This is a genomic window from Streptomyces sp. NPDC016640 (assembly GCF_043076215.1).
In the GTDB taxonomy this organism is placed as follows: Bacteria; Actinomycetota; Actinomycetes; order Streptomycetales; family Streptomycetaceae; genus Streptomyces.
The window spans coordinates 280742-335815 of the sequence record NZ_JBIBRG010000008.1; the positions used below are offsets into that span (position 1 = coordinate 280742).

The window sequence follows — 55074 nt, forward strand, 5'->3', positions numbered from 1 at the left end:
CGATGCAGCCCCTGCACTCCACGGCCCTGGGCAAGGTGCTGTCGGCCTACGACCCGGTGGCGCACAGCGAGGCCCTGGAGGCCGACCGCAAGGCGTTCACCGACCGCACCGTCTGCGACCCGGACGGCTTCGAGCACCTTCTCGACCTCACCCGCGCGCGCGGCTACGCGGCGGACGTGGAGGAGACCTGGGAGGGCGTCGCCTCCATCGCCGCCCCGATCCACGACCGGCGCCGCATGCCGGTCGGCGCGGTCGGCATCACCGGCGCGGTGGAGCGGCTGCGCCGGGACGGCGAGCTGCGTACCGAGCTGATCGCGGCGGTACGGGACTGCGCCCGCGCGGTGTCGCGGGACCTGGGCGCCGGGCGGTTCTGAGCGGAAACCGCACGGGGACCGGGACGCCGTACGGCGTCCCGGCCACAGCCGCGCCCGGGCGGGGACGTACGAGCGCGGGACGGCGGAGGCGCGCCGGACGGCGCCGGTCCGCGGCGATCAATAACGATCCCGTTTTCGATAACCAAACTCTTGACGCATACGTGACGTCGGACAAGACTCCCGTCCATCGGTCGGCATTGTCGAACACTTACCGGCAATACGCGTTAGAGTGTGACAACGCCAAGGGCCGGCATCGCTCTCACCCCTGAGGGCGCCAATTCCCGGTGGGACCCGGGGGTCGGCTCCCTGGACGAAGGACAAAGGAGTCGCGGGTGTCCAGCTCCGACATCTTCATCGGCGAGACCATCGGTACCGCCATACTCATCCTGCTCGGCGGCGGTGTCTGCGCCGCCGTGACCCTGAAGGGCTCCAAGGCCCGCAACGCCGGCTGGCTCGCCATCGCCTTCGGGTGGGGCTTCGCCGTCATGACGGCGGTGTACATCGCGGGGCCGCTCTCGGGCGCCCACCTCAACCCGGCCGTGACCGTCGCCCTCGCCGTCAAGGACGGCGAGTGGGGCGACGTCCCGACGTACTTCGCCGGGGAGTTCCTCGGCGCGATGATCGGTGCGGCTCTGGTCTGGGTGGCCTACTACGGTCAGTTCCAGGCCCACCTGACCGACCAGGAGATCGTCGGCGGCCCGGGCACGCAGACCACCACCGCCAAGGCGGTCGAGGCGCAGGAGAAGGGGGCGGGCCCGGTGCTCGGCATCTTCTCCACCGGGCCGGAGATCCGGAACACGGTGCAGAACCTCGCCACGGAGATCGTCGGCACCGTCGTGCTGCTGCTCGCCGTGCTCACCCAGGGCCTGAACGACGCGGGCAACGGCCTCGGCGTGCTGGGCGGCCTGATCACGGCACTCGTGGTCGTCTCGATCGGCCTGTCGCTGGGCGGCCCGACCGGTTACGCCATCAACCCGGCCCGCGACCTGGGTCCGCGCGTGGTGCACGCCCTGCTGCCGCTGCCCAACAAGGGCGGTTCCGACTGGTCCTACGCCTGGGTCCCGGTGGTCGGTCCGCTGATCGGCGGCTTCATCGCGGCCGGCCTCTACAACGTCGCCTTCGTGTAGGTGCCGAGCTCGCCGCGAACCCCGAGTGTTGTAGCAGCGCCGTACGTACAGCCCCGTAACCAAGGAACTCCCAGGAGCACACCGTGACCGACGCCCACACCGCCGGCCCGTTCATCGCAGCCATCGACCAGGGCACGACCTCCTCCCGCTGCATCGTCTTCGACCGCGACGGCCGCATCGTCTCCGTCGACCAGAAGGAGCACGAGCAGATCTTCCCCAAGCCTGGCTGGGTCGAGCACGACGCCACCGAGATCTGGACCAACGTCCAGCAGGTCGTCGCCGGAGCCGTCGCCAAGGCCGGCATCACCCGCGACGACATCAAGGCCATCGGCATCACCAACCAGCGCGAGACCACCGTGCTGTGGGACAGGAACACCGGTGAGCCGGTCCACAACGCCATCGTCTGGCAGGACACCCGCACCGACGCCCTGTGCCGCGAACTCGGCCGCAACGTCGGCCAGGACCGCTTCCGCCGCGAGACCGGTCTCCCCCTCGCCTCCTACTTCGCCGGCCCCAAGGCCCGCTGGCTGCTCGACAACGTCGACGGCCTCAAGGAGCGCGCCGAGGCGGGCGACATCCTCTTCGGCACCATGGACACCTGGGTCATCTGGAACCTGACCGGTGGTGTCGACGGCGGCCACCACGTCACCGACGTCACCAACGCGTCCCGCACCCTGCTGATGAACCTGCACACCACGCAGTGGGACGAGAGGATCGCCGAGTCCATCGGCGTCCCGACGACGATGCTCCCCGAGATCCGCTCCTCCGCCGAGGTCTACGGCGAGATCAGGGGCGGCGAGCTGGGCGAGCTGCTCGGCGGCATCCCGGTCGCCTCCGCGCTGGGCGACCAGCAGGCGGCGCTGTTCGGCCAGACCTGTTTCGCCGAGGGCGAGACCAAGTCGACGTACGGCACCGGCACCTTCATGGTGATGAACACCGGCGACAAGATCATCAACTCCTACAGCGGCCTGCTGACCACCGTCGGCTACAAGATCGGTGACCAGGACACGGTCTACGCCCTGGAGGGCTCGATCGCCGTCACCGGCTCGCTGGTGCAGTGGATGCGCGACCAGATGGGCCTGATCTCCACCGCCGCCGAGATCGAGACGCTCGCCCTGTCCGTCGAGGACAACGGCGGCGCCTACTTCGTACCGGCCTTCTCCGGCCTGTTCGCCCCGTACTGGCGCTCCGACGCCCGCGGTGTGATCGCCGGCCTGACCCGGTACGTCACCAAGGCGCACCTCGCGCGCGCCGTGCTGGAGGCCACCGCCTGGCAGACGCGGGAGATCGCGGACGCCATGACGAAGGACTCCGGTGTGGAGCTGACCGCCCTCAAGGTCGACGGCGGCATGACCTCCAACAACCTGCTGATGCAGACCCTCTCGGACTTCCTGGACGCGCCCGTGGTGCGTCCGATGGTCGCCGAGACCACCTGCCTCGGCGCCGCCTACGCCGCCGGCCTGGCCGTCGGCTTCTGGAACAGCACCGACGACCTGCGCGCCAACTGGCGGCGGGCCGCCGAGTGGACCCCCCGCATGGACGCGGACACCCGCGACCGTGAGTACAAGAGCTGGCTCAAGGCCGTCGAACGGACCATGGGCTGGCTCGAGGACGAGGAGTAGGAAACCGCATGACCACCAAGTCCACCCTGCAGTCCGTGCCTGCCCTGGGGACGCACCCGGCGTCCGGCTCGAACCCGAGCCGCGCCGAGACCCGGGAGCAGCTCTCCAAGGCGTCGTACGACCTTCTCGTGATCGGCGGCGGCATCCTGGGCATCTCCACCGCCTGGCACGCCGCGCAGTCCGGCCTCAGGGTGGCCCTGGTGGACGCCGGCGACTTCGCCGGCGCCACCTCCTCCGCCTCCTCCAAGCTGCTCCACGGCGGTCTGCGGTACCTGCAGACCGGCGCGGTGAGGCTGGTGGCGGAGAACCACTTCGAGCGCCGCGCGGTCTCCCGTCAGGTGGCCCCCCACCTGGCGAACCCGCTCACGTTCTACCTCCCGGTCTACAAGGACGGGCCGCACGGCGCGGCGAAGCTCGGGGCCGGTGTCTTCGCCTACTCGGCGCTGTCGGCCTTCGGTGACGGCGTCGGGCACCTGCTCTCCCCCGCCAAGGCGGCGCAGGAGGTGCCGGAGCTGCGCACCGAGAACCTCAGGGCCGTGGCCGTGTACGGCGACGACCAGATGAACGACGCGCGCATGGCGCTGATGACGGTCCGCGCGGCGACCGAGTCCGGCGCGGTCGTCCTCAACCACGCCGAGGTGACCGGCCTGCGCTTCACCAGGGGCCGGGTCACCGGTGCCGAGCTGCGCGACCGCGTCTCCGGCGACGAGTTCGGCGTCGACGCCCGTCTCGTGCTGAACGCGACCGGTCCCTGGGTCGACCACCTGCGCCGGATGGAGAACCCGGATGCCGCGCCGTCCATCCGTCTGTCGAAGGGCGCGCACCTGGTCCTGAAGCGGACCTCGCCGTGGAAGGCCGCGCTGGCGACGCCGATCGACAAGTACCGGATCACCTTCGCCCTCCCGTGGGAGGACATGCTGCTGCTCGGCACCACCGACGAGGAGTTCGAGGGCGACCCGGCGGACGTCGCGGTCAACGACGGGGACATATCCCAGATCCTCGACGAGGCCGCGTTCTCCATCCGCGACCAGCAGCTCGACCGTGATCTGATCACCTACGCGTTCGCGGGCCTGCGGGTGCTGCCGGGCGGTCCCGGTGACACGGCCAAGGCCAAGCGGGAGACGGTGGTCACCGAGGGCCGGGGCGGCATGCTGTCCGTCGCGGGCGGCAAGTGGACCACCTTCCGCCACATCGGCCGTACGGTGATGCAGAAGCTCCAGTCGCTGCCGGGCCACCCGCTGGGCGACGACTTCGAGCCGGTCTCCGCGCTGCCGAAGAAGCTGCCGCTGCCGGGTGTCGCCAACCCGCGCGCGGTCGCCCACCGCCTGCTGATCGACGGTCCGGCGCCCGGCCCGCGGATGGCGGCGGACACCGCACGGCACCTGGCCACCCACTACGGTTCGCTGGCTTTCGACATCGCCCGCCTGGCCAACGACGACCCGGCGCTCGGCCGGCGCGTCCACCCGGACGCCCCGGAGATCTGGGCGCAGGTCGTCTGGGCCCGGGACCACGAGTGGGCCGAGACGGCGGACGACGTGCTGCGCCGCCGCACCACCCTGACGATCCGGGGCCTGGCCACGGACGAGGTGCGCGCCGGCGTCCAGGAGCTGCTCGACCGGAAGTGACCGGACCACCGGCTCCTCCGCACCGGAGCCGGCAGGGGAAGGGGCGGTTCCGCACCGGCGGGGCCGCCCCTTCGTCCTGCCCGGTCCCGGGCCGGACCCGGTGGACCCCGGACCGGGCGCGGCCCGGGCGCGGAGGCCCGCATAATGGGCGGCATACATCGGACGTCTGAGCCGCAGGGAGACCGGTCATGGCAGTCACCGACGAGGCGATCGAGAAGATCAAGGGGATGATCGTCTCCGGTGCGCTGCGTCCCGGCGCCCGGCTGCCCAGGGAGAGCGAACTCGCCGCCGAGCTGGGGCTGTCCCGCAATTCCCTGCGCGAGGCGGTGCGGGCGCTGTCGCTGATCCGCATCCTGGACGTGCGACAGGGCGACGGCACCTACGTCACCAGCCTCGATCCGCAACTCCTCCTGGAGGCGGTGAGTTTCGTGGTGGACTTCCACCGCGACGACACGGTCCTGGAGTTCCTCGCCGTGCGCCGCATCCTGGAGCCGGCCGCGACGGCGATCGCGGCGACCCGGATCGACGACGCGCGACTGGACGCGCTGACCGAGCAGTTGGACGAGCTCGGCGACGAACCGTCCGTGGAGGACCTGGTCTCCGCCGACCTGGACTTCCACCGGAGCATCGTGCGCGGCTCGGGCAACTCCGTGCTGTGTTCCCTGCTCGACGGCCTGTCCGGTCCCACCACCCGGGCCCGCATCTGGCGCGGCCTCACCCAGGAGGACGCCGTCGGCCGCACCCTGCGCGAGCACCGGGCCATCCTCGCCGCCCTGCGGGACCGGGACGCCGAGGCGGCGCGGTCCTGGGCGACGGTGCACATCGCGAGCGTGGAGCAGTGGCTGCGCTCCACACTGTGAACGGTGCCTTCCGCTCCCGGCGCCTCCCGATCACCGAGTGGTGTTTCGCGGTGCCCGATGGGGCAGTGATGGGAGCACTCCCCTTGTGAAGGGGGCTGCGGGCGCCCCCGTGGGCACGCCGTAAGGTTGGGACGTACGCGAGGGCACGTCGGAAGGAGGCGCTGGGTGATCGAGCTCGAGGGGGTTCCCGAGCTGATCGACCCGGTCATGGTGGCCGCGTTCGAGGGCTGGAACGATGCCGGTGACGCAGCCTCCACCGCGGTCGCTCATCTGGACAGGGAGTGGAAGGGCGAGGTGTTCGCGGCGCTGGACGCCGAGGACTACTACGACTTCCAGGTGAACCGCCCCACGGTGTTCATGGACGGCGGGGTCCGCAGGATCACCTGGCCGACCACACGGCTGTCGGTGGTCCGGGTCGGTGGTGACAAGCCCCGTGACCTGGTGCTGGTCCGCGGCATCGAACCGTCCATGCGGTGGCGTTCGTTCTGCAACGAGATCCTCGGCTTCGCACACGAACTCGGCGTGGAACTCGTGGTGGTGCTGGGCGCCCTGCTCGGCGACACCCCGCACACCCGGCCGGTCCCGATCAGCGGGACCACGTCCGATCCGGACCTGGCCCGCCGCATGGACCTGGAGGAGACCAAGTACGAGGGCCCGACGGGCATCGTCGGCATCCTCCAGGAGGCGTGCACCCACGCCGGTGTGCCGGCGGTGTCGCTGTGGGCGGCGGTACCGCACTACGTGTCGCAGCCGCCCAACCCGAAGGCCACGCTGGCCCTCCTCAACCGGCTGGAGGACCTGATCGACGTGCGCGTCCCGCTGGGCGAGCTGCCCGAGGACGCGCGGGCCTGGCAGCTGGGCGTGGACCAACTGGCCGCGGAGGACAGCGAGGTCGCCGAGTACGTCCAGACGCTGGAGGAGGCCCGGGACACCGCCGAGCTGCCGGAGGCGTCGGGCGAGGCGATCGCCCGCGAGTTCGAGCGGTACCTGCGGCGCCGTGACGGGGCGTCGGGCCCGCCCGGCGGGCACGCCACGGCCGACGGCTCGGACGGGACGCCGTTCCGGCGGGACGGTCCGGGCGGGCGCTCCCGCCCGTCGAGGCCGCCGAAGCCGGAGCCGGGGGCGGGCACCGAGCCGGAACCGGGTCCGGACACGGACGGCGGGGAGTCGTCGGAGGACTGAACGGCCCGCGCACGCGAGAAGGGGCGCCCGTCCGAGGACGGGCGCCCCTTCTCGCGTGCGCGGGCCGGTGCCGGCGTGCGCCGTCGTTACAGCGCGACGCCGAGCAGGGCGTCCACCGCGCGGGAGACGACGCCGGGCGCGGCGGTGTCCGTGCCGCCGCTCTCCTCCTGGAGCACGGTCCAGCGGTCGACGGCCGTCAGCGCGGCCGGGGCGTTCAGGTCGTCGGCGAGCGCCTCGCGGATCTCCTCGACCAGCGCCTCGGCGGGCGGGCCGTCGGGGCGGGAGACCGCCGCACGCCAGTGGCCCAGTCGGGTCACGGCGTCCTGGAGCACCTCGTCGGTCCACTCCCAGTCGGCGCGGTAGTGGTGGGCGAGCAGGGCCAGCCGGATCGCCGCCGGGTCCACGCCCTCGCGGCGCAACCGGGACACGAAGACCAGGTTGCCCTTGGACTTGGACATCTTCTCGCCGTGCAGGGCGACCATGCCGGCGTGGACGTACGCCTTGGCCATGGGGAACTCGCCGGTGAGCACCTGGGCGTGGGACGCGCCCATCTCGTGGTGCGGGAAGACCAGGTCGCTGCCGCCGCCCTGGACGTCGAAGCCCATGCCCAGGTGGTCCAGGGCGATGGCCACGCACTCGATGTGCCAGCCGGGGCGCCCCCGGCCGAGCGAGCCGCCGTCCCAGCTCGGCTCGCCCTCGCGGGCCGCCATCCAGAGCATCGGGTCGACCGGGTTCTTCTTGCCCGGCCGCTCCGGGTCGCCGCCCCGCTCGGCGGACAGCAGCCGCATGGCGGCGGCGTCGAGGTTCGACACCTGGCCGAAGTGCGGGTCGGACTCGACGGAGAAGTAGATGTCGCCGTCCAGTTCGTAGGCCGCGCCGAGGTCACGCAGCCGCTCGACGAGCGGGACGATGCCGGGTATCGCCTCCACGGCGCCTATGTAGTGCCGGGGCGGCAGCATCCGCAGGGCGGTCATGTCCTCGCGGAAGAGGGCGGTCTCCCGCTCCGCGAGCGCGGTCCAGTCGAGACCGTCCCGGTCGGCCCGCTCCAGCAGCGGGTCGTCCACGTCGGTGACGTTCTGGACGTAGTGCACCTGCCGCTTGGTGTCGAGCCACACGCGCTGCACGAGGTCGAACGCGTTGTAGGTCGCCGCGTGTCCGATGTGCGTTGCGTCGTAGGGGGTGATGCCGCAGACGTAGATACGGGCGACGGGACCGGGGTCGAGGGTGATCGAGCCCCCGGTCGCGGTGTCGTGGATCCTCAGGTCGCGGCCCTGACCGGGCAGGGCGGGGACCTCGGAAGCGGGCCAGGCATGCATGCCCTGAGCCTAACCGGACCGTGGTTCCGGATACGAACCGGAGCAGTCCGGATGACCGGGAAGGCACTCTTGCGTCCGGCCGCTCGCCGTGCTGTCCGGTCGAGCCGCGCGGTCCGGCCCGCTCACACCGGGCCGTCCGGCCTCACACCGGGCCGTCCCGGCCGCTCACACCGGCGGCCAGGGGATGGCGGGCCACTCCCCGCCGGGCTCGGGGTGGACGCCGGAGGTGAGCAACGCCTCGACGCGCGCGCGTGTGGCGTCGATCTCCGCGGGGGTGATCAGGGAGGCCAGGCCGGTGGTGAGGGCGCCGCCGTCCGCGAGCGCCTTCCTGAGGCCCTCGAGGACCTCGAGGGCCTCCTCGGTCAGGGGTTCCCCCGCCCAGCCCCACAGCAGCGTGCGCAGCTTGTCCTCGACGTTGAAGGTGACCCCGTGGTCGATGCCGTACAGCCGGTTCTCCGCGGTGGGCAGCAGGTGACCGCCCTTGCGGTCGGCGTTGTTGATCACCGCGTCGAGCACGGCCAGCCGGCGCAGGCGCTCGTCGTCGGCGTGCACGAGCAGGGCGGTGCGGCCCTCGCCGACCTCCGCGAAGCCGATCGCCTTCCAGCCCGGTTCCGGCTCCTCGCCGTCCACCAGGGCGAGGAGTTCGGCGCCGGGCGCCGTCTCGACCCACAGCTGGCACATGCCCTCGCCGTACGGGCCGTCCCGCAGCACGGTGGGCGGCACCAGCCCCCAGCCGGTGGACTCGGAGACCCGGTACGCCGCGACCTCGCGCCCGGCGAGCGTGCCGTCGGGGAAGTCCCACAGCGGCCGCTCCCCGGCGACCGGCTTGTAGACGCAGGCGGCCTCGCGGCCCCCGTACGTCACGGTGCAGTACAACGCGGCGTTCGACGCCTCACGGATGCGTCCGCGCACGGCCAGCTCGCCCTCGGCGAGCAGCGTCGCGGCGGCCGGGTCGGCGGCCGTCACGCTCCGCGGCGGTATCCGTTCTGGCGTGGACATACGTGTCCTTCCGGGTCGAGCGGGAGGCTGCACAGCGGACACGGCGGCCGCCCGGCGTTGACGACGTCGAGGGCGCGCTTGGCGAAAGCCCTGGCCTGCGCGCCGGTGAGCCGGACGCGGAGCATCGGCGGACCGTTCTCCTCGTCCTGGAGCAGCCGCTCCTCGGCCTCGGCGAGGTCCTCCTCGGAATCGGCGTCCAGCTCGACGAGGGCCTGCGCCTCGACGATCATGCGCTGCTCCTCGCCGTCCCAGGCGAGCGCCATGGTGCCGACGCGGAACTCCTCCTCGACGGGGGTGTCCAGCGGGGCCGTGTCGGGGATCTCGTTCGGCGGCACGGCGGGCACCGCGGCACTGCCGCCGCTGCGGCGTACGACCTCGTCGAGCAGCTCGTCCATGCGCTCGGCGAGCGCCGCGACCTGGGTCTTCTCCAGGGCCACGCTGGTCACCCGGGAGCCGGCGGAGGCCTGGAGGAAGAACGTACGGCGCCCTGGCAGTCCGACCGTACCGGCCACGAAACGTTCCGGTTGGTCGTAGAGGAACACCTGACGGGACACGTCCTGTCTCCATTGAGAGTCGTGGGAACGGGCGGCTGTTCGAACGGGAACGCAAACGCTGCGGTCGCTTCACCCTACTGCGGCCGACGATCACGGTGCGCCCGCGTCACCCCCGACCGTGGCCGCGTCGGCGGGCGGCTCCTGGCGCGGCGCCAGGGACGTGAAGTCGCCGGTGTCGCCGAGGCGGACGAGAAAGGGCCGCAGCCGTGTGTAGCGGATCGCGGTGATGGAACACGGTTCAACGGAAATCCGCTGGAAGAGGTCGAGATGAAGCCCGAGTGCGTCCGCGACGAGGGACTTGATGATGTCGCCGTGCGAACACATGAGATAGACGGCGTCGGCGCCGTGGTCGCGCTCCACGCGCGCGTTCCACTCGCGCACCGCCTCGGCGGCGCGCGTCTGCATCGCGCGCATGGACTCGCCGCCCGGGAACGCCGCCGCGGACGGGTGGGCCTGCACCACCTCCATGAGGGGCTCGTCCGCGAGCTCGGCGAGCTTGCGGCCCGTCCAGTCGCCGTAGTGGCACTCGCCGATGCGGTCGTCGGTGTGCGCGGTGAGGCCCGGCCGGGCCTCCAGCAGCGGCCGGAGCGTCTCCTGACAGCGCCGGAGCGGGCTGGCGACCACCTCGGCCAGGGGCAGCTCGGCGAGCCGTCCGGGCAGTGCGGCGGCCTGCGCGGCCCCGCGGTCGTCGAGGGCGACGCCGGGCGTCCAGCCGGCGAGCAGTCCCTCCGTGTTGGCGGTGGAGCGTCCGTGCCGGACCAGGAGCAATGTGGGCATGCGGCCCAGGGTAGGCGCAGATGTGTGTGCCGTGTCCGCCGTACGAAGGGAGAATGCGCTCCGTGATCGTCGACTGTGCCATCTACCGGGAGGGACGCCGGTCGGAGGGGCCCGAGGACTTCTCCGACGCGCTGGACGAGGCCCGGTCGGCGGGGGGTTTCGTCTGGATCGGGCTGCACGAGCCGACTGCGGCCGAGTTCGACCTGGTCTCACAGGAGTTCGCCCTGCACCCGCTGGCCGTCGAGGACGCCCTCAAGGCCCACCAGCGGCCCAAACTGGAGGTGTACGACGACTCGCTGTTCCTGGTCCTCAAACCGGTCGAGTACGAGCCGGAGAGCGACACCGTGTCCACCGGTGAGGTCATGATCTTCCTCGGCGACTCGTTCGTGGTGACGGTGCGGCACGGTGAGGGCGCACCGCTCAAGGCGGTGCGCGGCCGGCTCGAGAAGGAGCCGGAGCTGCTCGAGAAGGGGCCGACCGCGGTGCTGTACGCGGTCGCCGACGCCACCGTCGACCACTACCTGGAGGTGGCGACCGAGCTGCAGACCGACCTGGAGGAGCTGGAGGCGGAGGTCTTCACCCCCGACGGGGGCGGTTCGCGGCACATCGCCTCCCGCATCTACAACTTCAAGCGGCAGATCCTGGAGTTCCGGCGGGCGACCGGTCCGCTGGCGATGCCGGTGTCGCGGCTGGCGGGAGTGGGCACCTCCGGGGCGCGGGTGCCGTTCGTGGCGGACGAGGCGCGGCCGTTCTTCCGGGACGTGCACGACCACCTCACGCGCGTGAACGAGTCCGTGGAAGGGCTGGACCGGCTGGTCTCGGACATCCTGTCGGCGCACCTGGCGCAGATGAGCGTGCGGCAGAACGACGACATGCGGAAGATCTCCTCGTGGGCGGCCATGGCGGCGGTTCCCACGATGATCGCGGGGGTCTACGGCATGAACTTCGACCACATGCCGGAGCTGCGGTGGGCCTGGGCGTATCCGGCGGTGATCGCGCTGATGGCCGCGATGGAGGTGCTGTTGTTCCGGCTGTTCAAGCGGCGGGGGTGGTTGTAGCGGCGGCGTACGGGGCGGGACGCCGGACCCCGGGCCGGGCACCGGCCCGGGGTCCGGCGTAACCGCGGGGGGCGGCCGGCGTTGTTGTCGTGACGGCCGTGGCGGGGCGGGCCCTGGAGCCCCCACCACGGCCGTGGGGGCTTCTGCGGGCCGCGTGGTCGGGCGGGCCCGCTCAGGCGAGGCCGGCGCGTTCCAGGGCCTCGGTGCCGGCGCGGAGGGACGCGAGGCGCTCGTCGAGGGTGAGGCCGGCCGGGGCGAGGGTGAGGGTGGTGACTCCGGCGGCGGCGTAGGCCCTCATCCGGTCGGCGATGCGGTCCACCGAGCCGAGGAGGGTGGTTTTGTCGATCAGGTCGTGCGGGACGGCGGCGGCGGCGCCCTGCTTGTCGCCGGACAGGTACTTGTCCTGGATCTCGGCGGCCTCGCGCTCGTAGCCCATGCGCCGGGCGAGCTGGTTGTAGAAGTTCTGCTTGCGGCTGCCCATGCCGCCCACGTACAGCGCGGTGTAGGGACGGAAGGCGTCGGCGAGGGTGGTGACGTCCCGGTCGTCGCCGACGGCGAGGGGGAGGGTCGGGCAGATGTCGAAGCCGTCGAGGGTCTTGCCGGCCTTCTCCCGGCCCGCGCGGAGGTGCCCGACCGCGGTGTCCTCGAGGTGGTCGGCCGAGGGGAAGATCAGCAGGGCGCCGTCGGCGATCTCGCCGGTCTGCTCGAGGTTCTTCGGGCCGATCGCGGCGATGTAGAGGGGGATGTGCTCGCGCTCGGGATGCACGGTGAGCTTGATGGGCTTGCCGGGGCCGTCCGGGAGGGGGAGCGTCCAGTGCTCGCCCTCGTAGGAGAGGCGTTCGCGGGTCATGGCCCTGCGGACGATCTCGACGTACTCGCGGGTGCGGGCGAGCGGCTTGTCGAACCTGACGCCGTACCAGCCCTCGGAGACCTGCGGGCCGGAGACGCCGAGGCCCAGGCGGAAGCGGCCGCCGGAGAGGGAGTCGAGGGTGGCGGCGGTCATCGCGGTCATCGCGGGCTGGCGGGCGGGGATCTGGAAGATCGCGGAGCCGACGTCGATGCGCTGGGTCCGGGCGGCCACCCAGGTGAGGACGGTGGCGGCGTCGGAGCCGTAGGCCTCCGCGGCCCAGCAGACCGCGTATCCGAGGCGGTCGGCCTCCTGGGCCACGGCGAGGTTGTCGGCGTCCATTCCGGCGCCCCAGTAGCCGAGGTTGATGCCTAGCTGCATGACCCGGTTCCCCTTACCGATGAGTAACGTGACTTGTGCGCAGACCTTATACCTCCGGCGGACGCGGGGGGCGTGCCGCGGGGCGACGGGGTTCCCCCGCTCGAGCGGAGCCGGGAGGCCGGGGAGGCGGCCCGTGGGCGCCGGGCTGCGCGAACGCCGCCGGCACGCGCCGGCGCCCGGCGCCGGCGACGCCTTGTCCACAGGTGCCCACACCCCGCGCCGCGGACAGTAATCTCGGCGTTCATGGAGCAGAGGCATCTCGGCCGTACCGGCCTGCGTGTGTCCCGGATCGGGCTCGGGACACTGACCTGGGGTCGGGACACCGACGAGCACGACGCCGCGGACCTTCTGAAGACGTTCTGGGAGGCGGGCGGCACGCTCGTCGACACCGCGGACGTGTACGGCGACGGAGAGGCCGAGTATCTGCTCGGGAGGCTGATGGACGGGCTCGTGCCGCGACGGGACCTCGTGATCTCCACGAAGGCGGGGAGCGTCCCGGACCCGGACCGCCGGTTCGACGGCTCGCGCGGACACCTGCTCGCCGCGCTCGACGCCTCGCTGGCGCGACTCGGCACCGACCACGTCGACCTGTGGCACGTCCACGCCTACGACCCCGCGACCCCGTTGGACGAGACCCTCGAGGCGCTGGACATCGCGGTCGGCAGCGGGCGGGTGCGGTATGCCGGGGTCTCCGGCTTCTGCGGCTGGCAGCTGGCCAAGGCCGCGACCTGGCAGCTGGCCGCGCCGGGGGCGCGGACGCGGCTGGCGAGTACGCAGATGGAGTACTCGCTGCTGCAGCGGGGAGTCGAGCGGGAGGTGCTGCCCGCGGCCCTCGACCTGGGGATCGGACTGCTGCCCTCCTCTCCGCTCGGGCGGGGCGTGCTGACCGGCAAGTACCGCAACGACGCCAACCCGCCGGACTCCCGGGGAGCCTCGGAGCACATGGCGCCGTTCGTCGCGCCCTATCTGGACGACACCGCGAGCCGGATCGTGGACGCCGTGACGACGGCTGCGGACGGGCTCGCCGTGACCGCGCTGCAGGTGGCGCTGGCGTGGGTGCGCGACCGGCCCGGTGTGGCCGCACCCGTCGTCGGCGCGCGCAACGCGCGGCAGCTCACGGCGGCACTGTCAGTGGAGGCCCTTAGTCTTCCTGACGAGATCTGCCGGGCGCTGGACGATGTGTCGGCGCCCGTGCACCGCTATCCCGATCACGACTGGAGCACGCTGTGAGCACCGAGCCGCCCGAGACCGCGGAGGACGCCGAGCCCAAGAGCGCGGACGGTGCCCGGGTGTCCGAGGCCGAGGCCGAGCTGGCCGCGCAGCGCCTGGAGCGGGAACGGATCGAGCGGCGGAAGGCGGAGCGGCGGGGACCGGTCGAGGCCGGCGGCAAGCTGAGCGGCACGGCTGCCGATCTGCTCGCCGCCGTGCGGGCCGTGGAGAGCGGTGAGAAGCCGCCCGCCACGGTGTTCGAGGAGGCCCGGCCCACCCCGCGGCGACCCGCGCCCGAGCCCGTGCGGCGGGCGCCCGTGGTGGCCTCCGGCGAGGTGGTTCCCGCGGCCGGCGCCGTGGAGGAGGTGCGGGGGGTCCTGGCTCAGGGGGGTGCGCCGGAAGGGCTCGCCGTGCAGGCCGCCGCCGCCCTCGGCGAGGGCGGCGGGGAAGCGCTGCGTGCCGATCCCTGGCAGTTGCTGCGGGTCGCCGGGGTGCGGCCGGAGCAGGCCGACGGGTTCGCGAGGGCGCTGCTGGGCGCCGGGGCCGGGCCGGACGACGAGCGGCGGGGTCGGGCGGTCACCGTGTGGCTGCTGGAGCAGGCGGCGCTCGCCGGACACACCGCTCTGGACGTGTCCGCGCTGACCGCCGCGCTGGGCCGGCAGGGAGTGCCGGATCCCGAGGAGGCCGTGCGGAACGCCATCGCGGAAGGGGACGTGCTCGTCTTCCAGGACGCCCTCGCGGAAGCCGGTGGCGAGGAGGAGGACGGGGAACGGCCGGTGCGGGTGCTGGTCGGGCTCGAGCGCTACGCACTGGCCGAGGAGAGCCTCGCCGACGGTCTGGCCCGGTTGATCGACTCGGTGCCCGGGCAGGACGATCCGGCCGGGTGGGAGCGGGCCGCCGACGCGGCGGAGGGGTCCGCCGGCGAGTTGATCCGGGCGGTCGCCGGGCACGGGCTCGTGCTGCACACCGGCGGGGAGGCCTCGTCGGCCGAGCCGGTGGCCCTGCTGAACGCCGCGCACGGCCTGGGGCTGCGGGTCTGGGCCGCCGCGCACGGCCCGGCCGGGCGGGCGCGCTGCGCGGCGCTGGCCGACGGTCCCGGTGTCGCGACGGTCGCCGGGCTGCTGTCCGGCGCCGAGGGGCCGGGGCGCGACGCCGACGGGGCGCTGGACCTGGACCTGCTGGTGGTCCTCGACGCCCCGCAGCTGGATGTCGAGGCCGCCGCGCTGGTGACGGAGTCGCTGCCGGACGGGGCGCGGCTGGTGCTGGCCGGTGATCCGGGCGTGCTGTGGTCGGTGGGCGCCGGCCGGGTGTTCGCCGATCTGCTGGCGGCGCGGGTGTGCCCGCAGATCGCCTCGCGGCGGCCGGATCCCGGCCCGCTGGGCGAGCTGGTCTCCGGGATCGGCGTCGGCGAGCTGAACCAGGTGGAGGCGCCCGGCAAGGAGGTCGTGATCGTGCCGGTGCGGGACGCGGGCGAGGCCGTGCACCGGACCGTGCAGCTGGTGGCGGACTCGGTGCCGCGCGCGATCGGGGTGCCCGCCGAGGAGACGCAGGTGATCACCCCGGGGCACGGCGGTGCGGTCGGTACGCGCGCGCTGAACGCGGCGCTGAAGGAGCGGCTCAATCCCGGGCCGGGGCGTTTCGGGGGGTTCGACCCGGGTGACCGGGTCGCCTGGTCCCCCGCTCCGGGACGTACGGTGCCGGGCCGTGTGGTGAGGGCCGACGGCGAAGGGCTGCACCTGGCGTGCGGGAGCGAGGAGATCGTCGTGCCGAGGGAGCGGGTGGAGCAGGCGGTGCGGCACGGATGGGCGCTGACCGCGCACCAGGCCGTGGGCTGCCGGTGGCCCGCGGTGGTCGTGGTGCTGCCCGGTGACGCGGCGCAGGCGCTGAGCCGGCCCTGGGTGTACACGGCGTTCGGCCGGGCCGACCGGCATCTGTCCGTGGTGCACGGTGTGGAGCAGGCGCTGGCGCGCGCCGTGGCCGAGGTGCCGGCCAAGCCGCGGACGACCCGGCTGCCGGTGCTGCTGGCGCCGCAGACGGCGACCGGCTGAGGCGACGGCGGCACCGGCAGCCGGGCGTGCCGCCGGTGCCGCCGTCCGGGACCGTCAGCGGTCGGCGTCGAGGGGCTCCAGGTCCTCGTCCTCGTCCAGGGCCGGATCCCGTGCGTCGCCGGTGCCCCCCTCGATGCCGTCGATGTCCTCGATGTCGTCGATGTCGTCGTCCTCGTCGTCCTCGTCGTCGAAGACCGCGCTCACGTCGAAGCGGCACACCACGTGTTGCTGATCCACCTGCTCGAACGGCGCCTCCAGCCACTCGCCGGGTTCCGCGGCCTCGTCCGCCGCCGTCACCCAGAGTGTGGAGTCGCCCTCCTCGAGGCCGAACTCCTTGTGCCGGGAGGCGATCTCGTCCGGCTCGAACTCGCCGAACAGCAGCCCGAGCGCACCGTGGACGGTGCCCGAGGCGTCGGAGCCCTCATCGTCGTCCGCCGCCTCGATCCGCTGCGCGTGCGCGAGCAGCCGCTGCGGTTCCGCGACGGCGTAGTCACGGCGGATCAGCACGCTGAGCGCGTTCGGTTCCTCCGGCCCGGCGTACGGCGGCAGCGCGTCCTCCGCGCCGGGGATCTCGAAGGGTGTGACCTCGTCGTAGCGGTCGTAGAGCAGTTCGTCGTACGCCTCCGCGGCCGCGGCCAGCTGGTTGAACGCCTCGTAGACGGCCGGGTCGTCCTCCCCCGACCGGCGTTCGACCGCGGCCAGGTGGCGGTCGAGCGCGGTCTTGACCGCCTCGGCGGCGGCGCGTACCTCGGCAGCGGTGGGCTGCGCAGCATCAGACATAGTGCAGACGCTATCCGTACCGGGGCCCGGCACGCACAATAGATGCGATGCCGGAATACGAATTTGTCGACGTGTACGTGCCGCGCGAGGTGTCCCGCAGGGAGACGGCGCGCCTGCTGACGGACCATGCGGAGTACGGTCACTGGGAGTTGTACCGCCTGACGCTGATGCGTGACGGCAGTCGCAGGGTGCGGCTGCGGCGGCGGATCATCCGCCAGGTGCGCGCCACCTGGTGAGTACCGGTGGCCCGGCCCGGATCACGGAGCGGAGCGGCCCCCGCGGTCGCGGGGGCCGCTCCGTGTGTCCGGTGTCACGCAGCGGTCCGTGCCCTGCGGTAGAGGACCGCACCGGCGATCAGCGCGCCCGCGCCGGCCGGCAGGACCAGGCCCATCGGCAGCTCGCTGCCGGTCTGGGCGAGCTGTGCGCCGGCCTGCGGCCGGGCGACGGACCGGGTACCCGGCTCGTCGCCGTGCGAGGGGCCGTCCGGGGTCCGGTCGACCGGGGTGTTCGGCTCGTCGCCGGGGTGTTCGGGGCTGCCCGGGTTGCCGGGTTCGCCGGGCTGTCCCGGCGTCTCGTGACCGGGGTCGCCGTTCGCGCAGCCGTTGCCCTCGGTGGCGTTGCCGGCGCCGAGGACGTCGACGCTGTTGCCGCAGACGTTCACCGGCACGTGCACCGGCGCCTGGATCACATTGCCCGAACCCACGCCGGGCGAGCCGCTCGCCCCGCCGTCGGCGTGCGAGCCGCCACCGTGGGATCCCGAACCACCGTGTCCACCCGCGGACGAGCCGCCCTGGTCGGCGCAGGAGTTCCCCACGGACGGGTTGAGGACGCCGACGACGTTCACCGTGTTGCCGCAGACGTTCACCGGCACGTGCACCGGCGCCTGCACCGTGTTCCCGGAGAGCACTCCGGGTGAGCCGGCGGCGGCACCCGTCGCGCCGGAGTCCGCGTGGGCGGTGCCGCCCGCGGCGGCGAGCACGCCGGTGGCGGCCGCCATGGTCATCAGGCCCTTGCGGGTGACCTGTCGCATTGCTGAAATCCCTGCCTTCGACTGGGGCCGGGAATTCCGTCCGTCGGATTCCCGGTGTTCCGACGTATTCAGAGACCGGTCGGCCCCGGAGCGCATGGCGCGCGCTCCGGGGCCGACGGGCTCAAACCCTCAGAGGGCATGCCCTTGAAGGGCGAGGCACAACGTCACTGGTTGATGCAGGTGTTGCCGAAGGCGGGGTTCAGCAGCCCGATCACGGAGACCGTGTTGCCGCAGACGTTCACCGGGACGTGCACCGGAACCTGAACGACGTTGCCGGACACGACACCCGGGGAGTGCACGGCGGCACCCTGGGCACCCGAGTCGGCGGCGGCCATGCCCGCGCCCGCGAGAACCAGCCCACCGGTGGCAGCCGCGACAGCGACGACCTTCTTGATCATTATTCCTCCTCGTTGGTAAAGCGATCCAAAGCCGCGGATCACATCACGGGTAACGAGGAGGAAGTAATGAGGCTACGAGCTTATGGTCGGATTCACTCTTCCCAGTCAACTCCGCACGCCTGCACGATTATCGAGTTCATCGGGTAAGCGTGTCAGGAGGCGTCCAGGAAACGGTCCAGCACCCGCACCCCGAACTTCAGGCCGTCCACCGGGACCCGCTCGTCGACCCCGTGGAACATGCCCGCGAAGTCCAGCTCCGGGGGCAGCCTGAGCGGCGCGAAGCCGAAGCAGCGGATGCCGAGGTCGTCGAAGGACTTGGCGTCGGTGCCGCCGGAGAGCATGTACGGCACCGCCCGCGCGATCGGGTCCTCGGCGCTGAGCGCGCTCTGCATGGCGTCGACGAGCCGGCCGTCGAAGTCGGTCTCCAGGGCCTTGTCCGAGTGCACGTCCTCGCGCCTGACGCGCGGGCCGAGGATCCGGTCGAGGTCGGCGAGGAACTCCTCCTCGTAGCCGGGCAGGAAGCGGCCGTCGACGTGCGCGGTGGCCTGGCCGGGGATGACGTTGACCTTGTAGCCGGCGCCGAGCATGGTGGGCGCCGCCGAGTTGCGCAGCGTGGTGCCGATCATGCGGGCGATGCCGCCGAGCCTGGCGAGGGTCTCGTCCATGTTCTCGGGGTCGAGCTCGGTGCCGAGCGCGTCGGAGAGCTCGTCCAGGAACGCCCGCACGGTCTTGGTGACCCGTACCGGCCACGTGTGCCGGCCGAGGCGGGCGACCGCCTCGCACAGTTCGGTGATGGCGTTGTCGTCGTTGGTCATCGAGCCGTGGCCGGCGGTGCCGTCGACGGTGAGCCGCATCCAGTGCATGCCCTTCTCGGCGGTCTCCACGAGGTAGAGGCGCAGCTTCTCGTTGACGGTGAAGGAGAACCCGCCGACCTCGCCGATCGCCTCGGTGACGCCCTCGAACAGCTCCGGGTGCTCGTGCACCAGGTGCTTGGCGCCGTACGTGCCGCCGGCCTCCTCGTCCGCCAGGAAGGCGAGGACGATGTCACGCGGGGGCTTGCGCCCGCTGCGCAGCCGGTCGCGGACGACCGCGAGGGTCATCGCGTCCATGTCCTTCATGTCGACGGCCCCGCGCCCCCACACGCATCCGTCGGCGATCTCACCGGAGAAGGGGTGGTGGGTCCAGTCGTCGGCGTTGGCCGGTACGACGTCGGTGTGGCCGTGGATCAGCAGCGCGGGCCGGGAGGGGTCCTCGCCCTCGATCCGGGCCACCGTGGAGGCGCGCCCCGGGTGCGACTCGAAGATCCGCGGTTCGAGTCCCACTTCGGCGAGCTTCTCCGCGACGTACTCGGCCGCCTTGCGCTCGCCGGGACCCGAGTGGTCGCCGTAGTTGCTGGTGTCGATCCGGATCAGCTCGCGGCAGAGGTCCACGACCTCGTCCTCACCGGTGACGCTCCTGGCCGTGTCCGTCTCGCTCACGTGCTTCCTCCCGCTGTTACTGCTGGTGTCCCCGCTGGTGGGTTCCCCTCATCCTCCCTCCCCGCCGCGCCCGTCCCAAGACCCGGACCGGCCCGTCGCACACCGTTCACACGCGACGCGGCCGGCCGGGGGTGATCGGCCACCCCGGAAGACCTGGTAATGTTTACGTCGTCGCCGCGGAGGGAAACCCGCGCGACAGACACCTTGTCCGGGTGGCGGAATGGCAGACGCGCTAGCTTGAGGTGCTAGTGCCCTTTATCGGGCGTGGGGGTTCAAGTCCCCCCTCGGACACATGCAGCGCGAGGGCCGCGACCGCGAGGTCGCGGCCCTCGGGCGTTGTCGCGGAGGCCGACCATGACCACTCCTTCCTGCCCCTGCGGGCTGCCCGAGGCGTACGGGGCCTGCTGCGGCCGCTTCCACGCGGGGTCCGCCGCCGCGCCCACCGCCGAGCGGCTGATGCGGTCGCGGTACTGCGCGTTCGTGCGGCAGGACGGCGCGTATCTGCTGCGGAGCTGGCATCCGAGGACGCGGCCGGAGCGGATCGACTTCGATCCCGGGATGCGGTGGACCGGGCTGGAGATCCTGGACACGGACGGCGGGACGGCCTTCCACTCCACCGGAACGGTGACCTTCCGGGCGTCCTACCGGGGCGGCTCGCTGCACGAGCGCAGCCGGTTCGAGCGGATCGGCGGGGCGTGGGTGTACGTCGACGGGGACTTCCCGGGCTAGCTCGGGCTACGGCGCCAGGACGTCCAGTTCCTGGAGGGCGCCCTCGGTGATCTCCCGGGTCAGCCGCTCCGCGCGGACGGGGTCGCGCTCGCGGACCGCCTCCGCGAGCCGGACGTGCAGGGTGACGGCGGCCGGGTCGGGGTCCTCGAACATCACGTCGTGATGGGTGCGGCCGGCCAGCACCTCGGCGACGACGTCACCCAGGCGCGCGAACATCTCGTTGCCGGAGGCGTCGAGGATCACGCGGTGGAACGCCATGTCGTGGAAGAGGTATCCCTCCAGCCGGTGGCCGCGCGAGTGGGCGACCATGCCGAGGGCGCACTCGGTGAGTTCGGCGCACTGCTCGGCGGTGGCGTTGCGGGCGGCCAGGCCCGCCGCGACGGGTTCGACGGCCGAGCGCAGCACCGTCAGGGAGCGCAGCTGCCGGGGGCGGTCCGCGCCGGCCAGGCGCCAGCGGATGACCTGCGGGTCGTACACGTTCCACTCGCGGGCCGGCAGGACCGTCACGCCCACGCGGCGCCGGGACTCGACCAGGTGCATGGACTCCAGGACGCGGACCACCTCGCGCATCACGGAACGGGACACGTCGAAACGCTGAGCGAGCTCGTCGGTGCGAAGGACACTGCCGGGCGGGTACTCGCCCGCGGTGATCTCGGGGCCGAGGGTGTCCAGTACGCGGCCGTGCAGCCCCCGGCCCGTGGTGCTCATGCACTCAGAGTACGGGGCGGATCACGGACATAAAAAGTCAGACTTATTTGTCACGGAGTCTTGAATTCGTCGTACCTAATGGGTTTCAGTGGCGTCGACATCACATGCCGACGCAGGACAGCAGACAGTGAGGCAGCGATGAAGACTCCCCATGTCGTCGTGGTCATGGGCGTCGCGGGCACCGGCAAGAGCACCATCGGTCCTCTGCTCGCGGCCCGGTTCGGCGTCCCGTACGCGGAGGGTGACGACTTCCACCCGCCGGCCAACATCGCCAAGATGTCCGCCGGCACCCCGCTCACCGACGAGGACCGCCGGCCCTGGCTCGACGCCATCGGCGACTGGGCGCACGGGCGGGCCGGGCTCGGCGGGGTGGTCAGCTGCTCGGCGCTGAAGCGGTCGTACCGCGACCGGCTGCGGGCCGCCGCGCCCGGTGTGGTCTTCCTGCACCTCAGCGGTGACCGCGCGCTCGTCGAGGACCGGATGTCGCACCGGCAGGGGCACTTCATGCCCACGGCGCTGCTCGACTCCCAGTTCGCCACGCTCCAGCCGCTGGGGCCGGACGAGGCCGGAGCCGCCGTGGAGGTGACCGGCCGGCCCGAGGAGATCGCCGAACGGGCGGCCGCCGCCCTGGAGACCCTGTCCGAGCCGGCCCCGTAGGACCCTGACCCCACCCTTTTCCAGGGGCTCCCCCACCGCCCCGGTTTCTCCCCGACCCCGCACCCACAAGGAACCACCGTGACCGGACTCAGCGTCGAGATGCTGGCAGCGGACGCACCCGAGCCGATCACCTCGGCCGGCCACGCCCAGCTGGGCATCGCCGTCCTGGCGGGCATCGCCGTCATCGTCCTGCTCATCACCAGGTTCAAGCTGCACGCCTTCCTGTCGCTGACCATCGGGTCACTGGCGCTCGGCGCGTTCGCCGGGGCGCCGCTGGACGAGGTGATCACCAGCTTCAGCGCCGGGCTCGGCTCCACCGTCGCCGGTGTCGGTGTCCTGATCGCCCTCGGCGCGATCCTCGGCAAGATGCTCGCCGACTCCGGCGGCGCCGATCAGATCGTCGACACCATCCTCGCCAGGGCAGGTGGCCGTTCGATGCCGTGGGCGATGGTGCTGATCGCCTCGGTGATCGGGCTGCCGCTGTTCTTCGAGGTCGGCGTGGTGCTGCTGATCCCGGTGGTGCTGATGGTCGCCAAGCGCGGCAACTACTCGCTGATGCGCATCGGCATCCCGGCGCTCGCCGGTCTGTCCGTGATGCACGGCCTGGTACCGCCGCACCCCGGTCCGCTGGTGGCCATCGACGCGGTGGGCGCCAACCTCGGCGTGACACTGGCGCTGGGCGTGCTCGTCGCCGTTCCGACGGTGGTCGTCGCCGGTCCGCTGTTCTCGAAGTACGCCGCCCGCTGGGTGGACGTCCCGGTTCCGGACCGGATGGTCCCGCAGCGCCCCTCGGAGGACCTGGAGAAGCGTCCCGGGTTCGGACCGACGCTGGCCACCATCCTGCTGCCGGTGGTGCTGATGCTCGCCAAGGCACTGGTCGACATCGTGGTCGACGATCCCGGGAACACCGTGCAGCGGGTCTTCGACGTGGTCGGCTCGCCGCTGATCGCCCTGCTCGCGGCCGTGCTGGTGGGCGTCTTCACGCTGGGTGCGCCCGCCGGGTTCAGCCGGGAGCGCATCTCGTCCCTGGTCGAGAAGGGGCTCGCGCCGATCGCGGGCATCCTGCTGATCGTCGGCGCGGGCGGTGGCTTCAAGCAGACGCTGATCGACACCGGCGTGGGCCGGATGGTCCTGGACGTCTCCGAGGACTGGTCGATCCCGGCGATGCTGCTGGCCTGGCTGATCGCGGTGGCGATCCGGCTGGCGACCGGTTCGGCGACCGTGGCGACCGTCTCGGCGGCCGGTCTGGTGGCGCCGCTCGCGGCCGACATGTCGACCACGCACGCCGCCCTGCTGGTGCTGGCCATCGGCGCCGGTTCGCTGTTCTTCAGCCATGTCAACGACGCCGGCTTCTGGCTGGTGAAGGAGTACTTCGGCATGGACGTCGGACAGACGATCAAGACCTGGTCGGTGATGGAGACGATCGTCTCGGTGGTCGCCGGGGCCCTGGTGCTGCTGCTCTCGCTGATCGTCTAGCCCGTCGTCCGGGCGTACGGCGGGCCCACCCGCTCCTCCTCGCCGGGGCGCGGGTGTGCCGCCACGCCGGGCGCCGGCGGGCGCCCCTGCTTGGATGGCCGTATGAGTGCTGACGAGATCATCGACATCGTCGACGAGAACGACCGGGTGATCGGGCGGTCCTCACGCGGTGAGGCCTACGCGCGGGGGCTGCGCCACCGCTGCGCCTTCGTCCTGGTCCGGGACGCCGAGCGGCGGATCTTCGTCCACCGGCGCACCCCGGCCAAGCCGGTCTTCCCGTCCCTGTACGACATGTTCGTCGGCGGAGTCGTCGGCGCGGGCGAGGACTACGACGGGGCGGCGCTGCGGGAGGCCGAGGAGGAGCTGGGCGTGACCGGTCTGCCGCGCCCCGAGTACCTCTTCACGTTCCGGTACGACGGCGGGGCCGGCCGGTCCTGGTGGTCGGCGGTGTACGAGGTCCGCTGCGACCTGCCGGTGCGGCCGCAGGCCGAGGAGGTGGCCTGGTACGGCTTCCTGCCGGAGGCCGAACTGGAGCGGCGCCTGGGCGAGTGGGAGTGGACTCCCGACGGACTGGAGGCGTACCGGCGGCTGAGGGCCCACCGGCCGGGGCGGGCCGCGGCGTCCGGGGACGCGGGATGCACGGCGTGAGCGACTTCGTGCGCGACCTCCGGCTGTGGTTCGCGCCGGAGGAGGTGCGGCGGGAGGGCGAGACGCCCGACTACCGGTTCTCGCTGGCGAACGAGCGGACGTTCCTCGCCTGGCTGCGTACCGCGCTCGCCCTGATCGGCGGCGGCTTCGCCGTGGACCAGTTCCTGCCGGACCTGCGCTGGGGCTGGCGGGTCGGGCTCGCGCTGGCGCTGCTGGCCGCGGGGGTGCTGTGCGCGCTGCGGGCGGTCGATCACTGGGTGCGGTGCGAGCGGGCCATGCGGCGGGGGGAGGACCTGCCGGTGTCGCGGTTCCCGGCGCTGCTGAGCCTCGTCGTCGCGGTCGTGGCCGTGGCGATGGTCGCCGTCGTGCTCGTCGGGTGGGAGGGATGAGCGGCCCGGCCGCACGGGTGCCGGAGCGGGATCCCGGGCTGCAGCCCGAGCGGACCCGGCTCGCGTGGCGGCGTACGACGCTCTCGGGCACGGTGGTGGCCGTGCTCGCCGGGAAGACGGCCCTCGCGGGCGGGGCGTCGGCGGCCGGGTTCCTCGCGTGTGCGCTGTGCTGCGCCTGCTGGCTGGGGCTCCTGCGGATCGCGCACCGGCGGATCCGGGAGCTGGCTGAGGCGGGGGTGCCGGGGGCGGTGGTGCCGCGGTACGCGGGGGCGGCGGCGCTGTGCACGGTGGCGACGGCGGTGTGCGGGGCGGCACTGGTGCTGCAGGGGTGAGCGCCGGACGCCGGGGCGTGCTGCCCGCGCCCGCCGCCCTTTCCCGTCCCGTCCCCGGCGGGCGCCGCCCCCGGAGCCCCGGCCGGCCCGGAGGCCTCGTCCTCGAACGCCGGGCGGGCCGGAAGCCGTGGGCGGCGGTCCCGGGTACGGCCTTCGCGTGGTGGCGGTCGCGTGTACGCCTTCCCGTGGCAGCCGGGCGGAGGGGATGGGGCCTGTCGTGGCTCCGATCACGTTTCGTCGTCGCTCTGGACGGCATACCGACCGGTCGGCATCATGTGCGGGTACCGTTCACCTTTCCACAGGAGCGACGATGAGCCCCGACCACCCGCCCGGACTCGATCTCGACCGGCTGCGCGGCCTGCTCGAACGGGAGCGGCCCGGCCTGGTGAACGGCCCGCTGGCCGGCCGGCTGATCGAGGGCGGCAGGTCGAACCTCACCTACGCGGTCTCCGACGGCACCTCGCGGTGGGTCGTACGGCGGCCCCCGCTGGGCCATGTCCTCGCCACCGCGCACGACATGAAGCGTGAGCACCGCGTGATCAGCGCGCTGCACCGGACCGCCGTACCGGTGCCGCGCACCCTGCTGCTGTGCGAGGACGAGGAGGTGCTCGGGGCGCCCTTCTACGTCATGGAGTTCGTCGAGGGCACCCCGTACCGCACGGCCGGCCAGCTCGCCCCGCTCGGCGCGGAACGCACCCGGGACGCGGTGCTGAACCTGGTGGACACGCTGGTCGAGCTGCACGCGGTGGACCCCGGTGAGGTGGGCCTGGCGGACTTCGGCCGCCCCGAGGGCTTCCTGGACCGGCAGCTGCGGCGCTGGGGCAAGCAGCTCGACGCCTCCCGCAACCGGGAGCTGGCCGGGATCGACGAGCTGCACGCCGCGCTCGGGCGGGAGCTGCCGGGCTCCCCCGCGCCCGCCGTGGTGCACGGCGACTACCGCCTCGACAACGTGCTGATCGGCGAGGACGACCGCATCAGGGCGATTCTCGACTGGGAGATGTCCACCCTCGGCGATCCGCTGACCGACCTCGGTCTGCTGGTGATGTACAGCATGCCGCTGGGCATGCCGGACTCCCCCGTCTCCACCACCGCCGAGGCCTCCGGGCATCCCGCGCCGGCCGAGCTGATCGAGCGGTACGCCCAGCGGTCGGGACGCGACGTCTCCGCGGTGTCCTGGTACACGGCGTTCGCCTGGTTCAAGCTCGCCGTGATCCTGGAGGGCATCCACTACCGCTACACGCTGGGCCGGACGGTCGGGCGGGGATTCGACCGCATCGGCGATCTGGTCCCCGTCTTCATCGAGCACGGTCTGACCACTCTTCAGGAAGGCTGAGAAGACATGGACTTCGCGTTCGACGCGCGCACCGAGGAACTGCGCGCCCGGCTCCTCGCCTTCATGGACGAGTACGTGTATCCCGCCGAGCAGGTCGCCCACGAACAGCGCGAACGGGCGGCCTCGCCGTGGGAGACCGTCCCCGTGGTGGAGGAGCTGAAGGCCGAGGCCCGCCGGCGGGGGCTGTGGAACCTGTTCCTGCCCGACGCCGAGCACGGGGCCGGGCTCACCAATCTGCAGTACGCCCCGCTCGCCGAGATCATGGGCCGTTCCCCGCAGCTGGCGCCGACGGCCACCAACTGCGCCGCGCCGGACACCGGGAACATGGAGGTGCTGGCGCAGTTCGGCGACGAGGCGCAGCGCGAGCGGTGGCTGAAGCCCCTGCTGGCCGGTGGGATCCGTTCGGCGTTCGCGATGACCGAGCCGGAGGTGGCCTCGTCCGACGCCACCAACATCACCACGCGCATCGAGCGCGACGGCGACGAGTACGTCGTCACGGGCCGCAAGTGGTACATCTCCGGGGCCATGCACCCGGACTGCGGGATCTTCATCGTGATGGGCAAGACCGACCCGGACGGGGCGGACATCCGCCGCCAGCAGTCCATGGTCCTCGTCCCGCGGGACACCCCGGGTGTCACGGTCGAGCGGGCCATGCGGGTCTTCGGCTACGAGGACCACTGGCACGGCGGTCACGCCGAGGTGGTCTTCGATCACGCGCGGGTGCCGGTGTCGAACCTGATCGGCGAGGAGGGCGGCGGCTTCGCCATCGCCCAGGCCCGGCTCGGCCCGGGCCGGATCCACCACTGCATGCGGCTGATCGGCATGGCCGAGCGGGCCATCGAGCTGATGTGCCGCCGGGCGGTCTCCCGGGACGCCTTCGGCAAGGCGCTGGCGCGGCAGGGCGTGGTGCAGAACTGGATCGCCGACGCGCGCGTGGCGGTGGAGCAGTTGCGGCTGCTGGTGCTGAAGACGGCCTGGATGATGGACACCGTCGGCAACCGGGGCGCGCACACGGAGATCCAGGCCATCAAGATCGCCACTCCGCGCACGGTCGTCGGCATCCTCGACCGGGCGATCCAGCTGTACGGCGCGGGCGGGGTCAGCCAGGACTTCCCGCTGGCCGAGCTGTACGCCGGGGCCCGCACCCTGATGATCGCCGACGGGCCGGACGAGGTGCACCAGCGGTCGCTGGCGCGGCGGGAGTTGAAGAAGTACCTGTGAGGCCGGGCCGGCGGCCGGAACCGGGGCGCGCGGTCATGCCGGCCGGGCGCGGGCCGCGCGACCCCGCGGCGCCCGGCCCCGCTCGATCACCTCACGGCGCCGGGCGCCTCACGGGCGAAGCGCCCTCAGCAGCAGGTCCGCGAGGTGGTCGGCGACCTCCTGCGGGCTGAGCGGGCCGTCGGGGCGGTACCAGGTGGACAGGTGGTGCACGGATCCGAAGTGGTAGTCCACGACCAGATCGGCCGGGGTCGCCCGGGAGAAGACGCCCGTCCGCTGGCCCTCCTCGACCAGCGCGCGGAAGCGTTCGTGGTAGCGGCGGCGCTCGGCGCGCACCTGCTTGTTCTTCTCCGGGCTCAGATGGTGCATGGAGCGGAAGAAGATCGACGCGTCGTCGAGGTTCTCGATCGTCGTGACGACGACGTCGGCCGCCGCGCCGCGCAGCCGCTCCTCGATCGGCTCGTCGGCGTCGGCATAGGCGTCCAGCCGCTCCTGCTGGACGCGCAGCACGCGCGCGTACACCTCGTGCAGCAGGTCGTCCTTGGAGCCGAAGTAGTGGTACAGCGCCCCCTTGGTGACGCCCGCCGCCTCGACGATCTCCTGCACCGAGGTGCGGTCGTAGCCCTGCTCGGCGAAGAGCCGGGTGGCGGCGGCCAGGAGCCGCTGCGGCACAGGAGTCCCGTCACCGTCCGTCGTCCTGGGCACTGCCGCCACCCGCCTTTCCGTGTCGCTGTCAGTCGTCGTGCGTCAGGGAACGCAGTTCCCGACGGAGGATCTTTCCACTGGCCGTCTCCGGCAGGTCCGGCAGGATCTCCGCCCGCCGCGGATACGTGTAGGCGGCCAGTCTCTCCTTGCAGTACGCGGCGAGCGCGGCCGGGTCCGTCTCAGCGCCGGGGCGCAGGCCGACGAAGGCCTTGACGGTCTCCCCGCGGTACTCGTCGGGCACGCCCACCACGGCCGCCTCGCGCACCGCCGGATGCGGGTGGAGTACGTCCTCGACCTCGCGCGGCCACACCTTGAAGCCGGACGCGTCGATCATGTCCTTCCTGCGGTCGACGACGTACAGCCAGCCCTGCGGGTCCATGGAGCCGATGTCACGGTGGGGCCGGCCAGGGTGTGGCGGCGTAGCGGGAGCCGGTCACCGGGTCGCCTCCCACTGCTGCTGGAGCCGGTTCATCCCGGTGAGCCAGCGGTCGGGGCCGGTGGCGCGGGCCTGGTAGTACTCGGCGACCTCGGGGTGCGGCAGGATCAGGAAGCGGTCCTCCTCGATGCCGCGGAAGAGGGCGTCGGCCACGTCGTCGGGTTCGATCGCGGTCGGCTTGAGGACCAGGTCGCCCGCGCTGCCGCTGGCGTCGAGCATGTCGGTGCGCACGCCCTGCGGGCAGATCGCGTGCACCTTCACCCCGCGGTGGCGGTAGGTCAGCGACAGCCACTCGGCGAAGGCGTAGGCGCCGTGCTTGGTGACGCTGTAGGGGGCGGTGCCGATCATGGTGAGGAGTCCGGCGGCGGAGACGGTGGAGACGAAGCGGCCGTCGCCGCGCTCCAGCCAGTCCGGGAGCAGTGTGTGCGCCGCGCGGACGTGCGCCATGACGTTGACGTCCCAGGAGAGCGCCCAGCCCCGCTCGTCGAGCGGCTGGCCGGGTTCTCCGCCGTCGCGGCCGACGCCCGCGTTGGCGCAGTAGACGTCGACCGTCCCGCCGAGCGCGTCGCGCGCCTCGGCGACGGTCGCGGAGGCGTCCCCGGGGACCGCGAGGCCGCCGATCTCCTCGGCGACGGCCCTCGCGCGGTCGGCGTCGAGGTCGTTGACGACGACCTGGGCCCCCTGGGCCGCGAAACGGCGGGCGAGCGCCGCTCCGATGCCGCCCCCGGCGCCCGTGACGACCACCTTCGCACCCTGCACGGCTTGCACCATCGGTCTCCTTCGACGCGGCTCCCGGCGATTCCGGCGTCAGACTAACCGGTCGGTATGCACGGCGGAAGGGGTGTTCGGCACGGGCTCGGTCCGGTTCGTTCCCCCGGGCGGTCACGCGCGCTAGCGTGCGTGGCCATGACACCCGCCGCGATCACGGAGGTCACCGCATGAAGCTGTCCAGACGGACCCTGCTCGCCACCACCACGGCCGCGGCCGCGGCCTCGGCGGCGCCCGCGCACGCCGCTTCCGGGCGGGCGGCCGGGGAGGGTGGCGGCCGCACTCCGCGCACCGGGTTCGAACAGCTCGCCGCGGACGGCTACGCGCTCCTCGACGGGCAGCGCGTGGGCGTGGTCACCAACCCCACCGGCGTCACCCGGGACGTACGGCACATCGTCGACGTGATGCACGCCGACGACCGCGTGGACCTGATCGCCGTCTTCGGCCCCGAGCACGGCTTCCGGGGGACCGCCCAGGCGGGGGGCTCCGAGGGCCGTCACGACGACCCGGCGACCGGCCTGCCCGTCTACGACACGTACCTCAAGAGCGGCCGGGCGCTCGCCGACGTCTTCACCGCGTCCGGCGTGGACACGGTCGTCTTCGACATCCAGGACGTGGGCGCGCGGTTCTACACCTACATCTGGACCCTGTTCGACTGCATGGAGGCGGCACGGCTCGCGGGCAAGCGGTTCGTCGTCCTCGACCGGCCGAACCCGGTGACCGGGCGGGCGGCGCTGGGCCCGGTGCTGCACGAGGAGTTCGCGACCTTCGTCGGGCGGCAGCCGATCTCCCAGGCGCACGGGATGACGGTGGCGGAGCTGGCGCGGCTGTTCAACGGGGAGTTCCTCAGCGCGCCGGTGCCGCTGGAGACCGTGCGGATGGCGGGCTGGAGGCGGTCGGACTTCTTCGACGCCTCCGGGCTGCCCTGGGTGCCGCCGAGCCCGAACATGCCGACGCCGGACACGGCGCTGGTGTATCCGGGGACGTGCCTGTTCGAGGGCACCAACCTGTCCGAGGGGCGCGGGACCACCCGGCCGTTCGAGCTGCTGGGAGCGGAGGGCGTCGACGGGCGCTGGGCGGCCGGGGCGAACGCGCTGGGGCTGGCGGGTGTGCACTTCCGGGAGGCGTACTTCGCGCCGACGTTCTCCAAGTTCCAGGGGAGGACCGTCGGAGGCGTCCAGCTGCACGTGCACGACCGGGAGGCGTTCGATCCGGTGCGGACGGGAATCGGGCTGCTGGTCACGGCCAAGCGGTCGTGGAGCGGTTTCGCCTGGCGCGCGGACCACTGGATCGACAAGCTCACGGGTTCCACCCGGGTGCGCACGATGATCGACGCGGGCGCGGACACGGACGAGGTGGTCGGCGGCTGGCAGGAGGAGCTGGCGGCGTTCCGGCGGATGCGGCGGGAGTACCTGCTCTACCGCTGAGCGGGCCGGCGGAGGACGGCGGCGGGTCGCGGGCGGCGGCCCGCCGCCGTCCGTTTCGCGGCCCCTGCGGCGGTGGTGACCTGCGACGTCGTGCTCCCGGCCGCCGTCGCCCGGACCGCCGGAGGAAGGGTTCGGCGACCGGTGTGCATATCGGCGGGGTCTTCAGGAACCCGTGGAAGCCGCGGAGAGTTCTCAGGCTGTCGGGGAAGGGCTCCTCCCCGCGGGGGAAGCCCGGAGCGGATGACCGCCGGAATCTCCGTGGACGAACACAACTGAATTACGGGGTACAGGAGTTGATGGTGCGCCTTCGCTGCCGACCGATGGGGGCCACCGGAAAGAGGATGGAGCCGATTCGCGTGTCGATACGTCTATTCGACGACGTCCGTTCGATGACGCCGAAGTGACCGGATTACAGGTGCAGGTGTGACGGAGGTGCAGGACGATGGCCGGTTTCCGGAGTCTGGCAAGACAGGTCCGTGATCCGCGGTGCGATCTGGCGCTGCGACGCTACTCGCTGCGCAAGTGCCTTGAGCGGTTCGCCCCCTATGGGCACAGGGCGACGTGGGACCATCTGTGCTCGCGGGCCGGATTCGACCCCGAGGACCGCTCCGTCGACCCTGCGCGGCTCGTGGCCGCGCTGGAGGAGCTGGAGGAGGCCCGGGCGGTCTGGCTGGCGTACGAGGTGGAGTTCGCCGAGCGCCGCAGGAAGGAGAAGCACGACGGACTGCGCCGGCCGGGCAGTGTGGACGACTGGCACCGGCTGACCTGGGGCGGTTTCGGTGTGGCCTGGTGCGACGACCCGCGGGTGCATCCGCGGGAGCCGCTGGCCGAGGTGCTCCGGCGGCTGATCGCCGCGCTGGAGCGCGAGCCGGGTACGGTGTGCCCCGTGTGCCAGGGGGAACGGCTCACGTGGCGCCACAACCTGGACCACGAGCCGTCGACGGGCCCCGTCTGCACGGACTGCGGGATCCTGGTCCCGCGTCCGGTCCTCACCCCCGGGGCCCTGGCGGACGCCCGGCGGGTGAGGCTGCTGGTGTCCGCCTGAGCGACGGGGAGTGCCGGGTCGGGGGGTGCGCCGGGGATGCCGCACCCCCACTGGCCCCGGGGACCGTAGCAGACGGTGAACCGGTCGTTCCAGGATTTTGTTCCACGGACAGCCGGGGGCGATGAGACCTGTCCCGGAACCCCAGGAGCCGTCCCCGTGCCGGCGCTGCCCCCAGCCCGGTGACCGGCGGCCGCGCCATGGCGAAGGCGGTCAGCCCGGCGTACCCGACCCGCAGGGGCGGCACGGAGTACCAGTGAGCGGACCCGGCGCGCGGGCACCGGAACCGGACCCGGCGCGCGGGCGCCGCAAGGCGCGTCCGTACGCCGGCCGGCTCCGTGCTCAGCGCTGCCGGCCCGCCTCGCGCCGCCGTCCGCCGCCGTTCTCGGCCATCAGGCGGGAACCGGTGCGGCGTTCGCCGACGACGTCGTCCGGGTTGGACAGGACACAGCCCTCCAGGGAGAGGCAGCCGCAGCCGATGCAGTCCGTGAGGTGGTCGCGGAGGCGGTTGAGCTGCTGGATGCGTTCGTCGAGCTCGGAGCGCCAGGCCTCGGAGAGGCGGGCCCAGTCCTCCCGGGTGGGCGTGCGTTCCTCGGGCAGCTCGGCGAGCGCCTCGCGGATCGTGGCGAGCGGGATGCCGACCCGCTGGGCGGCGCGGATGAAGGCGACCCGGCGCAGGGTGTCGCGGCCGTAGCGGCGTTGGTTGCCCGCGGTGCGGCGGCTGCTGATCAGGCCCTTGGACTCGTAGAAGTGCAGGGCGGAGACGGCGGCGCCGCTGCGGGCGGAGAGCTGGCCGACCGTGAGTTCGTGGATCTTCTCGGGAATCCGGTGCACCCGTGAACCCTACCCACCGGGTCCGTTGACAGGGACCACGGCGCCGACCATGCTAAGCAGTTGCTTAGGCATGCGCTCAGGGACGCGCGTGCGACTACGTGACGCGAGAGGCCGGGACATGGCAGAGCCGAGGATCTTCACGTCCGTCGACGACCTGAAGGCTGCGGTGGGCGAGCAGCTGGGGTACACCGACTGGCTGGAGGTCGACCAGAAGCGGATCGACCTGTTCGCCGAGGCAACCGGGGACCACCAGTGGATCCACGTCGACCCGGAGAAGGCCGCCGCGGGGCCGTTCGGGACGACCATCGCGCACGGGTACCTGACGCTGTCGCTGCTGCCGCTGTTCGGGCCGCAGCTGATCTCCGTCGAGGGCGTGAAGATGGGCGTCAACTACGGCACCAACAAGGTGCGCTTCCCGGCCACCGTCCCGGTGGGCTCCCGGCTGCGCGCCACCGCGACGATCACCTCCGTCGACGAGGTGCCGGGCGGCGTGCAGGTGGCCACGGCCTTCACCGTGGAGCGCGAGGGCGGCGACAAGCCGGTGTGCGTCGCCGAGTCGGTGGCCCGCTACTACCTCTGAGCGGCGCCGGGCCCGGCGGCCCCGACCATCCGCAGCACGAGGTCGGCGTAGAGCGCGCCGACCTCCTCGGGGGTGCGGGGCCCGTCGACGTCGAACCAGCGGGCCACGTCGATGCAGAGGGAGAGCACGGCGAGCGTGGTTCCCCGCACGTCGACGACGTCGAAGTCGCCGGAGGCCACGCCGTCCTCGATGATCCCGCGCACCTCGGCGTCGACCTGCCGGCGCAGTCCGACGATCTCGGCGCGGGCCTCGGGGCCCAGCGAGTCGAGTTCGTACTGCACGACCCTGGCGGTGGTGCGGCCGCCCGCGTGCCAGCGGACGAAGGAGCTGACGGCTCCGGCGAGCCGCTCGGCCGGACCGCCCCCGGCGCGGGACGCCGCGCGCAGGATGTCCAGGGCCTTCTCGTGGCCTATCCGGCTGATGCGGTGGAGCAGCTCTTCCTTGGTCTTGTAGTGGATGTACAGGGCGGCCGGGCTCATCCCGGCGCGGCTCGCGATGTCACGGGTCGTCGTGGCGTGGTAGCCGCGCTCCGCGAACGCCTCCACGGCGGCGAGCAGCAGCCGTCGGGCCGCGTCGGGCGTGACCTCACCCCACGGCTGCGCCTCACCGTCGGCCGTCTCCTGCGCCGTACTCATCGCTCACCCCATTCGCCGGCAGGGACACCACCATACCGCCGAGGGTGAGCGGGCGCTTAGCGGGAGGCCGCTCGGTGATCACAGTTTCTGCAGGGGGTCGTGCTCGGCGAGCATCTTCTCCAGACGGGCCTGGTCGACCCGGTTCACGATCTGCCCGGCCTCCTGGCGGTCGCGGATGACCTTGGCCAGGGTGAAGGCGGAGGTGACCAGGTAGAGCACGGCGATGCCCAGGAAGGCGCGGACCCAGGCGTCGGCCTGGAGGTTGAAGATGCCGACGGCGGTGGCACCCAGAGCCACCCCGAAGGACGCGACGGCCTGACCGTAGAAGGCGGCCGTGCTCTGCTGCTTGACCGGTGTGTCACTCATGGGGACCAGGGTCGGCGGATGTGGCCGCGGCCACATCCGCTCACCTACTCAGTCGCGTACTCAGAACGCCGAGACCCCGGTCAGGGCACGGCCGATGACCAGCTTCTGGATCTGGCTGGTGCCCTCGTACAGGGTCATCACGCGGGCGTCGCGCAGGAGTTTGCCCACCGGGTACTCGTCGATGTAGCCGTAGCCGCCGAAGACCTGCAGGGCGTTGTTGGCGGCACGGACGGCCGCCTCCGAGGCGAACAGCTTGGCCTTGGAGGACTCGACGGCGAACGGCCGCCCCCGGTCGATCAGGTCGGCGACCCGCCAGGTCAGCAGCCGGGCCGCGTCGACGTCCACGGCGATGTCGCTGATCAGTTCCTGGACGAGCTGGTGGCGGGCGATGACCTTGCCGAACTGCTCGCGCTCGCCTGCGTGGCGCACGGCCGCGTCCAGGGCGGCCCGGGCTATGCCGACACAGCCGGCCGCGACCGACATCCGGCCCTTGGCGAGGGCGGACATGGCGACCGAGAAGCCCTTCCCCTCCTCGCCCAGCATCGCGGAGGCCGGCACGCGCACGTCCTCGAGGACCAGCTCGGCGGTGGCCTGACCGCGCAGGCCGAGCTTTCCGTGCACGGCGCGGCGGGTCAGGCCGGGGGTGTCGGTGGGGACGAGGAAGGCGGAGACGCCCTTGTGGCCGGGGGCGTCGGTGGAGCGCGCGAACAGCAGGACGACGTCGGCCCAGGTGCCGTTGGTGATGAACATCTTGGTGCCGTTGACGACGTAGTCGTCGCCGTCGCGCACCGCGCGGGTGGTCAGGTTGCCGGCGTCGGAGCCGGTGCCCGGCTCGGTGAGGCCGAAGCAGCCGACGTACTCCCCCGACGTGAGCCCGGGCAGCCAGGTGCGCCGCTGCTCCTCGCCGCCCCAGGCCGCGATCGTCTTGGCGACCAGGCCGAGGGAGACGGAGACGATGCCGCGCACCGAGGAGTCGCCGCGGCCCAGTTCCTCGGTGACCAGGCAGTACGCGAGGTGGTCGCCGCCGGAGCCGCCGTACTCCTCGTCGATGGTGAGCCCGAGGAAGCCGACCTCGCCGAGCTTCTTCACGATGCCGCGGTCGACCTCCTCGGCACGGTCCCAGGCGGTGGCGTGGGGCACGACCTCGCGCTCCACGAAGTCCCGGGCGAGCCGGCGGACGTCCTCCTGCTCCTCGCTGAGCTCCAGGTTCATGCCGAGTCACCCCATGTGGAAGCCGCTTGAGATCCGGACCTTTAAATTAGCACTGCTAGTTTAAGGCCACAGCCCTACTATGTGCGCCATGGCCCGACCGCGCAAGCCCCTGCTCAGCACCGACCGGATCGTCGAGACGGCCCGCGCGCTCGTGGACGCGGAGGGCCTGACGGCCGTCTCCACCCGCCGGCTCGCCGCGGAGCTGGGAGTGAGCGGGCCCTCGCTCTACAACCACTTCCGCACCAAGGACGAGATCCTGGAGGCGGTGGCCGACTCGGTGAGCGCGCTGGTCGACCTGTCGATGTTCGAGGACGGCCGGGACTGGCGGACCGCGCTGCACGACTGGGCGGTCTCCTACCGGGCCGCGCTGCGCGACCACCCCAACATCGTCCCGGTCCTCGCCCGCGGTCCCGGCCGCCGGCCCGCGGCGCTGCGGCTGGCCGACGCGGTCTACGGCGCGATGGTCGAGGCGGGCTGGCCGCCCGCGCAGGCCACCTCCATCGGCGCGCTGATGCGGTACTTCATCATGGGCTCCGCGCTCGGCTCCTTCGCGGGCGGCTTCGTGGACGACGCGAGCGCCTACGATCCCGCCGACTACCCGCACCTCGGACAGGCCCATCTGCTCGCCGAGCAGCAGGAGAGGATCGACGAGCGGGCCTTCGAGACGGGGCTGGGGGCGCTGCTGGACGGGCTGACGCTGCAGTACGAGCAGGTCCGGGCCGGCGCCTATTGATCAGAAACTCATGGGGTCTCGTCCAGGACGTAGCGGACGTGTGTGCCGCCGAAGTAGCCGCGGACGATGTGCGGCTGACGCTGACGCCTGCGGAAGAAGCGGCGGGTCTCGGCGGCGAGTTCGGCCTGGCCGCGAGCCCGGTGCCGCTTGGGCAGGCCGTGCTCGAGGCCGGCGTTGACCAGCTCGTCGGGGTTCAGCCCGGGCGAGTACGGCGGCAGGAAGTGCAGTTCGTCCGGGACCGCCTGCCGGATGGCGGCCCGCCCAGCCTCCCCGAGCACCTGGTGCACCCCGACCGGCTTGCCCCTCGGCCGCATGGCCAGCGCCTCCCGGCCGCCGGCCTGCCACTTCGCCCACCAGTTGTCGACGGCCTTCAGCGACACCCCGAAGAGCGCCGCCACGTCCTCACGGTCCCGCCCCGCCGCCAACGCGGCCACCGCCCGCAGTCGCAGGGCCTCCTGCGCCGACGGCGACAGATGCCGCGCGTCCCCCACCAGATCGCTCACACACCACCAACGACCCAGAACCCGAACCGTTTCGGATCAATATGAAAGCCGCACCTCAACGATATTGGGTGGCGACATCATCCGGATCGACAGGATTCTTGCGGCGCCGAATATACCGTGAGAGCTCCACCGCGCCGGTCACCGAGAACGCGAGCCCGACACCGACGGCGACAGAAAGGAGCGTATTCTCTTGGAAGAATACGCCGCCGAGGTATCCCGACAGCGCGGTATAGGCGCTCCATGTGAAGGTGGAAATCGCAACATACAGCATGAACCTGCGCAGCGGATACCCCACCACTCCCGCCGTTCCCGTGGCGAGATAACGTCCGACCGGAATGAATCGCGTCGAGACGAGCACAAAGCCGCCGCGCAATGCAAGTTCGCGCTCGAACCAGTCATACGTCTTCCTGCGCTTGGTGCCGACCGGCAGGCGCTTCAATGCGCGTTCCCCCATCCATCGGCCGATCGAGTAAGGAACGAGGTCGCCGAGGAAGGCGCCGACCGTCGTAGCGGCGATGACGAGCATGATGTTCGTCTGTCCGGTTGCGCCGGCTATACCCGCGATGATCACGACGGGTTCACTCGGGATCAGCGGGAGGAAAGAGTCGAGTAAGGACACCGCGATGAGCACGGCGTAGAGCGCAGGCGACGCTATCAAAGACTCCGCGAGGTCTACCCAGTCCGGCATCTACTGCTCGCCTCGTGTCATACGGATACGGAAGTTCACTGGTGATTCCCTAGTTCTTGGTGGCACTGAGGGGCTGCGGATGCTCGGTCTCCCAAGGTTTTGGTCCACAATTAGGGTCGGTGTGGCGACCGGCCTGGGCGGCGAGCGGGAAGTCCTGTCGGTCGATGTCAGGCGGCAGGTGCCGTGGTGAGCATCCAGCGGCTGAACGCGGCGTAGTGTTGCGCGAATTCGGCTGCGTCGCCGGCATGCTCGACGGCAGCGGAGTGTTCGCGGACCGTATCGAAGCGGGCTCTGCGGGCGTGTTCGTAGGCAGTGAGGGCCTTTTCCAGATCGGCCTCTGCTGTCAGGCTGCTGCGCAGGACACCGACATCTTCGATGCCGAGAGTGCCGCCGGAAGCGATGTGGGGGGACAGGCCGTGCGCGGCGTCGCCGACCAGCGCGACGCGCGCGCTGGTCCAACGGGGCAGTTCCGGGACCAGCGTGACCTGGTTCTCCAGGATCGACTCCTCCGGAGTTTGGGCGATCAGGGACAGGAGGTCGTCGTTCCATCCCGTCTCGGCCAGATTCCGTGCGCGTTCCAGTGCCCGTTCGCGCTTGCTTCCGGTGAGCGGTCCGGCATCGAACTGGTTGACCATCCACATGGTCCGGTCACGAGCGACCCTCGCGTACCCGCCGCGGGTTCGGTGGTGGCCGACGGTGAGGACCGTGGTCTCTGAGTTCTGGTTGCCGATCGGCACGATCGCGCGCCAAGCGTAGTGGCCGGAGTGTGTTACGGCGTCGCTCCCCGGCACCAGCTGTTTGCGCACACTCGAGTGGACGCCGTCCGCACCGATCAGTAGATCCGTGCGGAGTGCCTCGCCGTTGGCAAGGTGCACGGCGACGTCCGATCCGGTCTCGGTATATCCGGTCACGTGGGCGCCGAGGCGGATTCGGTCACGACCGATGGTGTCGGCCAAGAGGCTGTTCAACTCGGGGCGCGGAACGAGGAGGAAGCGGTGATCGCTGTCGGTGTAGCCAGGAGCGCGGACCGGGTCGCCGGCAGGGCTGAAGAACCATGTGTTCTGTTCGATGCCCATGTCTCGGATCGCTGTGCCGATGCCGAGGTGGTCGAACTCTCGCAACGCGTTGGCCCACAAGCCGATGCCGGCGCCGACGGCTCGAATGCGCGGTGCCTGTTCCAGTACGACGACCTCGTGGCCGATGCGTTTGAGAGAGGCCGCGACTGTGAGCCCCACCAGGCCGCCGCCGACGATCACCGTGCATTTTGTGGACAACTCGTTTACTCCTTCACGTTGACGGACGGGGTACCGGGGTCGCCGCCGAGACGGGCCGTGCATGAGCTCGTAGCGGGAGTTGAGATGCCGGTTCGTCCGTGATTGCCGATGCGGCGGGCAGGGCTTCCTTCATCAGCGAGGTACGGCCCGGATGCACGTCTCGACACTAGGACCGGCCGCTGCCTGCTTCAAATGCAATTTCGTCAGTGAGGGATTTACTCACATGCATTTGATCTGCGGGTGCGCGCCGCGACGCGGGCCGGCAGGCCGCGGGAAACCGCCGTGGCTGTCGGGCGTCGCGCATCCCGCGAAACGCGCTCACCCCTCCGTCCAGTTGATTGCTCCTGGGTAACTCATCAAGTAACATAATTGCACTTGATGTTAAGTGGGGAGCTCTCTAGCGTTCTCGGCATGAACCTCACTGTTCTCGCGGCTTCCGGCCGGACCGGCATCGCCCTCACCCGGCAGGCGCTGCGACGTGGTCACACCGTGACCGCCATCGCGCGTCATCCTGAGCGGATCGCCCTGCCCGACTCCCCGAACCTGCACAAAGTGACGGGCGACGTGAACGACGCGGCCGGCATCGCCGCCGTCGTGGACGGGGAGTCCCTGGTCCTTTCCGCGCTCGGCGCGGAGCGGGCCGGAATTCTCCTGACCGGCGCCCGGGCCGTCGTCGCCGCCGGCCCACGGCGTGTCATCTGGCTCGGTGCCTACGGCACGGGCACGTCGGCCGAAATGGCGGGGGAGGGCGCGAGTGTGCTCGCCAAGGTGCTGGGCGACCGGCTCGCGGACAAGGTCGAGGCCGACAACACCGTTCTCGCGGCCGGGGGCACCGTCTTCCACGCCGGGATGCTCGCTGACGGTCCGGAAAGTCCCCGGCGGCGCACCGTCGGCTTGGAGGCCGCGCCTCCCTTCGACCTCGGCGCGAAGGTCAGCCGGGAAACCGTCGCCGCGGCGATGCTCGACGAAGCCGAGTCGCCTCGTTTCCCCGGTGCCGTGGCCCTGCCGTTGACGGAGTAGGCGCAGTGGTCAGCATGCGGTGATCTCCTCGATCGACGTCCGGACCTGCTCGCGGAGCCAGGCGTGGGCGGGATCGGAGTCGTAGCGCTGGTGCCAGTTGCAATTGATCGTCGCCGCCGGGAAGTCGATCGGCAGCGGCCGGGCGAGGAGCCCGAACGCCTCGATGAGCGGGCGGCCGAGGAGCGCCGTGCAGGTGACCAGCGCGTCGCTGCGGGCGGCGATCTGCAGGGCGGTGGACACGGTGGCCACCGCCGCGACCACCCGGCGCCGCATGCCTTCGGCGGCCAGCGCGTCGTCGATCGGTGCGGTGAGGCGGCCGCGCCGGGAGATCACCACATGCGGCTGCGCCGCGTAGGAGGCCAGGTCGAGTCCGGCGGCACAGGAGTGGTCCGCGCGCATCGCCACGACGAACCGGTCTTCGCCGAGGGGCTCGGACCGGAACTCGGGCAGACTCGGCATGCCGCCACCGAGTTCCAGATCGACGCGTCCGTGGCGCAGGTCGTCGGTGTCGACGGAGTTCTCCGCCAGCACCCGCAACTGCACCCCGGAAGCCCGCTGTTGGATTCTCCCGACCAGTACCGGTACCAGTGAAGCGGCCGCCGCGTCGTGACACTGGATCGTGAAGGTGCGATCCAGTTCGGCCAGATTCAACTCACGGATCGGTGAAAGCACTTCACGTGCCTGCCTGACCAACTGGTGCACCTCCTCCCGTACCGAAAGCGCGTACGGGGTGGGAACCATGGAGTGGCCGGTGCGCACCAGGATGTCGTCCCCGGTGACGGCGCGAAGTCGGCCGAGAGTGCGGCTGACCGCAGGTGAGGACAGGTGCAGCCGCTCGGCGGCGCCCATCACGCTGCCCTCTTCGAGCAGGGCGTCCAGCACGGTCAACAGATTCAAGTCCAATTGCATAGAAGTAAATCCTAACAACGCATCAATCCACTTCATTCAACTCCAGGAGCCTCCCATGAGCCAGGAACTGCTTGCCGCCACCGTCGCCCCCCTCCGCCACGCCGGCGCCCGCATGATGACGCGATACTCCATCGAGTCCCGTCTGCCCCGGCTCCCCGGACCGCGCGCGAGCCTGCGGGCCGATGACACGGCCGTTCTCGATGGCCCCGGCCGTCCCACCTGTTCCGCCCCTTCCTCCCAGGACTGGTGTGCCGTGGCGGCCGGGAAGGCGTGCGCGAGCACGGCCGGTGTGATGCGCCGACACCAGCCCGGGCAGCGGCGGACTTCGTACTGGTCCAGGCCGCATTCGCTCTTCGCGGCCTGGAAGCGCTCCTCGATCGCCCAGCGTGCCCCGGCGACTCCCACCAGCTCCTGGACGGTGGCCTGAAGGGGTGTGCAGGCGAGGTAGTAGGCGATCCCGTCGGGCTTGCTGGGCGCGGCCCTGTGCCGGCACGCCCTGGAGACGGGATGGTGCGTGCGCATCGGCTCCGAGCGGGCGGTGAAGGTGACGGAGGCGGGCGAACGCGCGCCGTCCGGGCTGCTGGGCATCCCGGCGCAGGCCCTCCGCTGACCCGCGGGCCCACCGGAAGCCCGCGCGCTTCCCGCCCGCGCCCCCTGACCCCGGCGGCGCCTGTCGGCACTCGACGAGGTTCCGGGAGCGCTTACGCCGGCGGGTGGTGCCTGTGCCCCGCGGGCGTGGCGGTGCCCCGGCGCCGGGACCCGTGCAGCGGACCGCGGCCCCGTCGTGGGAGAGCGACACGGCCCGCGGCACACCGGAGGCGTGACGACCGCTCCCTAGAAGACCACCAGGGCCCGTCCTCCCCTGCCGGCCAGCATGGTGTCGAACGCGGCCGGGATGCCGTCCAGGGCGATCCGTTCGGTCACCAGGGCGCCCGGGTCGAGGCGGCCCGCCCGGATGTGGTCGGCGAGGACCGGCAGGTCCCGGGCGGGGTCGGAGTTTCCGTAGACGCAGCCGGACAGGGTCCGGCCCCAGTGGAAGATCTCCAGGGCGTTGAAGGTGACCCGCTGGTCCTTGCCGCCGATGCCGACGACCGTGGTGCGTCCGCCGCGCCGGGTGGACTCCCAGGCCGTGCGGATGGTGGTCGCGCGGCCGACGCACTCCACGGCCACGTCCACGCCCTCCTTGCCGGTGAGGGCGCGGATCTCGCGGGCGGTGGTGTCGGAGGCGACGAGGTAGTCGGTGGCACCGGCCGACCGGGCGAGTTCCTCCTTCGCCGGGGAGACGTCGACGGCGACGATCGTGGACGCGCCCGCGATCCGGGCCGACTGGAGGGCGGCGAGGCCCACTCCCCCGACGCCGAACACCGCGACCGTCTCCCCCGGCCGGACCTTCGCCGAGTGGTGGACCGCGCCGTAGCCGGTGAGCACCGCGCAGCCCAGCAGGGCGGCGTCGGTGAGCGGGACGCCGTCCGGCGCGGGCAGGACGCAGGAGGCGGGCACCACCGTCTCCTCGGCGAACGCGGCGACGTTCAGGCCGGGGTACAGGTCGGTGCCGTCGTCGGCGCGGCGGGCGTGCACCTCGGCGGCGCCGTTGAGGGCGTTGGCGCACAGCCAGACCTCGCCGCGTCCGCAGGCGGGGCAGGAGCCGCAGGACGGGGCCCAGTTGAGGACCACCGCGTCACCGGGCGAGAGATGGCCGACGCCCTCGCCGACGGCGAGGACCGTGCCCGCGCCCTCGTGGCCGAGGACGGCCGGGACCGGCAGGCGCATGGTGCCGTTGGACAGGGACAGGTCGGAGTGGCAGACCCCGGCGGCGGCGAGCCGGACGCGGACCCGGCCGGGGCCGGGCTCGGGCAGGTCGATCCCGGTGATCTCCAGCGGGGCGTCGACGGCGGGCAGAACGGCGGCACGTACGGCCATGGCGGATGCGGCTCCCTTAGAACTGGAGGGACTTGGTCTGGAGGTACTCGGCCAGCCCGTGCACGCCGAGTTCCCGGCCCACGCCGGACTGCTTGTAACCGCCGAAGGGCGCGAGGGGGTTGAAGCGGCCGCCGTTGATGTCGACCTGGCCGGTCTCCATACGGCGGGCGAAGGCCACCGCCTCGCTCTCGTCACCGGCCCAGACGGCGCCGGCCAGGCCGTACACGGTGCCGTTGGCGATGCGCAGGGCGTCCTCCTCGTCGTCGTAGCGCAGCACCGACAGGACCGGGCCGAAGATCTCCTCCTGGGCGATGGCCATCTCCGGGGTGACGTCGGCGAAGACGGTCGGGCTGACGTAGTAGCCGCGCTCGCGCGGGGACTCGGGGCCCCCCGCGACCAGGCGGGCGCCCTCGGCGACGCCCTTCTCGATGTACCCGCGCACCCGGTCCCGCTGCCGGGCGTTGACGACGGGCCCGATGCGCTCGCCGTACTTCGCGGCGGCGGTCGCGGCGAGTTCCACGGCCTCGTCGTAGCGGTCGCGGTGGACCAGCATGCGGGTCCAGGCGCTGCAGGTCTGGCCGGAGTTGGACATCACGTTGGCGACGCCGACGTTGACGGCGCGGGCCAGGTCGGCGCTCGGCAGGACGACGTTGGCGGACTTGCCGCCGAGTTCCAGGGCGACCTTCTTCACCATGCCCGAGGCGATCGCGCCGATCCGGCGGCCGACGGCGGTGGAGCCGGTGAAGGAGACCAGGTCGACGCCGGGGTGCTCGGCGAGGGCCTGGCCGGCCACCGGGCCGAGACCGGTGACGAGGTTGAACACGCCCGCCGGGACCCCGGCCCGGTGCACGGCCTCCGCGAGGAGCCGGGCGACCAGCGGGGTGTCCTCGGCGGGCTTGACGACGATGGTGCAGCCGGCCGCGAGGGCGGGGGCGGTCTTGGCGACGATCTGGTGGAGCGGGTAGTTCCAGGGGGTGATCGCGCCGACCACCCCGACGGGCTCGTGGAAGACGGTCGAGTTGCCCGTCCGCTCCTCGAAGGCGTACGTCGCCGCCAGTTCGGCGTACGAGCCCGCCACGGCGATCGGCGCGCCGGCGTGGACGGCCTGCGAGAGCTTCGGGGGCGAGCCGAGTTCGGCGGTCACCGTCTCGGCGATCTCGTCCTGCCGGGCCAGGAGCACGTCACGGAGGGCGGCCAGGCGGGCGGCGCGCTCGGCGGGCGGGGTGGCGGCCCAGCCGGGCAGGGCGGCCCGTGCGGCGCGGACGGCCGCGTCCACGTCCTCCACGGTGCCCGCGGGGACGGTGGCGATCACCTGCTCGTCGGCCGGGTTCACGACCTCGATCACGTCGGGGCCCGCGGCGGGGCGCCAGGCACCGTCGATGTACATGCCGTCGTATGCCTTCATCGCGCTTCCTCCGGAGCGGGGCGTCGTCTGCCACTCCTAAACTAGCGATGATAGTTTTTGCGCGCCAGAGGAACGCCTGTTGCCGGTGTCACTCCTCCAGGTCGGGCAGCCGTGCCGGGTTCGGGCAGATCCGCTCGCCGTGCCGGTCGAAGACGAACAGGTGGGCGAGGTCGACCAGGAGCGGTACCTGCATGCCGTGCCGGAGATGGATGTCGGGGGTGGTGCGGACGATGAGGTCACCGGGCACCCGCGGTTCGGCGGAGGTGGCCGGCCGGGCCGGCTCGGGCGGGCCCGGCGTCGTCACGGGCCCGGCCCGCAGGGCGCCCGCCCGCTCCCGCAGGCGGTTGATGACCGTGCCCTCGCGGCGGCGGCGCCGGTCCGGGCGGCCGGGAAGCGGGCGTGGGGCCTCCAACTCGGGGACGACGGCCGGACTGGAGCCGGTGTTGAAGTGGACGAGCACCTCGTGGCCCTGGAACTCCAGGTGCTCCACCAGGCCGGTCAGCACCACCTCGCCGGGACGGGCGGCAGCCGGTTCGGCGATCCGGACGGCCTCCGAGCGCAGGCCCACGATGACCTCGCGGCCCTGCTGCACCCGCAGCAACCGGTGGTCCAGGGAGAGCGGTTCGGGCAGCCGCAGGAACTGCTTGCCGAGGCTGACGGTCATCGCCCCGTCCAGCGGGGCGCGGACCAGACCGCGCAGGAGATTGATGCGCGGGGTGCCGATGAAGGCGGCGACGAAGACGTTGCCCGGCAGGGAGTACACCGTGCGCGGGGTGCCGACCTGCTGCAGGACACCGCCGCGCAGCACGGCGACCCGGTCCCCGAGCGACATCGCCTCGGACTGGTCGTGGGTGACGTAGACGGTGGTGACGCCCAGCTCGCGGGTGAGCCGGGAGATCTCGGCGCGCAGATGGTTGCGGAGTTTGGCGTCGAGGTTGGACAGCGGCTCGTCCATCAGGAACGCGGAGGGGTGGCGGGCGATGGCCCGGCCCATGGCGACCCGCTGGCGTTCACCGCCGGAGAGCTGGGCGGGGAAGCGGTCGAGGAGGTCCTCGATGCCGAGCATGCGGGCGGTGGCGTCCACGCGCGGGGCAGGGTCGGCGCCGGGCGTCTCGATGCGCAGCGGGAAACCTATGTTGTCGCGGCTCGTCATGCTCGGGTACAGGGCGAAGTTCTGGAACACCATCGCCATGTCCCGGTCGGACGGGGGCAGGTCGTTGCCGTACTCCCCGTCGAGGAAGAGCTGCCCCTCGTCGATCTCCTCGAGCCCGGCGATCATCCTGAGCACGGTGGACTTGCCGCAGCCGGAGGGGCCGAGCAGGACGAGGAACTCGCCCGGCTCGATGTCCAGCGACAGCCGGTCCACCACGCGGACGCCTCGCGCGTAGGTCTTGCTCACGTCGTGCAGGGAGATGGCGCGTGTCATGAGGGTGCCCCCGGGGGCTCGTCAGGGCGCTGGTGCTCCGCGGTCGGACGCCTCGTGCGGGTCGCACGGGACGCGTGAGTCACGGAAGCTAACGGAAAGTAGCAGCCGGGGGAAGACGCCGGGCGGGATCGGGGCGCTCCGGTCCAGCGGGTGAGAAAGCGGACGTCCGGATTCAACGGGTGACCGGTGTTCCGCGTCGGTCGTCGCCGCTTCCCGGCCGGGCCGTTCGAACGTCCCGGCCGGAGCGGCTCGCCCGCCGGCGGGGTCGCCTTCGCCGCTCCACGGGTCCGGCGCGGACGCGCCCGCCGGGCCCGGCTAGCGAGCCGTACGGCGCCGTGGGCGGCTCCCGCCGCTCTTCCGGGGGGACGGCGGGTCCTCCGCCGTCGGGGACGGGGTGCGCAGGGCGACGCCCGACGCCAGGAACAGCAGGGCGCCGAGCATCACGAACGGGGCCGCCACGCCCGCGGCCCCGGCGATCAGGCCCGCCGCCGCGGGCGCGGCGACCTGACCGAGGCGGTTGCCGGTCAGGCGCAGGGCGAGGGCGGTGGAGCGGGCGGCGGCGGGGGCGGCCCGGACGACCGTCGTCATGGACAGCGGCTGGCCCACGCCCAGGCAGAAGCCGAGGACCACCAGGATCAGCGCCAGCGCCCAGACCGGCACCGGCACCGGCAGCGCCACGCCCGCGCACAGCAGCCCCGCCAGCAGACAGGTCACCGTCAGCAGCGCCGTGCGGCCGAGCAGCCGCAGCAGCGGGGTGAGCACCAGCCGGCAGGCGATCGTGGCCGCCGCGCGGAGGCTGAGCAGGACGCCGATCACGGCCGGGTCGATGCCCCGGTGCTCGCCGACCACGGGCAGATAGGCGGTGAGGATGTCGGTCGCGGACAGCACCGCCATGCTGATGAGGATGCCCGCGGGCACGCCCCGGGCGCGCAGGATGCCGCGCACCGGCACCCGCTCCCCCTGTTCCCCACGGGATGTCAGGGCTCCGGGCCGCTCCGTGCGCCACAGCGACGTGAGCGCCACCGCACCGCCCGCCCCCGCCACCAACAGGGCGAGCGCGCTGCCGGCGGCCATGTCGGACCCGTCGATCAGCGCCCCCGCCGCGACCGGTCCGACCAGCTGTCCGAGCGACGCGCCGATGGTGAAGTGGCCGAAGTTGCGGTCCTGTTCGTGCGGCGCCGACTGGCGCGCCACGAGCGACTGCGCGCCGATGACGAAGCAGAGGTGGCCGAGGCCCATCACCCCGCTCCACAGGGCCATCGTCCACAGCGAGCCGGCGATGCCGCTCAGCGCGCAGCCGCCGGAGACGAGCACCACGCCGACCGGCAGCAGGGGCGCGCAGCGGCCGTGGTCGGTGCGCCGGCCCAGCGGTACGGCGGCGAACAGCGGCAGCAGCGCGTACACGCCCGCGATCACACCGATCGCCCGCTCGTCCGCCCCCAGCGCCAGCGCCCGGTAGGAGACGGCGGGCCGGGCCATCGACACCGCGCCCTGCGCGAAGCCGAAGGCGATGACGAGGCGGAGCAGCCAGCCGCGGTTCCCACCGGGCGCCATGAGCGTGTCCTCCCTGGGACGAACGGGGGTGTGCCGGGACTAGACGGTGCCGAACAGGATCCCGGCCCCGAGGATCAGCAGGCAGGTCAGGGCCGCCCACTTCACCACGAACCGCGTGTGGTCGCCGAACTCGACCTTGGCCATGCCCACGAGGACGTACACCGCGGGGACGAGCGGGCTGGACATGTGCAGCGGCTGGCCGACGAGGGAGGCGCGGGCCGTCTCCAGCGGGGAGACGCCGTGTGCCGCGCCGGCCTCGGCGAGCACGGGCAGGACACCGAAGTAGAAGCCGTCGTTGGACATGAAGTAGGTCAGCGGCAGGCTCAGCACGCCGGTGACGAGGGCCATGTGGGGGCCCATGCCGTCGGGGATGACGTCCACCAGCGACGTGGCCATGTGGTCGACCATGCCGGTGCCCTGCAGGACACCGGTGAAGACGGCGGCGGCGAAGACCATGCCGGAGACGTTCAGGACGTTGTCGGCGTGGGCCGCGATACGGGCCTTCTGGTCCGGGAGGTGCGGGAAGTTGACGGTGAGCGCGATCGCGGCGCCGAGCAGGAACAGCACCGGGATCGGCAGCAGCTCCATGATCATCGAGGTGAGCAGGGCGACCGTGAGCAGCGCGTTGAACCAGTAGAGCCTGGGCCGCAGGGTGGGGCGGTTCGGGTCGAGCCCCTGGAAGCCGGCGTCGTCGCCGGCGTCGGTTCCGGCGCCGGAACCGCCGGCCGGCCGGACGTCCTTGCCCGAACCGGCGCCGGAACCCGCTCCGACCAGCACGGTCTCCGTCTCCTCGGCCTTCTCCCGCTCCAGCGCCTCCTCCAGCGTCAGCACGCCGAGCCGCTTGCGCTCCCGCAGGCCCAGCACGTAGGCCAGGAAGAAGACACCCAGCAGACCGACCAGCAGCGCCGGGATCATCGGGACGAAGATGTCGCCGGCGTCGAGCTTCAGCGCGGTCGCCGCACGGGCCGTCGGACCGCCCCAGGGCACGGTGTTCATCACGCCGTTGGCCATGGCGGCGACACCGGTCATCACGACCAGGCTCATCCTCAGGCGCTTGTACAGCGGGTACATCGCCGAGACGGTGATCATGAAAGTGGTGGACCCGTCGCCGTCCAGCGACACGATCGCGGCGAGCACCGCGGTGCCGACGACGATCCGCATCGGATCCGCTTTGCAGAACTTGAGGATCCCGCGGACGATCGGGTCGAAGAGCCCCACGTCGATCATCACACCGAAGTAGACGATCGCGAACATGAGCATCGCCGCGGTGGGGGCGAGGGTGGACACGCCGTCGATGACGTAGTCACCGAGGTGCGCGCCCTTGCCGACGAACACGCAGAACAGCGCGGGAATCAGCACGAGCGCCGCGATCGGCGACATCTTCTTCAGCATGATCAGGACCAGGAAGGTCGCGATCATGGCGAAGCCGAGGATGGTCAGCATGAATGGATACCTAACGTTCGCCCTCGAACATCCCACCAAGGCCGGCGGTGCGACGACGTTAGGTGCCGCAAAGCGGTGTTAACAAGACGTTGACGTGCGAGCAATAAGCGCAAAACCCCAGGTCACAGCTTTACTCAGGTCAGCGCCTCGTGCTTTTCGGTCACGGGGCGGTCAGCGGGGCCACTTCGACGGGCACGCCGTTGAGGACGGCGTTGCCCGACAGCGGGTCGAGGAGGCTGCCGTCGAGGAGCTGGTTGACGTTGGCGCCGGGTACGGCCGCGGCGTGCCGCATGCGGGTGCCGGGGCGGTCGTGGCCCCAGCCGTGCGGCAGGCTCACCACGCCCCGCCGCACGCCGTCGGTGACCTCGGCGGGGGCGGTCACCTCTCCCCCGGCGCCCTTGATCCGCACCGGCTCCCCGTCCCGTACGCCGAGGGCTTCGGCGTCCTCGGGGTGCAGGTGCAGGGTGCAGCGGTTGGAGCCGCCGGTGAGGGCGGGCACGTTGTGCATCCAGCTGTTATTGGAGCGCAGATGGCGGCGGCCGACGAGGAGGAGTCCGCCGGGGCGCTCGTCCAGGGCGGCGCGCAGTCGCGGGAGGTCGGCGGCGATCGGGTCCGGCAGCAGTTCCACCCTGCCGCTGCGGGTCTTCAGCGGCTGGGGCAGCCGCGGCCGCAGGGGGCCGAGGTCGATGCCGTGCGGGTGGGCGAGCAGCCGCTCCAGGGTGAGCCCGTCCGGGTCGGCGCCGAAGCCGTCGCCGTAGGGGCCGAGGCGCAGCATCATGTCCAGCCGGCGTTCGGGGCCGTTGTCGCCGGTGAGCAGGGATGCCAGGTCCTGCGGGTCGCGGCCGTGCACCGGGGAGCCCGGGTCCCCGGCCGCCCTGCCCAGGGTCTGGTCGATCACCATGGTGTCGACGGCGGCGGGGTCGGTGCCGTGCAGGCCCGTCGCGGCGAGGACGAGACGGGCGAGGATCTCGGTCTCGGCCATGCGGCCGGGCTCCAGCGGTACGGCGGGGCGGGTGTAGCGGACCTGGTTGCGCACGGCGAGGGTGTTGAAGGCGAAGTCGTGGTGCGGGCTCTGCGCGGGCGGGGGCGGGGGCAGGACGACATGGGCGTGCCGCGAGGTCTCGTTGAGGTAGGGGTCGACGCTCACCATGAAGTCGAGCGAGCCGAGCGCCTTGTCGAGCCGGTCGCCGTCCGGGGCGGAGAGCACCGGGTTGGCGGCGACGGCGATGAGGGCGCGGACCGGCTCGCCCTCGGCGGTGGGGGTGTCGATCTCCTCGGCGAGGGCGGACAGCGGCAGTTCGCCCTTGGCCTCGGGGTGCCGGCGCACCCTGGAGTGCCAGCGTCCGAGGGCGAAGCCGCGGCCGGGTCCGGCGGGGCGCGGTGTCCTGTCCGTGGCGGCCTGCGGGAAGAGGGCCCCGCCGGGCCGGTCGAGGTTGCCGGTGAGGATGTTGAGGACGTCCACGAGCCAGCTGGCCAGGGTGCCGTGCGGGACGGTGCAGCTGCCGATGCGGCCGTAGACGGCGGCGGTGGGGGCGGCGGCGAGTTCCCGGGCGAGGGCACGGATGCCGGCGGCGTCGACGTCGCAGGCGCCGGCCACCGCCTCGGGTGTGAAGTCGCGCAGCGCGGCGGCGAGTTCACCGAGCCCCTGGAGGTGCGGCGTCAGCTCCCCCGGGTCGACGAGACCCTCGTCGAACAGCGTGTGCGCCATCGCCGCGAGGAGCAGGGCGTCGGAACCGGGACGGACGGCGATGTGCCGGTCGGCGAGGCGGGCGGTGCGGGTGCGGCGCGGGTCGATGACGGTGAGGGTGCCGCCGCGGGCCCTGAGCGCCTTGAGGCGGCCGGGGAAGTCGGGGGCGGTGCACAGACTGCCGTTGGACTCCAGCGGGTTGGCGCCGATCAGCAGGAGGTGGTCGGTGCGGTCGAGGTCGGGTACGGGGATGGCGTTCGCGTCGCCGTAGAGCAGCCCGCAGGCGACGTGCTTGGGCATCTGGTCGACCGTGGAGGCGGTGAACAGGCTGTGGCTGCCGAGCCCGGCGATGAGCACGGGCGGGTAGAGCGCGCCGGCCACGGTGTGGACGTTGGGGTTGCCCAGGACGATGCCGACGGCGTGCGGGCCGTGCCGCCCGACGACGGTCCGGATCCCGGCGGCCACGGCGTCGAACGCCTCCTCCCAGGTGGCCTCGCGCAGTTCGCCGCCGGTGCGGACCAACGGGGTGCGCAGCCGGTCGGGGTCCGCGTCCAGGTCCCCGAAGGCGGCTCCCTTGGGGCAGATGAAGCCCTTGCTGAACACGTCGTCACGGTCGCCGCGGGCGCCGGTGACCCTGCCGTCGTCGACGGTGAGCGTCAGGCCGCAGGTGGCCTCGCACAGGGGGCAGATACGAAGGGCGGTGCGGGACACGGGACCTCCCGGGTACGGCGGCGGTGACGCACGGACGCGCCGAGCATACCGACCGGTATGCACGGAGGGGAGGGGTCGCCGGGAACGAGAGCCGCGGCCGCTCAGTCCAGCACGTGGGCCAGGTACGCGCGCAGCATCTCCCGCAGCTCCCCGATGACCTTCTCGTCCCCCTCGGGCGCCATCCGGAACGCCAGGTGGACCAGGGCGTCGGCGGTCTCGACGGCGATGAGGAAGGTGCGGCGCAGATCGTCGTCGGGGTCGCGGCCCAGGTAGAGGGAGAGCAGATCCGTGAGGCGGCCGGCGACCCGGTGGTTGGGCTCCGAGCGGCGGGCGCCGACGGGTATCTGGTTGCCGAAGTCGACGAGGGAGAAGCCGGGAGCGGTGCGCTTCATGTGCAGGTACTCGCCGAGCACGGCGTCCATGGCGTGCCGCCAGCCCCGGTCGCCGGTGGCCCCGAGGCGTTCGGTGACCCGCTCCGAGAAGCGCTCCAGGTTGCGCTGGGCCAGCGCGTCGGCCATCTGGCGCTTGTTGCCGAAGAAGCGGTAGACGGAGCCGATGGGCACACCGGCGCGCTCCGCGACGGCACGGGTGCTGAGGTCGTCGTAGCCGACCTCGTCGAGGAGTTCGGCGCAGGCGTCGAGGATTCTGGCCAGCCGTTCGGCGCTGCGCCGCTGCACCGGCGCTCGGCGGAGCGATGTCGCGTGGGGCACGGGCCTCATCATGCCTGTTCGGCACCGCCGGGTGAACCTCGCCCGCCGGTACGGTTCACGCCGCCCGTTGCGCGCGACCGCCCCGGGGTCGCGGTCGCGGTCCCCAGGGGTTCCGCGCCCGGTCGCGGGCCCGGTTCCCGCTCCGAGACGGTGATGTCGGCCGTGCTCTCCACGGGCTCGCCGTCCACGGCCCAGACCGAGCCGTCGTCGGCGTACAGGCGGGCGGTGACCTGGTGCGTGCCGCGCGGGACGAGGCGGCCGGAGAGGTGGTACCCGGGGGCGCGCAGCAGGGCGACGCGGTGACCGTCCACCTCCAGGTGCGCCAGGCCGCGGCCCGCCACCGCCCGCTTGCCCGCACCGTCCGGCGAGAAGCGGAAGTTGCGCACCCGCAGCCGCACGTCCCAGCCGCCGCCGGCGTCCGGCACGACCTCGACGCCCACCTCGGGCGCGCCCCGCTCGTCCACCTCACGGTAGGGGCGCCCCTCCTCGTCCCGCTCCTCCAGGAGACGGCCCTCGGGCGAGGGCGGCGCCCCGTCCCGCCCCCCGGCACCGGGGGAACCGCAGCCCGCGGGTCCGGCCGGCAGCGCGACGCAGACCGCGAGCGCGGTGAAGAGGCTCCGCGTCCACGACATGCGGGCGAGCGTAGAACACCGGTCCGAACGCGCGAATCCCCCTGAAGTCGGGTTCCACGTCCTCCGCCGAGAGGAGGACGGGACGGACGGGGCCGGATCGCACCGTCCCCCTTGCGTCGGGGAAAACGCAATCCTACGGTGGTCCATAGGAATCGGACCGCAAGGGAGCACCGACCATGAGCGGGGACGCGCGCAAGGCCGCCGAGGGGCTGGAACACCTCTCCGGTTTCGGCAACGAGCACAGTTCCGAGGCGATCCCGGGCGCCCTGCCCGAGGGCCGCAACGCGCCGCAGCGCGCGCCGCTCGGGCTGTACGCGGAGCAGGTGAGCGGTACGGCGTTCACCGAGCCCCGGGCGGAGAACCGCCGCTCCTGGCTGTACCGGATCCGCCCCTCGGCCGCCCACCCGGCCTTCACCCGCACGGGCAACGGGGCGCTGCGCACCGCGCCCTTCACCCAGACGGTCCCCGACCCCAACCGACTGCGCTGGAACCCGCTGCCGGAGCCCGCCGGGGGAACCGACTTCCTGGCCGGCCTGTGGACCCTGGGGGGCAACGGCGACGTCACCCAGCGCACGGGGATGGCCGTGCACCTGTACCACGCCACCGCCTCGATGGACCGCGTCTTCAGCGACGCCGACGGTGAGCTGCTCATCGTGCCCGAGCGCGGAGGGCTCCTGCTGCGCACGGAGTTCGGGCTGCTGCACGTGGAGCCGGGACACATCGCGCTGATTCCTCGTGGGGTGCGGTTCCGCGTGGATCTCCTGGATGCACCGTCCGACGACGGGCAGGGCCCGACTGCCCGGGGCTATGTGTGCGAGAACTACGGGGCGCCCTTCCGCCTCCCCGACCTCGGCCCGATCGGCGCCAACGGGCTGGCCAACGCGCGGGACTTCCGGGCGCCCGTCGCCGCGTACGAGGACGTCGAGGGCCCGGTGGAGGTGGTGAACAAGTTCTGCGGCAACCTCTGGTCGGCCACGTACGACCACTCCCCGCTGGATGTCGTCGCCTGGCACGGCAACCATGTGCCCTACGCCTATGATCTGCGCCGTTTCAATGTGATGGGCACCATCTCGTACGACCACCCGGACCCGTCGATCTTCACGGTGCTGACCTCGCCGAGCGACACCCCCGGGCTGGCCGGGGTGGATTTCGTGGTCTTCGCCCCGCGCTGGCTGGTGGGCGAGGACACCTTCCGTCCGCCGTACTTCCACCGCAACGTGATGAGCGAGTACATGGGCCTGATCGAGGGCGCGTACGACGCGAAGGCGGAGGGCTTCGTACCGGGCGGGGGCTCGCTGCACAACATGATGTCGGCGCACGGCCCGGACCGGGAGACCTTCGAGAAGGCGAGCGCCGCGGAACTGCGCCCGCAGAAGATCGACGACGGTCTGGCCTTCATGTTCGAAACCCGCTGGCCGGTGTCCCTGACACCCCAGGCCGCACGGGCGGACCACCTGCAGCAGGGGTACGACGCCGTGTGGCAGGGCCTCGAGCGCCACTTCCGCGCCCCGTGAACCGGTTCGCCTCCGGATTGCGCCTCACGTTGCACCGACCGTTCACCGACCGGTACGGATAGCCCCGTGACCTCCTTCGCACCGGACTCGATCGTCCTGAACCGCAAGCTGCCGCTCTGGTATCAGGTTTCGCAGTCACTGCGCGCCTCGATCCTCGGCCGCTCGCCGCAGGACCCCCTGCGCCTGCCCACCGAGGAACAACTGGCCGGGCACTACGGGGTGAGCGTGCTGACCATGCGGCAGGCGCTGAAGGAGCTGGAGGACGAGGGGCTGATCACCCGCCACCGCCGGCGCGGCACCTTCATCGAGCCGGACGTCCGGCGGGGCGCGCCGGTCCGGCTGCTGGGTTCGGTGGACGCGATCGTGGCCCAGCAGTCCGGTATGACGACCGAGCTGCTGGAGCACGGCCCGGCACCGGTGCCGGCCGAACTCGCCGAGTACTTCCCGGACGTGTCACGGGTGGCGGCGTACCACCGGCTGCGCAGCGACGAGAGGACGGGCGAGCCGACCAATCACGCCCGCAACCACGTCCGTCCCGAACTGGCCGACCGGATCGACCCGGACGACCTGGTGCGGTGGCCGATGACCAAGGTGCTGCGGGACGTCGTGGGCGCGGACATCAGCCGTATCACGGACACGGTCCAGGCGCGGCTCGCCGACCCGGAGACGGCGCGTCTGCTCCAGGTCCCGCTGCTCAGCCCGATCCTGCACTACACGGGCATCACCTACGACACCGACGGCCGGCCGCTGGACGTGGCCGTGATCCACTACCGGGGGGACCGCTTCTCCTTCACGGTGACCCTGGACGCCACCTGATCCGCCCCTCTCCCCCAGGTCGTACGATGCCCGGCGTGACGCACGACGACGCTCCGCTGCTGGCGGACCTCATGCCGTGGTCCGTCGCACCGCCGCGGCTCGGCCGGGGGTGGCCGGCGGCGCCCGACGCGGCGTCCCTGAGGGCCCGTTGGGACGCCCTGGTGCGGGCCGGGGGTCCGGACCGCGAGGTCCTGTTCCAGCCGACCCGTTCCCGGACCGCGCACACGGCGGTCGGGCAGCTGCCCGGGCGGAGCGGCGGCACGCAGCGGCTGTCCCGCGCCCCGGGTCCGTGCCCCGAGCCGGTCCGGGTGCTGCACGCGCCGTTCGACGAGCAGTGGCTGATCCCCGACCAGCGGCTCATCGACGCGGCGCGCCCGGAGCTGTGGCGGGTGGCGGACGAGCGGCAGGTCTTCGTCGTCGAGGCGGGCACCGCGCGCGGCGGTGCCGCCGCTCAGGACGCCGCCGGTCCAGCCCTGCTCGCCACCTCCCTGCTGCCCGTGCTCCGCGCCGGCCGCGTCCGCCCGCTGTACCGCCGGCCGGGCGCGGCCGAACCCAATCTGGCTCCGGGCCTGACGGACCTCCTGACCGCCCGGCTGGGCCATGACACCTCTCCCGCGGAGGTGCTGGCCTGGACGATCGCCGTGGCGCGCGCCACCGGCGCCGGTCCCGCCGTACCCCTCACCGGGGACGCGGACGCCTGGCGGCAGGGCGTGGCGGTGGGCCGCCGGATGCTGTGGCTGATGCGGCGCGACGGCGAACGTCCCCGGCTTCCCGGCGGGCGCCGCCCGTATGTGCGCGCCCCGCTGCCCTCCCGGCCGCCGACCGTGCACTACGACCGTGCCGAGGAGGCCCTGCTGTTCGGCGAGGGCCGCATCTCCCCGGTGCCGCCCGGCGCGTGGGACTTCGAGGCCTGTGGCGTCCGGGTGCTGGAGCAGTGGTGCGCGGCCCGCACGGAGCCGGCCGAGCCGG

55 protein-coding genes, 1 tRNA gene and 2 pseudogenes (2 of these 58 only partly in view) are annotated in these 55074 nt (G+C 72.4%); 29 read left to right on the plus strand and 29 right to left on the minus strand.

Features of this window, described 5'->3' with window-relative positions; all coding sequences use genetic code 11:
* The 6 genes from ACF07S_RS19105 to ACF07S_RS19130 form a co-directional block, all read left to right on the plus strand.
* A protein-coding gene (locus tag ACF07S_RS19105) for an IclR family transcriptional regulator (RefSeq protein WP_391974623.1) crosses the window boundary here: on the plus strand, positions 1–374 show its 3' portion. It extends 391 nt beyond the left edge of the window; only the last 374 of its 765 coding nucleotides appear in the window; its start codon lies beyond the left edge, outside the window; its stop codon occupies positions 372–374.
* A 332-nt stretch (positions 375–706) separates the two neighbouring features.
* Complete coding sequence (locus ACF07S_RS19110; protein ID WP_391964577.1) at positions 707–1501, plus strand: MIP/aquaporin family protein; 795 nt, start codon at positions 707–709, stop codon at positions 1499–1501.
* Positions 1502–1584: 83 nt separating this feature from the next.
* Positions 1585–3123: a glycerol kinase GlpK gene (glpK, locus tag ACF07S_RS19115; protein ID WP_391964578.1), complete on the plus strand. Its 1539-nt coding sequence runs from the start codon at positions 1585–1587 to the stop codon at positions 3121–3123.
* Between the two features lie 8 nt (positions 3124–3131).
* On the plus strand, positions 3132–4748 hold the full coding sequence (locus ACF07S_RS19120) for an FAD-dependent oxidoreductase (protein WP_391974624.1): 1617 nt from the start codon (positions 3132–3134) through the stop codon (positions 4746–4748).
* 188 nt (positions 4749–4936) lie between these two features.
* Entirely contained in the window at positions 4937–5608 is a 672-nt protein-coding gene (locus ACF07S_RS19125; protein ID WP_391964580.1) for a FadR/GntR family transcriptional regulator, read from the plus strand.
* A gap of 165 nt (positions 5609–5773) precedes the next feature.
* Positions 5774–6790 carry a PAC2 family protein gene (locus ACF07S_RS19130; RefSeq protein ID WP_391964581.1) on the plus strand — a complete coding sequence of 339 codons (1017 nt, stop codon included), beginning with the start codon at positions 5774–5776 and terminating at the stop codon, positions 6788–6790.
* Positions 6791–6876: 86 nt separating this feature from the next.
* Here ACF07S_RS19130 and mshC read toward each other — a convergent pair whose 3' ends face one another.
* From mshC to ACF07S_RS19150, 4 genes are all read right to left on the minus strand, one after another.
* Positions 6877–8106, minus strand: a complete 1230-nt coding sequence (gene mshC, locus ACF07S_RS19135) for a cysteine--1-D-myo-inosityl 2-amino-2-deoxy-alpha-D-glucopyranoside ligase (RefSeq protein WP_391964582.1) — start codon at positions 8104–8106, stop codon at positions 6877–6879.
* A 165-nt stretch (positions 8107–8271) separates the two neighbouring features.
* Positions 8272–9105 (minus strand): SCO1664 family protein, encoded by an 834-nt coding sequence (locus ACF07S_RS19140; protein WP_391974625.1) that lies wholly within the window; start codon positions 9103–9105, stop codon positions 8272–8274.
* Complete coding sequence (locus ACF07S_RS19145; RefSeq protein WP_391974626.1) at positions 9069–9659, minus strand: DUF3090 domain-containing protein; 591 nt, start codon at positions 9657–9659, stop codon at positions 9069–9071. The genes ACF07S_RS19140 and ACF07S_RS19145 overlap by 37 nt, the downstream gene beginning before the upstream one ends.
* 90 nt (positions 9660–9749) lie before the next feature.
* The gene (locus tag ACF07S_RS19150) at positions 9750–10436 is read right to left on the minus strand and encodes a histidine phosphatase family protein (RefSeq protein ID WP_391964585.1); all 687 of its coding nucleotides are present in this window, start codon (positions 10434–10436) and stop codon (positions 9750–9752) included.
* A 62-nt stretch (positions 10437–10498) separates the two neighbouring features.
* Here ACF07S_RS19150 and corA point away from each other — a divergent pair, with 62 nt between their 5' ends.
* A complete protein-coding gene (corA, locus tag ACF07S_RS19155; protein WP_391974627.1) occupies positions 10499–11494 on the plus strand; it encodes a magnesium/cobalt transporter CorA in 996 nt (331 codons plus the stop codon).
* A gap of 172 nt (positions 11495–11666) precedes the next feature.
* Here corA and ACF07S_RS19160 read toward each other — a convergent pair whose 3' ends face one another.
* Positions 11667–12722 (minus strand): LLM class F420-dependent oxidoreductase, encoded by a 1056-nt coding sequence (locus tag ACF07S_RS19160; protein WP_391964587.1) that lies wholly within the window; start codon positions 12720–12722, stop codon positions 11667–11669.
* A gap of 243 nt (positions 12723–12965) precedes the next feature.
* On the opposite strand from ACF07S_RS19160, the gene ACF07S_RS19165 reads away from it, so the two are divergent.
* Together ACF07S_RS19165 and ACF07S_RS19170 are read left to right on the plus strand one after the other, a co-directional pair.
* A complete protein-coding gene (locus ACF07S_RS19165) occupies positions 12966–13952 on the plus strand; it encodes an aldo/keto reductase (protein WP_391964588.1) in 987 nt (328 codons plus the stop codon).
* Positions 13949–15979, plus strand: coding sequence for a helix-hairpin-helix domain-containing protein (locus ACF07S_RS19170; RefSeq protein WP_391974628.1), 2031 nt, complete (start codon positions 13949–13951; stop codon positions 15977–15979). The genes ACF07S_RS19165 and ACF07S_RS19170 overlap by 4 nt, the downstream gene beginning before the upstream one ends.
* A 54-nt stretch (positions 15980–16033) precedes the next feature.
* Here the strand turns inward: ACF07S_RS19170 and ACF07S_RS19175 are convergent, their stop codons facing one another.
* Positions 16034–16759 (minus strand): hypothetical protein, encoded by a 726-nt coding sequence (locus ACF07S_RS19175; RefSeq protein ID WP_391964590.1) that lies wholly within the window; start codon positions 16757–16759, stop codon positions 16034–16036.
* A gap of 47 nt (positions 16760–16806) precedes the next feature.
* Here ACF07S_RS19175 and ACF07S_RS19180 point away from each other — a divergent pair, with 47 nt between their 5' ends.
* Complete coding sequence (locus ACF07S_RS19180) at positions 16807–16995, plus strand: DUF5703 family protein (RefSeq protein WP_391964591.1); 189 nt, start codon at positions 16807–16809, stop codon at positions 16993–16995.
* Between the two features lie 74 nt (positions 16996–17069).
* On the opposite strand, the gene ACF07S_RS19185 is transcribed toward ACF07S_RS19180, so the two are convergent.
* The 3 genes from ACF07S_RS19185 to ACF07S_RS19195 all read right to left on the minus strand — a co-directional run bounded on the left by ACF07S_RS19185 (position 17070) and on the right by ACF07S_RS19195 (position 19665).
* Positions 17070–17789 (minus strand): chaplin, encoded by a 720-nt coding sequence (locus tag ACF07S_RS19185; RefSeq protein ID WP_391974629.1) that lies wholly within the window; start codon positions 17787–17789, stop codon positions 17070–17072.
* A gap of 164 nt (positions 17790–17953) precedes the next feature.
* Positions 17954–18187, minus strand: coding sequence for a chaplin ChpH (chpH, locus tag ACF07S_RS19190; RefSeq protein ID WP_391964594.1), 234 nt, complete (start codon positions 18185–18187; stop codon positions 17954–17956).
* Positions 18188–18339: 152 nt separating this feature from the next.
* Positions 18340–19665, minus strand: a complete 1326-nt coding sequence (locus ACF07S_RS19195) for a M20/M25/M40 family metallo-hydrolase (protein WP_391974630.1) — start codon at positions 19663–19665, stop codon at positions 18340–18342.
* A gap of 206 nt (positions 19666–19871) precedes the next feature.
* On the opposite strand from ACF07S_RS19195, the gene ACF07S_RS19200 reads away from it, so the two are divergent.
* Both ACF07S_RS19200 and ACF07S_RS19205 read left to right on the plus strand, forming a co-directional pair.
* Positions 19872–19956 (plus strand) — tRNA-Leu (locus ACF07S_RS19200).
* A gap of 63 nt (positions 19957–20019) precedes the next feature.
* Positions 20020–20394 (plus strand): YchJ family protein, encoded by a 375-nt coding sequence (locus ACF07S_RS19205; RefSeq protein WP_391964596.1) that lies wholly within the window; start codon positions 20020–20022, stop codon positions 20392–20394.
* A gap of 6 nt (positions 20395–20400) precedes the next feature.
* On the opposite strand, the gene ACF07S_RS19210 is transcribed toward ACF07S_RS19205, so the two are convergent.
* Positions 20401–21102 (minus strand): FadR/GntR family transcriptional regulator, encoded by a 702-nt coding sequence (locus ACF07S_RS19210; RefSeq protein ID WP_391974631.1) that lies wholly within the window; start codon positions 21100–21102, stop codon positions 20401–20403.
* Positions 21103–21240: 138 nt separating this feature from the next.
* Here ACF07S_RS19210 and ACF07S_RS19215 point away from each other — a divergent pair, with 138 nt between their 5' ends.
* From ACF07S_RS19215 to ACF07S_RS19245, 7 genes are all read left to right on the plus strand, one after another.
* Positions 21241–21759 (plus strand): gluconokinase, encoded by a 519-nt coding sequence (locus tag ACF07S_RS19215; RefSeq protein ID WP_391974632.1) that lies wholly within the window; start codon positions 21241–21243, stop codon positions 21757–21759.
* Between the two features lie 78 nt (positions 21760–21837).
* The gene (locus ACF07S_RS19220; protein ID WP_391964599.1) at positions 21838–23235 is read left to right on the plus strand and encodes a GntP family permease; all 1398 of its coding nucleotides are present in this window, start codon (positions 21838–21840) and stop codon (positions 23233–23235) included.
* Between the two features lie 102 nt (positions 23236–23337).
* A complete protein-coding gene (locus ACF07S_RS19225) occupies positions 23338–23883 on the plus strand; it encodes an NUDIX hydrolase (RefSeq protein ID WP_391964600.1) in 546 nt (181 codons plus the stop codon).
* Positions 23880–24272 (plus strand): YidH family protein, encoded by a 393-nt coding sequence (locus ACF07S_RS19230; protein ID WP_391964601.1) that lies wholly within the window; start codon positions 23880–23882, stop codon positions 24270–24272. The genes ACF07S_RS19225 and ACF07S_RS19230 overlap by 4 nt, the downstream gene beginning before the upstream one ends.
* The gene (locus tag ACF07S_RS19235) at positions 24269–24604 is read left to right on the plus strand and encodes a DUF202 domain-containing protein (RefSeq protein WP_391974633.1); all 336 of its coding nucleotides are present in this window, start codon (positions 24269–24271) and stop codon (positions 24602–24604) included. Before ACF07S_RS19230 ends, ACF07S_RS19235 begins: the two co-directional genes overlap by 4 nt.
* A gap of 310 nt (positions 24605–24914) precedes the next feature.
* Entirely contained in the window at positions 24915–25937 is a 1023-nt protein-coding gene (locus tag ACF07S_RS19240) for a phosphotransferase family protein (RefSeq protein WP_391974634.1), read from the plus strand.
* Between the two features lie 6 nt (positions 25938–25943).
* Positions 25944–27158 (plus strand): acyl-CoA dehydrogenase family protein, encoded by a 1215-nt coding sequence (locus tag ACF07S_RS19245; RefSeq protein WP_391964604.1) that lies wholly within the window; start codon positions 25944–25946, stop codon positions 27156–27158.
* A gap of 108 nt (positions 27159–27266) precedes the next feature.
* Here ACF07S_RS19245 and ACF07S_RS19250 read toward each other — a convergent pair whose 3' ends face one another.
* From ACF07S_RS19250 to ACF07S_RS19260, 3 genes and pseudogenes are all read right to left on the minus strand, one after another.
* Positions 27267–27860 carry a TetR/AcrR family transcriptional regulator gene (locus ACF07S_RS19250; RefSeq protein ID WP_391964605.1) on the minus strand — a complete coding sequence of 198 codons (594 nt, stop codon included), beginning with the start codon at positions 27858–27860 and terminating at the stop codon, positions 27267–27269.
* Between the two features lie 28 nt (positions 27861–27888).
* Positions 27889–28251: pseudogene (locus ACF07S_RS19255) on the minus strand (long-chain fatty acid--CoA ligase); the annotation flags it as partial.
* 42 nt (positions 28252–28293) lie between these two features.
* Positions 28294–29067, minus strand: a complete 774-nt coding sequence (locus tag ACF07S_RS19260; protein WP_391964606.1) for an SDR family oxidoreductase — start codon at positions 29065–29067, stop codon at positions 28294–28296.
* A 167-nt stretch (positions 29068–29234) separates the two neighbouring features.
* On the opposite strand from ACF07S_RS19260, the gene ACF07S_RS19265 reads away from it, so the two are divergent.
* Both ACF07S_RS19265 and ACF07S_RS19270 read left to right on the plus strand, forming a co-directional pair.
* On the plus strand, positions 29235–30491 hold the full coding sequence (locus ACF07S_RS19265; RefSeq protein ID WP_391974635.1) for an exo-beta-N-acetylmuramidase NamZ domain-containing protein: 1257 nt from the start codon (positions 29235–29237) through the stop codon (positions 30489–30491).
* A 442-nt stretch (positions 30492–30933) separates the two neighbouring features.
* Positions 30934–31536 carry a hypothetical protein gene (locus ACF07S_RS19270; protein WP_391964608.1) on the plus strand — a complete coding sequence of 201 codons (603 nt, stop codon included), beginning with the start codon at positions 30934–30936 and terminating at the stop codon, positions 31534–31536.
* Between the two features lie 339 nt (positions 31537–31875).
* Here the strand turns inward: ACF07S_RS19270 and soxR are convergent, their stop codons facing one another.
* Positions 31876–32367 carry a redox-sensitive transcriptional activator SoxR gene (soxR, locus tag ACF07S_RS19275; RefSeq protein WP_391964609.1) on the minus strand — a complete coding sequence of 164 codons (492 nt, stop codon included), beginning with the start codon at positions 32365–32367 and terminating at the stop codon, positions 31876–31878.
* 118 nt (positions 32368–32485) lie between these two features.
* Here soxR and ACF07S_RS19280 point away from each other — a divergent pair, with 118 nt between their 5' ends.
* The gene (locus ACF07S_RS19280) at positions 32486–32947 is read left to right on the plus strand and encodes a MaoC family dehydratase (RefSeq protein ID WP_391964610.1); all 462 of its coding nucleotides are present in this window, start codon (positions 32486–32488) and stop codon (positions 32945–32947) included.
* Here the strand turns inward: ACF07S_RS19280 and ACF07S_RS19285 are convergent.
* The 3 genes from ACF07S_RS19285 to ACF07S_RS19295 form a co-directional block, all read right to left on the minus strand.
* Positions 32938–33582, minus strand: a complete 645-nt coding sequence (locus tag ACF07S_RS19285; RefSeq protein ID WP_391964611.1) for a TetR/AcrR family transcriptional regulator — start codon at positions 33580–33582, stop codon at positions 32938–32940. The two genes, ACF07S_RS19280 and ACF07S_RS19285, sit on opposite strands and share 10 nt — an antisense overlap.
* A gap of 78 nt (positions 33583–33660) precedes the next feature.
* Positions 33661–33948, minus strand: coding sequence for a YiaA/YiaB family inner membrane protein (locus ACF07S_RS19290; protein WP_391964612.1), 288 nt, complete (start codon positions 33946–33948; stop codon positions 33661–33663).
* Positions 33949–34008: 60 nt separating this feature from the next.
* A complete protein-coding gene (locus ACF07S_RS19295) occupies positions 34009–35160 on the minus strand; it encodes an acyl-CoA dehydrogenase family protein (RefSeq protein WP_391964613.1) in 1152 nt (383 codons plus the stop codon).
* An 88-nt stretch (positions 35161–35248) separates the two neighbouring features.
* Here ACF07S_RS19295 and ACF07S_RS19300 point away from each other — a divergent pair, with 88 nt between their 5' ends.
* Positions 35249–35893 (plus strand): TetR/AcrR family transcriptional regulator, encoded by a 645-nt coding sequence (locus ACF07S_RS19300; RefSeq protein ID WP_391964614.1) that lies wholly within the window; start codon positions 35249–35251, stop codon positions 35891–35893.
* A gap of 8 nt (positions 35894–35901) precedes the next feature.
* On the opposite strand, the gene ACF07S_RS19305 is transcribed toward ACF07S_RS19300, so the two are convergent.
* The 3 genes from ACF07S_RS19305 to ACF07S_RS19315 all read right to left on the minus strand — a co-directional run bounded on the left by ACF07S_RS19305 (position 35902) and on the right by ACF07S_RS19315 (position 38340).
* Positions 35902–36396 carry a helix-turn-helix domain-containing protein gene (locus ACF07S_RS19305; protein WP_391964615.1) on the minus strand — a complete coding sequence of 165 codons (495 nt, stop codon included), beginning with the start codon at positions 36394–36396 and terminating at the stop codon, positions 35902–35904.
* Positions 36397–36451: 55 nt separating this feature from the next.
* On the minus strand, positions 36452–37084 hold the full coding sequence (locus ACF07S_RS19310) for a DedA family protein (protein ID WP_391974636.1): 633 nt from the start codon (positions 37082–37084) through the stop codon (positions 36452–36454).
* 167 nt (positions 37085–37251) lie between these two features.
* Positions 37252–38340 (minus strand): FAD-dependent monooxygenase, encoded by a 1089-nt coding sequence (locus ACF07S_RS19315; protein WP_391974637.1) that lies wholly within the window; start codon positions 38338–38340, stop codon positions 37252–37254.
* Positions 38341–38769: 429 nt separating this feature from the next.
* On the opposite strand from ACF07S_RS19315, the gene ACF07S_RS19320 reads away from it, so the two are divergent.
* Positions 38770–39378 (plus strand): NAD(P)-dependent oxidoreductase, encoded by a 609-nt coding sequence (locus tag ACF07S_RS19320; protein WP_391974638.1) that lies wholly within the window; start codon positions 38770–38772, stop codon positions 39376–39378.
* Between the two features lie 9 nt (positions 39379–39387).
* Here ACF07S_RS19320 and ACF07S_RS19325 read toward each other — a convergent pair whose 3' ends face one another.
* Entirely contained in the window at positions 39388–40287 is a 900-nt protein-coding gene (locus tag ACF07S_RS19325) for a LysR family transcriptional regulator (protein ID WP_391964690.1), read from the minus strand.
* A gap of 55 nt (positions 40288–40342) precedes the next feature.
* On the opposite strand from ACF07S_RS19325, the gene ACF07S_RS19330 reads away from it, so the two are divergent.
* Together ACF07S_RS19330 and ACF07S_RS19335 are read left to right on the plus strand one after the other, a co-directional pair.
* On the plus strand, positions 40343–40714 hold the full coding sequence (locus ACF07S_RS19330; RefSeq protein ID WP_391974639.1) for a hypothetical protein: 372 nt from the start codon (positions 40343–40345) through the stop codon (positions 40712–40714).
* A gap of 33 nt (positions 40715–40747) precedes the next feature.
* Positions 40748–40897 (plus strand): annotated as a pseudogene (locus ACF07S_RS19335) (transcriptional regulator); the annotation flags it as partial.
* A gap of 224 nt (positions 40898–41121) precedes the next feature.
* Here ACF07S_RS19335 and ACF07S_RS19340 read toward each other — a convergent pair.
* The 8 genes from ACF07S_RS19340 to ACF07S_RS19375 form a co-directional block, all read right to left on the minus strand.
* On the minus strand, positions 41122–42207 hold the full coding sequence (locus ACF07S_RS19340) for a Zn-dependent alcohol dehydrogenase (protein WP_391974640.1): 1086 nt from the start codon (positions 42205–42207) through the stop codon (positions 41122–41124).
* A 16-nt stretch (positions 42208–42223) separates the two neighbouring features.
* The gene (locus ACF07S_RS19345) at positions 42224–43612 is read right to left on the minus strand and encodes an aldehyde dehydrogenase family protein (RefSeq protein ID WP_391964620.1); all 1389 of its coding nucleotides are present in this window, start codon (positions 43610–43612) and stop codon (positions 42224–42226) included.
* A gap of 88 nt (positions 43613–43700) precedes the next feature.
* Positions 43701–45038 carry an ABC transporter ATP-binding protein gene (locus tag ACF07S_RS19350; protein ID WP_391974641.1) on the minus strand — a complete coding sequence of 446 codons (1338 nt, stop codon included), beginning with the start codon at positions 45036–45038 and terminating at the stop codon, positions 43701–43703.
* A gap of 315 nt (positions 45039–45353) precedes the next feature.
* Positions 45354–46592, minus strand: a complete 1239-nt coding sequence (locus ACF07S_RS19355; protein ID WP_391974642.1) for an MFS transporter — start codon at positions 46590–46592, stop codon at positions 45354–45356.
* A gap of 39 nt (positions 46593–46631) precedes the next feature.
* Positions 46632–48035 carry a CitMHS family transporter gene (locus ACF07S_RS19360; RefSeq protein ID WP_391974643.1) on the minus strand — a complete coding sequence of 468 codons (1404 nt, stop codon included), beginning with the start codon at positions 48033–48035 and terminating at the stop codon, positions 46632–46634.
* Between the two features lie 160 nt (positions 48036–48195).
* Positions 48196–50433 (minus strand): molybdopterin oxidoreductase family protein, encoded by a 2238-nt coding sequence (locus ACF07S_RS19365; protein WP_391964624.1) that lies wholly within the window; start codon positions 50431–50433, stop codon positions 48196–48198.
* 101 nt (positions 50434–50534) lie between these two features.
* The gene (locus ACF07S_RS19370; RefSeq protein ID WP_391974670.1) at positions 50535–51152 is read right to left on the minus strand and encodes a TetR family transcriptional regulator; all 618 of its coding nucleotides are present in this window, start codon (positions 51150–51152) and stop codon (positions 50535–50537) included.
* Entirely contained in the window at positions 51152–51775 is a 624-nt protein-coding gene (locus ACF07S_RS19375; protein WP_391974644.1) for a hypothetical protein, read from the minus strand. Before ACF07S_RS19375 ends, ACF07S_RS19370 begins: the two co-directional genes overlap by 1 nt.
* A 176-nt stretch (positions 51776–51951) precedes the next feature.
* Between ACF07S_RS19375 and hmgA the strand changes: the two genes are divergently transcribed.
* The 3 genes from hmgA to ACF07S_RS19390 all read left to right on the plus strand — a co-directional run.
* The gene (gene hmgA / locus ACF07S_RS19380) at positions 51952–53289 is read left to right on the plus strand and encodes a homogentisate 1,2-dioxygenase (protein WP_391974645.1); all 1338 of its coding nucleotides are present in this window, start codon (positions 51952–51954) and stop codon (positions 53287–53289) included.
* A gap of 66 nt (positions 53290–53355) precedes the next feature.
* Positions 53356–54105 carry a GntR family transcriptional regulator gene (locus tag ACF07S_RS19385; protein WP_391964627.1) on the plus strand — a complete coding sequence of 250 codons (750 nt, stop codon included), beginning with the start codon at positions 53356–53358 and terminating at the stop codon, positions 54103–54105.
* Between the two features lie 26 nt (positions 54106–54131).
* Positions 54132–55074, plus strand: partial view of a type ISP restriction/modification enzyme gene (locus ACF07S_RS19390; RefSeq protein WP_391974646.1) — the 5' portion only. Its footprint extends 251 nt past the window's final position; only the first 943 of its 1194 coding nucleotides appear in the window; its start codon is at positions 54132–54134; its stop codon lies off the right edge, out of view.

Coding starts and splice junctions, on each gene's coding strand:
- ACF07S_RS19120 (WP_391974624.1), top strand. CDS start 3,132: ATGACCACCAAGTCCACCCTGCAGTCCGTGCCTGCCCTGGGGACGCAC.
- ACF07S_RS19125 (WP_391964580.1), top strand. CDS start 4,937: ATGGCAGTCACCGACGAGGCGATCGAGAAGATCAAGGGGATGATCGTC.
- mshC (WP_391964582.1), bottom strand. CDS start 8,106: ATGCATGCCTGGCCCGCTTCCGAGGTCCCCGCCCTGCCCGGTCAGGGC.
- ACF07S_RS19140 (WP_391974625.1), bottom strand. CDS start 9,105: ATGTCCACGCCAGAACGGATACCGCCGCGGAGCGTGACGGCCGCCGAC.
- ACF07S_RS19150 (WP_391964585.1), bottom strand. CDS start 10,436: ATGCCCACATTGCTCCTGGTCCGGCACGGACGCTCCACCGCCAACACG.
- ACF07S_RS19160 (WP_391964587.1), bottom strand. CDS start 12,722: ATGCAGCTAGGCATCAACCTCGGCTACTGGGGCGCCGGAATGGACGCC.
- ACF07S_RS19165 (WP_391964588.1), top strand. CDS start 12,966: ATGGAGCAGAGGCATCTCGGCCGTACCGGCCTGCGTGTGTCCCGGATC.
- ACF07S_RS19175 (WP_391964590.1), bottom strand. CDS start 16,759: ATGTCTGATGCTGCGCAGCCCACCGCTGCCGAGGTACGCGCCGCCGCC.
- ACF07S_RS19180 (WP_391964591.1), top strand. CDS start 16,807: ATGCCGGAATACGAATTTGTCGACGTGTACGTGCCGCGCGAGGTGTCC.
- ACF07S_RS19185 (WP_391974629.1), bottom strand. CDS start 17,789: ATGCGACAGGTCACCCGCAAGGGCCTGATGACCATGGCGGCCGCCACC.
- chpH (WP_391964594.1), bottom strand. CDS start 18,187: ATGATCAAGAAGGTCGTCGCTGTCGCGGCTGCCACCGGTGGGCTGGTT.
- ACF07S_RS19205 (WP_391964596.1), top strand. CDS start 20,020: ATGACCACTCCTTCCTGCCCCTGCGGGCTGCCCGAGGCGTACGGGGCC.
- ACF07S_RS19210 (WP_391974631.1), bottom strand. CDS start 21,102: ATGAGCACCACGGGCCGGGGGCTGCACGGCCGCGTACTGGACACCCTC.
- ACF07S_RS19215 (WP_391974632.1), top strand. CDS start 21,241: ATGAAGACTCCCCATGTCGTCGTGGTCATGGGCGTCGCGGGCACCGGC.
- ACF07S_RS19225 (WP_391964600.1), top strand. CDS start 23,338: ATGAGTGCTGACGAGATCATCGACATCGTCGACGAGAACGACCGGGTG.
- ACF07S_RS19235 (WP_391974633.1), top strand. CDS start 24,269: ATGAGCGGCCCGGCCGCACGGGTGCCGGAGCGGGATCCCGGGCTGCAG.
- ACF07S_RS19240 (WP_391974634.1), top strand. CDS start 24,915: ATGAGCCCCGACCACCCGCCCGGACTCGATCTCGACCGGCTGCGCGGC.
- ACF07S_RS19245 (WP_391964604.1), top strand. CDS start 25,944: ATGGACTTCGCGTTCGACGCGCGCACCGAGGAACTGCGCGCCCGGCTC.
- ACF07S_RS19260 (WP_391964606.1), bottom strand. CDS start 29,067: ATGGTGCAAGCCGTGCAGGGTGCGAAGGTGGTCGTCACGGGCGCCGGG.
- ACF07S_RS19265 (WP_391974635.1), top strand. CDS start 29,235: ATGAAGCTGTCCAGACGGACCCTGCTCGCCACCACCACGGCCGCGGCC.
- ACF07S_RS19270 (WP_391964608.1), top strand. CDS start 30,934: ATGGCCGGTTTCCGGAGTCTGGCAAGACAGGTCCGTGATCCGCGGTGC.
- ACF07S_RS19280 (WP_391964610.1), top strand. CDS start 32,486: ATGGCAGAGCCGAGGATCTTCACGTCCGTCGACGACCTGAAGGCTGCG.
- ACF07S_RS19285 (WP_391964611.1), bottom strand. CDS start 33,582: ATGAGTACGGCGCAGGAGACGGCCGACGGTGAGGCGCAGCCGTGGGGT.
- ACF07S_RS19290 (WP_391964612.1), bottom strand. CDS start 33,948: ATGAGTGACACACCGGTCAAGCAGCAGAGCACGGCCGCCTTCTACGGT.
- ACF07S_RS19295 (WP_391964613.1), bottom strand. CDS start 35,160: ATGAACCTGGAGCTCAGCGAGGAGCAGGAGGACGTCCGCCGGCTCGCC.
- ACF07S_RS19300 (WP_391964614.1), top strand. CDS start 35,249: ATGGCCCGACCGCGCAAGCCCCTGCTCAGCACCGACCGGATCGTCGAG.
- ACF07S_RS19310 (WP_391974636.1), bottom strand. CDS start 37,084: ATGCCGGACTGGGTAGACCTCGCGGAGTCTTTGATAGCGTCGCCTGCG.
- ACF07S_RS19320 (WP_391974638.1), top strand. CDS start 38,770: ATGAACCTCACTGTTCTCGCGGCTTCCGGCCGGACCGGCATCGCCCTC.
- ACF07S_RS19325 (WP_391964690.1), bottom strand. CDS start 40,287: ATGCAATTGGACTTGAATCTGTTGACCGTGCTGGACGCCCTGCTCGAA.
- ACF07S_RS19330 (WP_391974639.1), top strand. CDS start 40,343: ATGAGCCAGGAACTGCTTGCCGCCACCGTCGCCCCCCTCCGCCACGCC.
- ACF07S_RS19340 (WP_391974640.1), bottom strand. CDS start 42,207: ATGGCCGTACGTGCCGCCGTTCTGCCCGCCGTCGACGCCCCGCTGGAG.
- ACF07S_RS19345 (WP_391964620.1), bottom strand. CDS start 43,612: ATGAAGGCATACGACGGCATGTACATCGACGGTGCCTGGCGCCCCGCC.
- ACF07S_RS19350 (WP_391974641.1), bottom strand. CDS start 45,038: ATGACACGCGCCATCTCCCTGCACGACGTGAGCAAGACCTACGCGCGA.
- ACF07S_RS19355 (WP_391974642.1), bottom strand. CDS start 46,592: ATGGCGCCCGGTGGGAACCGCGGCTGGCTGCTCCGCCTCGTCATCGCC.
- ACF07S_RS19360 (WP_391974643.1), bottom strand. CDS start 48,035: ATGCTGACCATCCTCGGCTTCGCCATGATCGCGACCTTCCTGGTCCTG.
- ACF07S_RS19370 (WP_391974670.1), bottom strand. CDS start 51,152: ATGAGGCCCGTGCCCCACGCGACATCGCTCCGCCGAGCGCCGGTGCAG.
- ACF07S_RS19375 (WP_391974644.1), bottom strand. CDS start 51,775: ATGTCGTGGACGCGGAGCCTCTTCACCGCGCTCGCGGTCTGCGTCGCG.
- hmgA (WP_391974645.1), top strand. CDS start 51,952: ATGAGCGGGGACGCGCGCAAGGCCGCCGAGGGGCTGGAACACCTCTCC.